The organism is Anabaena sp. 4-3 (genome assembly GCF_001597745.1).
Classification (GTDB): domain Bacteria; phylum Cyanobacteriota; class Cyanobacteriia; order Cyanobacteriales; family Nostocaceae; genus Trichormus.
On record NZ_LUHJ01000074.1, the window covers coordinates 61,220 to 108,871 of the forward strand.

General features: G+C 42.5%; 24 protein-coding genes. 15 read left to right on the forward strand and 9 right to left on the reverse strand.

The annotated features are described in order from the left end of the window. The first annotated feature begins 105 nt into the window (after positions 1–105). The gene (locus tag A3775_RS24810; protein ID WP_231867055.1) at positions 106–9,099 is read left to right on the forward strand and encodes a hypothetical protein; all 8,994 of its coding nucleotides are present in this window, start codon (positions 106–108) and stop codon (positions 9,097–9,099) included. Positions 9,100–9,243: 144 nt separating this feature from the next. Here A3775_RS24810 and A3775_RS21880 read toward each other — a convergent pair whose 3' ends face one another. Both A3775_RS21880 and A3775_RS21885 read right to left on the reverse strand, forming a co-directional pair. Then, entirely contained in the window at positions 9,244–11,025 is a 1,782-nt protein-coding gene (locus tag A3775_RS21880) for a glycosyltransferase (RefSeq protein ID WP_231867056.1), read from the reverse strand. 80 nt (positions 11,026–11,105) lie between these two features. After that, complete coding sequence (locus A3775_RS21885; protein ID WP_066383066.1) at positions 11,106–12,332, reverse strand: glycosyltransferase; 1,227 nt, start codon at positions 12,330–12,332, stop codon at positions 11,106–11,108. Positions 12,333–12,661: 329 nt separating this feature from the next. On the opposite strand from A3775_RS21885, the gene A3775_RS21890 reads away from it, so the two are divergent. The 4 genes from A3775_RS21890 to A3775_RS21905 all read left to right on the forward strand — a co-directional run bounded on the left by A3775_RS21890 (position 12,662) and on the right by A3775_RS21905 (position 18,068). After that, on the forward strand, positions 12,662–14,293 hold the full coding sequence (locus A3775_RS21890; protein ID WP_066426780.1) for a glycosyltransferase family 39 protein: 1,632 nt from the start codon (positions 12,662–12,664) through the stop codon (positions 14,291–14,293). A 280-nt stretch (positions 14,294–14,573) separates the two neighbouring features. Beyond that, positions 14,574–15,707: a 7,8-didemethyl-8-hydroxy-5-deazariboflavin synthase subunit CofH gene (cofH, locus tag A3775_RS21895; protein WP_066426782.1), complete on the forward strand. Its 1,134-nt coding sequence runs from the start codon at positions 14,574–14,576 to the stop codon at positions 15,705–15,707. Between the two features lie 190 nt (positions 15,708–15,897). Further along, positions 15,898–16,293, forward strand: a complete 396-nt coding sequence (psb27, locus tag A3775_RS21900; protein ID WP_066383071.1) for a photosystem II protein Psb27 — start codon at positions 15,898–15,900, stop codon at positions 16,291–16,293. Between the two features lie 275 nt (positions 16,294–16,568). Then, a complete protein-coding gene (locus tag A3775_RS21905; RefSeq protein ID WP_066383074.1) occupies positions 16,569–18,068 on the forward strand; it encodes a family 10 glycosylhydrolase in 1,500 nt (499 codons plus the stop codon). A gap of 46 nt (positions 18,069–18,114) precedes the next feature. Here A3775_RS21905 and A3775_RS21910 read toward each other — a convergent pair whose 3' ends face one another. The 6 genes from A3775_RS21910 to polA all read right to left on the reverse strand — a co-directional run bounded on the left by A3775_RS21910 (position 18,115) and on the right by polA (position 29,151). Continuing rightward, complete coding sequence (locus tag A3775_RS21910) at positions 18,115–22,356, reverse strand: chemotaxis protein CheB (RefSeq protein WP_082803822.1); 4,242 nt, start codon at positions 22,354–22,356, stop codon at positions 18,115–18,117. Positions 22,357–22,445: 89 nt separating this feature from the next. After that, positions 22,446–23,672: a sorbosone dehydrogenase family protein gene (locus A3775_RS21915; protein WP_066426784.1), complete on the reverse strand. Its 1,227-nt coding sequence runs from the start codon at positions 23,670–23,672 to the stop codon at positions 22,446–22,448. A gap of 158 nt (positions 23,673–23,830) precedes the next feature. Further along, a complete protein-coding gene (locus A3775_RS21920) occupies positions 23,831–24,079 on the reverse strand; it encodes a hypothetical protein (protein ID WP_066383082.1) in 249 nt (82 codons plus the stop codon). 340 nt (positions 24,080–24,419) lie between these two features. Beyond that, positions 24,420–25,310, reverse strand: coding sequence for a restriction endonuclease, SacI family (locus tag A3775_RS21925; RefSeq protein ID WP_066383085.1), 891 nt, complete (start codon positions 25,308–25,310; stop codon positions 24,420–24,422). Beyond that, on the reverse strand, positions 25,277–26,146 hold the full coding sequence (locus A3775_RS21930) for a DNA adenine methylase (RefSeq protein ID WP_066383088.1): 870 nt from the start codon (positions 26,144–26,146) through the stop codon (positions 25,277–25,279). The genes A3775_RS21925 and A3775_RS21930 overlap by 34 nt, the downstream gene beginning before the upstream one ends. A gap of 92 nt (positions 26,147–26,238) precedes the next feature. Further along, the gene (gene polA, locus A3775_RS21935) at positions 26,239–29,151 is read right to left on the reverse strand and encodes a DNA polymerase I (RefSeq protein WP_066426786.1); all 2,913 of its coding nucleotides are present in this window, start codon (positions 29,149–29,151) and stop codon (positions 26,239–26,241) included. Positions 29,152–29,674: 523 nt separating this feature from the next. Here polA and A3775_RS21940 point away from each other — a divergent pair. After that, positions 29,675–30,379, forward strand: coding sequence for a choice-of-anchor E domain-containing protein (locus tag A3775_RS21940; protein ID WP_066426787.1), 705 nt, complete (start codon positions 29,675–29,677; stop codon positions 30,377–30,379). A gap of 476 nt (positions 30,380–30,855) precedes the next feature. On the opposite strand, the gene A3775_RS21945 is transcribed toward A3775_RS21940, so the two are convergent. After that, a complete protein-coding gene (locus A3775_RS21945; protein ID WP_066383095.1) occupies positions 30,856–32,526 on the reverse strand; it encodes a transglutaminase family protein in 1,671 nt (556 codons plus the stop codon). A 278-nt stretch (positions 32,527–32,804) separates the two neighbouring features. Here A3775_RS21945 and A3775_RS21950 point away from each other — a divergent pair, with 278 nt between their 5' ends. From A3775_RS21950 to A3775_RS21990, 9 genes are all read left to right on the forward strand, one after another. Beyond that, a complete protein-coding gene (locus A3775_RS21950) occupies positions 32,805–35,666 on the forward strand; it encodes a cation-translocating P-type ATPase (protein ID WP_066383099.1) in 2,862 nt (953 codons plus the stop codon). A 170-nt stretch (positions 35,667–35,836) separates the two neighbouring features. Beyond that, complete coding sequence (gene recF, locus A3775_RS21955; RefSeq protein ID WP_066426845.1) at positions 35,837–36,967, forward strand: DNA replication/repair protein RecF; 1,131 nt, start codon at positions 35,837–35,839, stop codon at positions 36,965–36,967. A gap of 111 nt (positions 36,968–37,078) precedes the next feature. Continuing rightward, complete coding sequence (gene glgA / locus A3775_RS21960) at positions 37,079–38,557, forward strand: glycogen synthase GlgA (RefSeq protein ID WP_066426788.1); 1,479 nt, start codon at positions 37,079–37,081, stop codon at positions 38,555–38,557. Between the two features lie 814 nt (positions 38,558–39,371). Continuing rightward, a complete protein-coding gene (locus A3775_RS21965; RefSeq protein ID WP_066426789.1) occupies positions 39,372–40,439 on the forward strand; it encodes a response regulator in 1,068 nt (355 codons plus the stop codon). Between the two features lie 128 nt (positions 40,440–40,567). Continuing rightward, entirely contained in the window at positions 40,568–40,945 is a 378-nt protein-coding gene (locus tag A3775_RS21970) for a response regulator transcription factor (RefSeq protein WP_066383109.1), read from the forward strand. Between the two features lie 4 nt (positions 40,946–40,949). Then, positions 40,950–41,447 carry a chemotaxis protein CheW gene (locus A3775_RS21975; protein WP_066383112.1) on the forward strand — a complete coding sequence of 166 codons (498 nt, stop codon included), beginning with the start codon at positions 40,950–40,952 and terminating at the stop codon, positions 41,445–41,447. Between the two features lie 109 nt (positions 41,448–41,556). Further along, positions 41,557–43,764, forward strand: coding sequence for a methyl-accepting chemotaxis protein (locus tag A3775_RS21980; protein ID WP_082803824.1), 2,208 nt, complete (start codon positions 41,557–41,559; stop codon positions 43,762–43,764). A gap of 93 nt (positions 43,765–43,857) precedes the next feature. Beyond that, positions 43,858–46,779, forward strand: a complete 2,922-nt coding sequence (locus A3775_RS21985) for a hybrid sensor histidine kinase/response regulator (protein WP_066426790.1) — start codon at positions 43,858–43,860, stop codon at positions 46,777–46,779. A gap of 244 nt (positions 46,780–47,023) precedes the next feature. After that, the gene (locus A3775_RS21990; RefSeq protein ID WP_066383116.1) at positions 47,024–47,293 is read left to right on the forward strand and encodes a hypothetical protein; all 270 of its coding nucleotides are present in this window, start codon (positions 47,024–47,026) and stop codon (positions 47,291–47,293) included. Positions 47,294–47,652 lie beyond the last annotated feature (359 nt).

Consider the following 47,652-nt stretch of genomic DNA (forward strand, 5'->3'; position numbering starts at 1 on the left):
CAAGCTAAATCTGCCATTATCTCGGCTCAAGATTCCTCCACAATCAAAGCTGATGCAGGTGCAGCATCTCTAGCAGCATCATTCGCAGGTGCGGTTGGTGTTTCCTTGTCTATCGGTGTTGCCCTAGCTGATAACTTGATTTCTAACGAAGTCGAAGCCTATATCAACAATGCAGATAACTCCTTCAAGACAACCACAGGCAATATTTCACTATCTGCTACTACTGATGCAACTATTGAAGCCGTATCAGTCGCCGCTTCTTTAGCAGCAGGATTTGGTGTCGCAGCAGGTATAGCCTTGAGTGGTGCAGGTGCGGAGTCTAAAAATACAATTCTGGGCAAGACTAACGCCTATATCAGTAATAGTGTACTTGATAGTGCCAGTGGAGTTAGTTTAACGGCAGCAAACTCCGCTAACATTGATGCCAAGATTGCCGCCACCTCAGCATCTGCTGGTGGTGGGGCTGCTGGTGTAGGAGTTGCCATCGGTGCAGCGATCGCTAATAACTTCATTGGCTATGAGGGGGATACTCATAACCCTGCCCAAGTGCAAGCTTATTTGCAAAATTCCAGCGTCATGGCTACAGGTGACTTAACCTTGAGCGCAGTTGCCAATGGCAATATTAACGCTGGTGTGGGTGCAGGTGCGATGGCTATCGCTGCTGGTGTTGGGGGAGGTTCTGGTAGTGGTTCAGGAGTGAACACAGTCAATAAAGTAGGGACTTTAGTTAAAGCCTTTATTGATGGCGATCGCACCACGGGTATTAGTGCTGCTAACATCAGTTTAACGGCTAATGATACCTCAACAATTACGGCTGATGCTGCCTCTGTTGCCGTAGCCGCTACATTTGCCCTTGGTGGTGCTGCAACAGTGGGAGTATCTCTGGCTAAAAACGAGATTGCCAATGATGTTCAAGCCTTTATTCGGAATATTACCCATAGCTTCACAACTACCACTGGTAATATTCAGTTAACCGCCACAGAAACAGCGTCAATTACAACTTCCTCAGTAGCCGCATCAGTAGCAGGAGGAATTGTCGGACTAAGCGGGGCTGGTGCTGAAGCATTGAACAATATTAATAATTCTACTCGGAGTTATATATCTGCTTCTAAACCAATTACCGCCCAAGGTAACGTCACCTTAACATCATGGGATAGCTCAAATATTCAAGCATTAGCCGGTCAAGTATCAGGCGGTACAACAGCAGCAGTTGGTGAATCTATTGCCATCAATAACATCGGCAACCAAATCATAGCAGAAATTAACAGTTCCACTGTCACCGCCACCACTGGTGATGTCACCCTCAATGCTAGTTCCAAAAATGCTAATTCCCAAGAAGCAAACATCAAGAGTTTCAGCGTCAGTGGCTCACTTGCTCCTGGTTTTAGTGGCGCAGGTGCGGTAACAGTTAACAATATTGCCAATGTGATTCAGGCGAATATTGTCAATGACTCAAATGTGCAAGCTAGTGGCAATATCAATTTAACTGCTCAAGAAGATGCCAAGATAGAATCTTTCGCTGGTGCTGTATCTTTGAGTATAGTAGCCTCTGATGGTGCTTCATCCGCTACAAACAACATCAGCAGTCAAATCATTGCTGAGGTGAATAAATCGACACTCACAACATCAACAGGTGCAGTCAATCTCAATGCAATTGCCACAGGCATAATTGATTCTACAGCCGCCGGTGGTATTGGTGCTGGACTGTTTGCTTACGGTGGGGCTATAACTGAAAATAACCTCAGTAATACGGTGAGAGCTAATGTAGCTAATGATGCGAAAATTAACGCTCAGGGTGATGTCAACTTATCAGCCAAGAATACTGCAACCATTCAAGCCTCGGCGGGACAAGTTGCCACTGCGGGTGGTGCTGCCTTTGGTGCATCTGTAGCTGTGAACAACTCTGCTAACACGACACAGACATATATCAGTGATAGTAATGTTACTTCTATTGCAGGATACGTGGGTGTTATAGCGGAAAATACAGGCACAATCAAGAGTGAGTCAGCAGGGGCGGCTGTTGCTGACGGTGTAGCACTTACAGGGTCAGTATCAGTTAACAATATCACTAATACCACAGAGAGTTATGTTAAAAATACAACTATCTCTGGTTTCAATGGTGTAGAAATTGCAGCCAAAGACGAATCAACAATTAAGTCTTTAGCCGGACAAATTAGTGTTGGTATTAGTGGGGCTGGGGTTGGTGCGGCGGCAGCTTACAACAATATCGGCAATGTTGTGAAAGCCTATGTTACAGCCGATGATGGCAAAGTCACAAATATTCATACATCAGGTAATGCGATCGTCAGTGCATTAGACAAAGGCACAATTGAAACCATCGCTGTTGGTGGTTCTGGTGGTGCAGTGGTAGGGGCTGCTGGTTCTGTAGCAGTCAATCAGATGAGTAACAACGTCTATGCGTTTGTCCATAAAAGCAACATCAAAGCTCAAGGCAGTGTCGGTATATTAGCAGATGCCACCCACTCAATCATCACTGAAGGCGGAACGTTGAGTGGCGGTTTACTGGGCATAGGTGGCACAATGGCAGTCAATGATTTTAAAAATACCACCTCTGCCTATGTGAATAATTCCGCTATTGATGGCGTTGGTAAACAAAGTATCACAATTCCTCAAACGGATGGCACTGGTACAACACAATCCTTATTTGGTGTTGCGGTACTCGCCACAAGTCAAGATAATCTCGACGTAACTATTGGTACTACTAGCATTGGTGGTTTTGCCTTTGTGGGTAGTATAGCCGTCAATTCCTTCGAGAATCAGACTCAAGCCTATGTTAAAGATGTTGCTATCAATGCCACAATTGGCTCTACGATTCCTGAACAAAGCGTTTACATCAAGGCTTTCAATGACAGTACGGTAAATGTTAATGCTGGTACTGCCGGGGTTGGTGGGAATGCAGTAGGTGTTGGTATTGATATCACTACCATGAAAAATGCTACCACTGCATACATCGACTCTAGTGATCTGATCTTTTCTCAAGGATCGATTGTCAATGCCAACAAAGACTTAATTGTAGAAGCTAAAACACAACAATCCTTAACCTCTGATGTTGTTGCTTGGGGTGGAGGGTTAGGTTTTAGCGTTCAGGGAGCAGTTTCCATCATTAACGTCAGCAGTGATATGTCTGGTGATGCTATCACAGCTATTAGCGATACTCTCAGCATAGTAGCCGAGCAACTAAAAGAGTTGGACAACATGGGTAAAGATAGTAATGGCGAATCAAACATTACTACCAATAAAAATATCTCTAATAGCAGGGCGTTTAGCTCCACCGATGGCAGTACGATTGATCTGAAGAATCATGGCTTCACAGATGGAGAAGCAGTTGTTTATGAGTTAGTAGGCGATGGTACAGATACATCTGGCTTAAACAACCAGCAAACATACTATGTCAAAGTGATTGATGAAAATAGTTTCCAACTGTCTGCAACCAAAGACGGTGCAGCAATTACTTTGAGTCAAGCTGGAGATGAACAACAGCAATTTCTCAAACCTGAATCTACTCTCCCCAGCCTGACGGGAACTACAGCGTTTATTGCGGGAACTGCAAGTGCTAGAAGTAACTTAATTGTGAATGCTCATGAAACCACCAAACTGAATGCTTCAGTCACAGGCGCATCTGTTGGTGCTATAGGTGCGGGTGCAGCGATCGCAATTGCAGATATTACCCATAATGCTAAGGCTTATGTAGACGCAATTTCGAGAGTCAATGCTGCCAACACAACTATTCAATCCACTGGGTTTGTAGACTCGACAAAATTAACCGCTCAAGCTGGTGCTGCTGGCGGTGCGGCTTTAGGTGCGGCGGTTGCTTATCTCACTTCTGACAATAACTCGACGGCTTACATTGGTGAAAACACTACAGTAAATAGGAATGGACAAGCTCAGGTAGTTAATGTCATTGCTGATTCCATTTCGCGGTTAGAAACAGATGCTCAGGGAGCTAGTGTCGGTGCTGCTGCGGTTGGGGTTGTATTGACAAAAGCTGAAGAAACTGGAGCAACTTCAGCATATCTCGATCAGGGTGTGCAAGTTCAGCAGACAAACAACCTCAATATCACTGCAAACGTCGATCAATTAGTGAAAGCAACTGGTTTAGCAGCTGGTGGAGGTATTATTTCCGGTAATGGTGTTGACGTTCAGGTGAATGTTAATCCTCAAATCAATGTATACATTGGTGAGAATAATCTGATTAACGTTGCTCAAGATGTCAATGTGATCTCGAATGTGATTTTAGATGGTGATGCGGCTGCGGAAGGAGATAATTATGGCGGGTTAGCAGTTGGTTTAGCCTTCTCTGAAGTTAATTCTCAACCCACAATTAATACTTATGTGGGAGCAAATACTATCATTGAGGCTGGGAATGTTACCGTTGAAAGCCGTGCCGGTGTTCCCATTGCGATCGCTGACACAAACATTGATCCTAGTCTTGCAGTCGATAACACTGCCCGTACCATTACCTTCAGCAACGAGCATAATTTGCAAACCGGTAATCAGGTGATTTACTCGAATGGTGGTGGTGATGACATTGGTGGTATTAGCAATGACAGAACTTACAATGTCATTGCGGTTGACAGCACAACTGTCAAACTCGGTAGTGAGTTTCAGGGAACAGCCGTAGATGAGCAAGCAAACACCATTAGATTTAATCAAAATCACAATCTGAGAAATGGCGACAAGGTAATCTATGAAGCTGCAAATGGTACAGCTATCGGTGGTTTAGTTTCAGGCAATCCTTACTACGTCAAAGTTCTGGATAATAAAACAGTTCAACTAGCCGAAACTCAGTTCGTAGTTAGTTTTACTTATAGTTCAGACAATGACAATAATCAAATTACACAGGAAGGACACGGATTCAATACAGGCGATCGCGTTGTTTACCAAACATCAAGACAAGCTTTAATTGGTCTAGAATCGAATAAAGCTTACTATGTCATCAAAGTTGACGCTAATAATTTCCGCCTAGCCAGCACTTTAAGCAATGCTCAAGCGGGTACAGCCCTTGACATCGGTAGCAATGATCATCAACACCAGCTTTTCCTAGCACCATCCCAAGCTGTGAATTTAGCAGGTATCAATACTGCGATTACAATTAATAATCATGGCTTCCAAAACGGCGATCTGGTGATTTATCAGCGTCGTACTGCTGAATTTAGAATTGTCGAGGAACTCCCAGCAAATATTCCTCCTGCCAGCAATAACTTTAATAAAAATACTGATTTAATCAGCAACGATACCTTTACCTCTGCCAATCACGGATTCCAGACTGGCGATCAAGTCATTTACACTACATCTGGAACAGCATTAGGCAATCTGACCAACAATACCACCTATTACGTCATCAGAGTAGACAGCGATCGCTTCCAACTCAGCACAACTGAAAATGGTGCTGCCATTGATATCACCACAGCACCCAAAAATAGTATCCACCAAATCACTGCTGTAGGACTTCAAGGTTTACAAGAAGGCATTAGCTACTATGTTGTTAACTCCTCTCAAAATAGCTTCCAATTAGCAGCGACAAAAGACGGGGCAGCATTAACCCTAGACAAGTCAGGCTTAACCGGAACTGGTAGCGTTCATTTGTTTAACAAACAAAGCCTAGTAGACTTAACAGCAAGTAACACTGATCAGCATAACCTGCATCTAGATTTAAATAATTCAACTGCAACAGGTACGAACCATCAACTCATAACCACCGCTTCGATAACCATACCCAGCCAAGGAGATGGCAAATTTTCCGCCTATGCTGAAGGTGCTGTTGGAGCATTGGTTGGAGGGAATGGTACTCAAGCCACTTTGAACATTTCCCCAACGGTGACAACATATATTGCTAGTGGTGCATCAATCACAACCACCGGAAATGTCACCATCAAATCCCTATCCGTTGCAGAAGTTACCAGTTCAACTGATTCAGATGTACTTGGGGCAGTAGCCGTTGGTGATTCCAGAATTGATGCAAATGTCACCAACACTAACAAGACTGACATTCATGCTTCTGCTCAGATTAATGCCCAAGGCAACGTCAGCATTACCTCTCAATCAGACCATACTTTTAATATTTCTGGTTATGGTGCAGCCGGTTCACTAATTACCTTTGCTGATGCCGAAGCCCATGCCACACTCACCCATAACACTCAAACCAGTATTAATGATAGTGCCAGCATCATTGCCGGGAATGAACTTTTAGTTGCATCCTCCAGTAACACCAATGGCAATGTCAAAGCAAAAGCCGATGGAGTTGGTTTGTACGGTGATGCGGATGCAGAGACAACATTCCGAGTCAATGGCACAAATCAAACCAATATCAACAGCAATGCTGCCTTAGAAGCCAGAAAACTCACGGTTGCCGCCACAGTTGACAACCTGAAAGTCCACGCCCGTGGGGAAGCAACAGGAGGCGGATTTATTGGTAATATTGATGCCCATGCCACAGTTGATTTAGCCGACACCAAAGCCGTTGTCAATCTTAATGCTAATAGCAGTCTCATCGGTGATTTTGTTAACCTCTCAGCCACCTATCAGAACGTCAACAGCAATTCCACAACCTCAGCAACCTGTTTTGCCTTCGGTGGAGATACAGATAGTGCAGTTACCAATAACATCCCCTTAGCCGCCACAGTTTGGACAGATAGCGCATCCCAGATACAAGCTTACAAACTGGATGTAGAATCAGATTTTGCTAACTTAAATTACAAGAGTCATGCCTATAGTGAAAGGTATTTCTTAGATATTGGTTCTGATTCCACAGACAACAACTTTGAGCCAACCCCAACGATTGATTTCAATTCCCAAGTTACCTTGGTGGCCAGGGAAGCTAACCCAATTTTGATTGTTGATCAAGCAGGACAAATTCACCAACAGAGTGATAATGTTACTGCCACAATTACTGATACAGATGTCATTGTTGATGATATTAATAATAGTAATATTGGCGCAGTTAACTTTATTATTCCTGACCGTAGTTCGGAAATGGCAAGCAATGGAAAATTTGTTGACAGAGGTGTATATACAATTTCCGATCCTGCTTACAGTACGGTGCAAATTGATAATTATTCTGCCAAGAATTTGATTATCAATCATATTAATGTTGTCAAATCTGGGGTAGTTCCGCAGATTAACTACAATGTCAATGTCGATGATACAAACATCGCCCCGACTATTCCCACTTTGCAACTACCTTTAGATATTAATCCGACGGTAGTAACTATTAATAACTGGGGTACTTCTAACCTAATTCTTCAAGGTGTGATTGATAATCCCCATGATCGCACTATTCTTTACAGTGGCGGCAATATTTTCAGTCAAGGAGCGACACAAGAAATTATTAGCCGTGACCTGAAAATGAAAGCTGTAAATGGTAGCATTGGCACGAGTGAGCAACGTGTAGCGGCTCAATTGATTCAAGGTTATAATCCAGTTACCGCAGATGTTCCAGCTAGCAATATTTATCTCCATGTCCAAGCTAGTCACTCCAATTATTTAGACTTAACTGCTAAGAGTTACGATAGTAACCCGGTGACAGTAGATGTCAAACAAATGACTGCTAGCAAAGGTGAAGTAAATATCAAGATTGGTCAAACCACAAATCAAAACGACACAGCAATTTCTGCTCTTTATAAGTTTACTGATACCTTGGACAATAACCAAAGCATTAAGACTGGTAGCAATATTGTCATTGACGCAGACACAACCACCACCAATATTGATACGAAGAATATTTTCTTCGGTACATCCAACCTGCTGAATATAACCACAGGTGGCTGGATTAAAGCCAATAATACAGCAAGTGCAAAAGTTAATATACAACAGGCTGTGAGTCATCAAGATACAGTAACCATCTCTGGGGTAGATATGTTTATTGTCAATGATGCACTTGTCAAAGCTACTGATGTGAATTTAACTGCAATCAGTTTGAGCATATTAGATAATGCTCAGGTGCAAGCCTCGAATAATGTCAATTTATTGGTAGGAAATAACTTCCAAATTAATGAGTTTGCAACTATCACAGCTACTAACAATGTGATAATTAGAGGCGATTACAACAACCCAAGTTTAATAGGAACTACATTTACAGTTGATGGTTTGATTTCTGCTCAATCACTAGGGATTTATGGTGGTAGAAATAAAAATACTTTCAACATCAAACAATTAGCTGCAACGACTACTATCAACACAGGTGGGGGAGATGATACTGTGAATATTGGTAGTAGTCACACTGGTTACACAGGTTTGAACAAAATTCAAGGCAGCTTGAGTATTTATGGAGATACAACGGCGAATAACTCTATTCTCAATATAGATAATTCCCAAGATACATCTAGTCGTTCAGGAGTGTTAACAGATACAAATCTCACTGGCTTAGGTATGGCTCACGGCATTTACTATAATGGCTTTAAGTTCCTCAATATTAAGCTAGGTAAAGGAACGAATAACTTCACCATCTTGAATACAAATGCAACCACTAATATAGATGGTAGTGCGAGTGCCAATAATAACTTCCGCATCGGCCCTAATTTAGATACGAATGGGAATGTTCTCAACGAAACGGTAAATGGTAATATAATTTCTGGAAGCAATATTTTAGGGACTAAAAATCCCACCACAATCACCACAGGAAACGGAAACAATAGTTTCCAAATCAACCGTAACCAAGGAACCCTAAAAGTTCAAGGAAGAGGTAATAATAATTTTGTAGTCAGCACACCAATTAATTCTTCAAGATTATTACCTAATGGTGTAGTTGACCTGACTCAGACATCTGGTAACGTTACTATTAAGAAATCTGCTTTACAAGAAACTGTTGTCAACAATGGTTCATCAATTAACGTCGTGAATAGCCGCTTAATACTGCTACCTCCCAATAGTAACCCGATTATTAACCCAGGCTCTACAGGCACAACTAATGTTAACCCATTCGATTTATCCATTTTGGGTAGGAGAAGCACAGCTTATTCTCCTGTTAATATCAGTCCAATTATCTCACTTTCTTCTTTAGCTACTCGCAGTTCCTCTAGTTCTGGTACTAATACTTCGGCTAGTAGTGGTTCTTTACTACTAGGATTATCTGTCCGTTAGTAATTGAGTGAAAAGGCTTGATTTTCCCAAGCAAGCGAGTAGCTCAGTCGGTCAACATAATTAAAGATAAAATGATGATGCGATAGATACCCGACTTCTTTGAGAAGTCGGGTATCTGGGTATGACGTTTTTTTAAGTTGAGAGTTAATTGTCTTTAATTTGGAATTTGGAATTTTGAATTTTGAATTGTAGCTTACCCCTTTGGGGAAGCGAGCTACGCGTAGCGTCTCCTAAAGAAGCGACTGGACAATGGTAAAATTTGTATTCATAGCCGTCTACTGCTGGTAAAGATTGAGTTTCGGCTGTACATTCTTTAACGGCTTTGTCTACAGGCGCATGAAAATTTACCAGCCACAAATCAAACGGTTTTGGTAAGGCTTGTATAGTATTTGCTAGGGTAGTAGTTGCAGTCTGAACATCTTTGTCTTGATGTGCCAGCAAAAATAAAGAAGCGGGAGAGTCAATATCTTGTATTCTCAATTCCCTAGCTATTCCCATCATCTCACCTATCTGTACGTGGGTGATTTGTGTTGTGGCAATGAGAACGGGAACTTGAGAGGTTTGTTGAATTAATTTCACGAACAGGTCAGGACGGTAGTATTTTTGATAACCTAAATTGCAGATGACTGTAATTGCACTCACAAATCCCATCAACCAAATTAGCATCACGGCTTTTTTACCTTGATGACTGTGCCAAGTTACAGCTAGACTAGCTCCCAGTAAAACAATTACAGCCGGAAAGTAAACGAAGTTATAACGCGCACCTCTGGTTAAGTCTATACCCAAAAAATAGGTAAAGACAAAAAATAAAGCGATCGCACCCACAACTAACCCAGCCAACACCCGCGTCACAAACTGAGTATCTGGTTGTTGTAGTTGCACCTTCAACCCACGCACTAAAATCGGTGCAGCCCATATCATAAATATCAGCATCACCAAGCCAGAAGCAATCACAATCACTAACTGATGTGCTTCCACGGGTAGCAAATACAGCATTGTCACCCAAGCTGCAAACGCCTGAAAAATCGGACTTAACCAAGCCAAACCCTCACGGGGTTGCTGTATCCAGTCTGTTAAGTCTTCACCATAGCTATTTTGTAAGAAAATTGGTATCCAAACTATAGCAGCGACAAATGTACCGAACACTACAGCATAAATCCGTCGCCACGGAGGAGATAAAAAAACTTTAGGGTTAGTTTGGATTTGTTGCCAAGCTAGCACTATCAACACTAAGGCTTCTGTGGCTAGGGTAAGAACAAAAAAGTAATGGGTAGCAATGCCCAAGGCGTTAATAATTACCCAGGTTAATGCTATGAAAATAGGTAGTTGGGTGTGCTGTTGGATGTGGCGAGTGGCAATGATGAAGCAAACGAAATTAGCAATTACCCACAAAATTGCTAAGGTGTAGTGACGGGCTTCCTGTGCCAAAAATATGGCGTAGGGTGACACAGCCATCATCGCCGCCGCTAAATGTCCGACTAAGCGCGAGCGAAATGTCATCCATCCTAAGACATAAATAGCGGGGATAGATGCAGCCCCGAAAATTGCCGCCAGCGATCGCGCCCCCCACAGAGAAACTAAACCCTGTTGTGCAGGAAATAACCGCATCCACCAGTGAGCCAAAGCAAAGTAAATTGGAGGATGGTTGGTTTCATGACTGAGATTTTGCCAGACAGCCGGAATATTTGCCGTGGCTTGGGGTTGTAGTGGTTGTAATAAAATATCAGGTGCGATCGCTTGATCTAAAGGTACTCCTAAAAAACTATTCCCCAAGCTAAACACCAAGGTAGAAAATTCATCAGTCCAAGGAGGCTTGGCAGTTAAATTAGTTAAACGCAAGCCTAAACCGATGAGTAACCACATCAGCAACAATAAAGGATGAAACCAGCGAGATGAGATGGTAGAGTGCCAATTATACAAACGCATTGATTCCTTGCAACAAGCCACGCACCAGAACAAGTCAATTTGTATATCTTAGACTGCCATTGACTATTTAAGTTCGCTGGTTATTTCACATCTGTAACTCGCCAGCTAAGTTTTAAGTTTACCCAGAAATTCCAGACGGTAGCGACTGCGATCGCAATCAGGTTAGCAATATAACGGTTAGGCAGCAGGAAATTAAACACCAAATTCAACACCAGCACATTCAACATTAACCCAGCCAAGCAAATCACATTGAACTTCAAAAATCGCTTCAGGCGTTGATGCCATTGTCGCTGTCTCATAGAGACATCCGCAAATGTCCACGCATCATTCCACAAGAAGTTATTAAAAATAGCAATTTCCCCAGCCAAGATTTTACTGCGAGTCAGAGGCCAAGCCAAGGTAGACGGGTCACTAAGTAAATACAGCACTGCCATATCCACAAATACCCCACTCAGCCCCACCAAGCCAAACCGCAAAAATCGACCAATAGGAAAACCTGCACCTTGATTAAATCGCCCCATACCACCAGTAGACAACCGCAATCTGATTAAATGGTGAATATATTCTACATATTGCTTCCAAGTAACTTTACTTTCTCCCTCTTGACGTTCACAGAATACATAACCCACTTCGCTAATACTATCAACATTGCCCCGTCCAATCACCTCTAGGAGAATTTTGTAACCTACAGGATTAAGTGTTGCACCCACAATACTATTGCGTCGCACCATAAAATAACCACTCATAGGATCAGAAACTCTTCCCAACACTCCCGGTAAAATAATCAATCCTAATACCTGCGCGCCACGAGATAAGAACCGCCTCACCGCACTCCAACTACTCACACCACCGCCATCTACATGACGACTGGCTACTGCTAAATCTGCCCCCTGTGCAATTTGAGCCAGCAATTGCGTCAATACTTCTGGTGGATGTTGCAAATCTCCATCAATTACCCCTAAGACACTCCCCCTCGCCACCTGCCAACCCCGAATGACTGCGGAAGACAGTCCCCGTTCTTGTTGTCGTCGCATCACCCGCAATTGTGGATATTCCTGAGTCAGCAAGTGCGCTACTTGCCAAGTCAAATCAGGACTATCATCATCCACAACAATTAACTCATAGTCTTCTGGGATAACTTCATCCAGGGTTTGACTTAATATCCTGACAACATGTTCAATATTGTCCCGTTCTTTATAAGTGGGAATTACCAAAGAAAAATAGACATTATTGGTGGACGGTAAATCCGCAATCTGTAGCGGCCCAGTGGGAACTGTTAACAGTGTATCAGATGAGTTGACGTTCATAAAAGAAATTGTGATTGGCGAAATGAAGTATACGAGTATGCAGAAGCTAGTGATAACTTGGTAAAGAATTCTACTAATAGGCAGATATTAGTTGGTTTCCATCTCATATATAGTCATCGCAATTATTCAAATTTTACCCTCAATTTTAACTGCTATATATCTAGTTATTTTGTGCATCTAGTTGAACCAATCTCGCGAATTAACCTGATTTATATATTAAGTCTGGAATTAAGTTTATTAGGAGATATTTAGTGAATTTTTTGTCAATCATTATCATGGTTTAAAAAAAATCTTTATTCATCGTTTTTTCAAATTGAGGTAATTATTACATGAAAAAAATAATGTTTTTTTCCGGACAAGATACTTTGAGCAACGTCAAGATTTTAATTATCATCATTCTAGTATTAAGCTTTACCTTTAGGTTTATTAATCTTGATCAAAAATCATATTGGGATGATGAAGCTTTTACAGCATTACGTATTTCTGGTTATACAGAATATGAAGTGGTTGAAAAAGTATCCAGTGTTGAGAGAGTTAGTGTCACAGATTTATCTCAATATCAAAGTCTTAATGCAGAAAAAAATTTAATTGATACCATTAGCTCTTTAGCGTTAGAAGAAGCTCAACATCCACCACTATATTATGTAATGGCTAGATTTTGGATGCAGTGGTTTGGTAACTCAATGGTATCAATTCGTGCTTTAGCTGCTGTAATTAGCTTACTAGCTTTACCTAGTATCTATTGGTTGTGTGTAGAGTTATTTGGTAGTTCTGGGATAGCATGGCTAGCTGTACAATTGTTAGCAATCTCACCCTTCCAGGTGCTATATGCTCAAGAAGCGAGAGAGTATAGTTTATGGATAGTGACAATTTTGCTATCTAGTGCCTCACTGCTCAAAGCAATTCGCACTAATACAAAAATATCATGGGGAATCTATGCAGCTACTTTAGCCCTGAGTCTTTACACCTTTCCTTCCTCTGTCATTGTTGCCGTAGCACATGGGGTTTATATCATCGCCATAGAAGGTTTTCGATTAACTCAGAAACTAATTACCTATATTTTGGCATCACTCGCTGGGTTACTAGCTTTTTCTCCTTGGTTATTGGTGATTATTACAAATTTATATCATCTTAAAAAGATAGTTGCGGGGCAAGGTGGTATGCCTATTTTGTCTTTGATGAAAACCTGGGCATTTAACCTCAGCCGGATGTTTATCGATACCAATCACGAAAGGGCTGTCATCAATTTTGGTTTTGAAAATAACTTGACTTATTTAATTCAGGTAAGTTTGGTAGGACTAATAGTAGTATTGGTAGGATATTCTATCTATTATCTGTGTCGTCACTCATCTAAAAAAGCATGGTTATTTATTTTATCATTAATTTTAGTGACTTCACTACCTATCATGTTAAAAGATTTAATCTATGCGTCAACAAAATCAATTATTCCCCGCTATTTAATTCCTGGCTATTTGGGAATTCAAATATCTGTAGCTTACCTGCTAGCAAATAAAATTAGCTCAACTGCTTCTCAACAAAAATTTGGAAAAATTATGATGTGTGCGCTATTTTCCGGCGCAATCTTTTCCTGTGTGATGATAACGCAAGCCAATGACTGGTGGACTAAGAGTCATAGTGATACAAATCTCCAAGCTGCTAAATTAATTAATCAGGTTGAACGACCGCTTTTGATCAGTGATGGTAGCATGGGGAGAATATTAGGTTTGAGCCATCAGCTAAACTCACAAGTTCAGTTACAACTAAAACCTTACTGTCACACCTGTCGTGTGCTTCCCCCGTCTGTTGTCAAGCAAGATATTTTCAAAATTCCTGATGAATTCGATGTATTTTTATTTGCTCCTTCTGTTGAGTTAAAAAAGGCTATGGAGCAAAATAGCAATTATCAACTTCAGCCTTTAAGTATAGACCTGTGGCGCATAAATAAAGCAAGTAATCAATAATAAAGGTTTCTAGATGCAGGATTAAGTCATATTTTGCACCATTATCAAGCAGCTTAACATGGGAATTGTCAACAACATACAACTCAGAATTTTGGCAAATCTCAAGTAATACCGACCCAACAAAAATTATTAAGCTGTGTTAGTTAAATCTGTTGTTATAATTGAATAAATGATTATGGGATAGATACCCGACTTCTTTGAGAAGTCGGGTGTCTGAGCATGACCTTTTTTAACCTGAGCTAATTAACACAAATTTTGTTGTTAAATGTTTTAAGGTACTGTGAACCATAAAACTATTGATGCTATTCTTGATCGCGCTGTCTTAGGGTGCGATTTATCCCCCAGTGAGGGAGTGCAGCTACTAACCCAAACTGAACCAGAAGCGATCGCCTCCATCCTCGCCACAGCTGACAAACTGCGTCAGCAGCAAGCCGGGGAGACAGTGACTTATATAATTAACCGCAATATTAATTTTACTAACATTTGTGAGCAGCATTGTAGTTTTTGTGCATTCCGGCGAGATGATGGTGACGCTGGTGCTTACTGGTTAGACTGGGCGCAAATTCTGGAAAAAACCCAAGATGCTGTACAGCGTGGGGCGACAGAAATCTGTATGCAGGGAGGATTAAACCCGCAAGCGCAAATTAACGGCAAATCTTTGTCTTACTACCTGAAGTTAGTAGAAACCATCAAGCAGGAGTTTCCGCAAATTCATCTCCACGCCTTTTCTCCCCAAGAGGTGCAATTTATTGCTAGGGTGGACGGCTTGAGCTATGCTGATGTGATTCAGGCTTTAGGTGATGCTGGTGTGGGTTCTATGCCAGGAACAGCAGCAGAAGTATTAGATGATCAAGTGCGGCGTGTGTTGTGTCCAGAAAAGATTAACACGGCTACCTGGTTAGAAATTGTCAGTACAGCCCATAAACTGGGTTTACCTACCACCAGCACCATGCTATCGGGACATATTGAAACCCCAGTGCAACAAATTGAGCATTTAGAAAAATTGCGATCGCTGCAACAAACTGCGATTAATCAAGGATACCCAGCCCGGATTACAGAATTTATTCTCTTACCTTTTGTCGGGCAGGAAGCACCAAAATCTTTACGCCGTCGTGTCGGACGAGATCAACCAGTATTGGCAGATGCTTTACTATTAGGAGCAGTAGCCCGGATTTATTTGGGTAATTGGATTTCTAACCATCAACCGAGTTGGGTAAAACTGGGACTAGCTGGGGCAACAGCAGCCTTGCAATCCGGTTGCAACGATATTGGCGGCACATTAATGGAAGAACATATTACCACAATGGCCGGTGCTATTGGTGGTACTTGTATGGATGTTAACACCTTGGAAAATGCGATCGCTGCCATAGGTAGACCATTTCAACAACGAGACACTCTTTATGGCAGGGTGTAGGAGGCAGGAGGTGAGCCACTGCGGTGGACGGCTAATATTGACTTGTAGAGACGTTGCATGCAACGTCTCTAAAAATATCCAGTCCCTTCCAGTCCCCAATCCCCAATCCCCACTCAACACTCTCTTGCTCCTTAAGCTACCAATCCAAGATAGGATGGACGTTGATTTACATAGATTTTACATATTGCTTATGAATCGCTATTGGTCGCGTCTGCTTGCCCTAATTTTGGTTGTGGTGATTGGCTTAGTGGGCTGTGGTAGTCGAGATAGTTTGACAGGGGATTACCGTCAAGATACTTTGGCTGTAGTCAGTATCTTGAGAAAAGCCATAGAATTACCCCAAGATTCACCAGACAGAGCCGTAATTCAAGCAGAAGCCCGGCAAAAAATTAATGACTTTTCTGCTCGTTACCAACGGGCTAACTCTGTATCTGGACTTAGCTCCTTTACCACCATGCGAACCGCGCTTAACTCCCTAGCCGGACACTATAGTTCTTACCCCAATCGCCCCGTACCCGAAAAACTCAAGAATCGCTTAGAACTAGAGTTTGATCAGGTAGAAGCCGCACTCAGACGAGGTGGTTAAACAGTTAATTCACCCTCCCCTGACTGTAAAAATATCAAGTCGGGGGTGTGCTTTTGAGCATCAGGTGGCAAAGCTAACAAATATCCCCTTAGTGGGATGTTATGTCTGAAGCAAGTCTAATAAAACTTTAATAACTTTACTGACATAAGTCGGTTGAAGGAGTTCTGTACAAGCAGACTTCAAAACCTCTGTTTTTGGAATACAAACAATTGATACACATTCCACAATTAAGGGGAATGGGTGTAAATTGTTGCGTTATTCTATTTTTTATTGATATGTCTAACCTGCCTTTGAACCGTTGCAGAGTGAAATTATTTTATCAAAGCCTATTCGCCGCTATCTTCAGCAGCAGTATATTGCTTCCTTACCTGAGCAGTCAACCAGCCCAGGCACAGGTAACGCAGTATTGCCAATTATCACCATCAGCCGTCAAAACAAAAGAAAATTTACGTTTATCTGCGCTAAAGGGCAATAAAAATGCTCAAACACGTTATCAAAAATTAATCAAACAACACGCTCAAGAAGTACAGCAGTGTCGTAAACGCACCTGGCCAAATATCCAAGCTGTTTGGATACGTCTATATCCCTGTGATATGAAACCAGGGGCGTTAGAGCAGATTATGGATCGGATTGTCAACGATGGTTATAACCAAGTTTATGTAGAAGCATTCTATGATGGGCGTGTATTATTACCCGCAGCAGCTAACCCCACAGTCTGGCCTTCAGTAATTCGCAATCCCGGCGCGGAAAAGGTTGATTTATTGGCTAAAGCAATTCAAACAGGCAGGGAAAGAGGGTTAAAAGTTTATGCTTGGCTATATACCGCTAATTTTGGCTATAGCTATGCCCTGCGACCAGACAGAGAAGGTGCGATCGCCCGTAACGGTCAGGGTCAAACTAGCTTATATGTTGTCAATGAAGGCAGACAAGTATTTATCGATCCCTACAACGAACAAGCTAAACGCGACTACCACCGCATGGTACAGGAAATCTTACGCCGTCGCCCCGATGGGGTATTATTTGACTATGTTCGTTATCCCCGTCAAGCTGGTAGTGATTCCATCGCTACCAAAGTCACAGATTTATGGTTATTTACTCAAGCTACTCAACAAGCTTTATTTCGCCGCGCTCAAAATAACCAAGGACTAGAATTAATTCGCCGTTTTTTAACGAAAGGATACGTCACCGCCGGAGATATCACAGAAGTTGATCAACTCTATCCTCAAGACAATGAACCTTTATGGCAAGGTAAAATACCCACAAAAGATAAATCCCTACTCTCACCCAATGAAAGACAACCACTACTACAAACACAACTGTGGTTGTTAGCTGTTGCCCATGCCATGCAAGGGATTGTAGATTTTGTCAACTTAGCCACACACCCAGCTAAACAACTAGGTATTCCCTCTGGTGTGGTATTTTTCCCCGAAGGTAATCAAACCGTGGGACAAGGCTATGATTCGCGTTTGCAACCTTGGGATCAGTTTCCTAGTTCCTCACAGTGGCATCCCATGTCTTATGCTGCTTGTGGTCATGTTACCTGTATTGTGGAGCAAGTGCAACGAGTTTTAAGTTTAGCCCAGCCAGGTACACAAATAATTCCGGCTTTAGCTGGTAAGTGGGGGGGTGCGGTAAGTAATCGTCCCTCATTAGAAGCACAAATGCAAGCATTACGGAAATTTGCGCCTCAACTCAAAGGTGTGAGCCATTTTGCTTATTCTTGGCAGTATCCTCAGCATGATAGCGATCGCAAAGCTTGCCGTCACTACAATTAACTATTTTTAATATTACTGGACGCTCCCACCCAAGCAGCCAAATTCTTCATTCATTTCTCATCCGTCCTGCTAAGGAAGCAACTACGGATACCAATTGATCAGCTTCGATAGGTTTAGTAATATGTATTTGGAATCCGGCGGACAGAGCCGCCGCTTCTTCTGTATCTCCAGCATAGGCCGTCAAAGCAGCAGCCGGAATTTGCCCTCCTGCTTCAGAACCCAGCAATCGCACTTCCCGAATCAATGCGTAACCATCCTCCAAAGGCAAACCAATGTCAGATAATAGTACATCAAACCTACCAGGATTAGCTGTGAGTATTGATAGTGCCTCTCTTGCCGAACCTGCCTCTGTTACTTCCACCTCATAATCTTCCAACACGATGCGGAATAACTGCCGGATATCCGGTTCATCATCGACAATCAGCACCCGCACACCTGCCAAGGATGGGTAAGAGTCTGGGGAAACTGGGGAGGTGGGAGAGACAACAGACTCTTGCGGACTGGCTACAGGATGTTCTTCTAGTGGAGTTTGCAGAGGTAGGCTAACAGTAAAAGTTGAACCCTGTCCCACACCTGGACTTTCTACTGCTACCGTCCCACCGTGCAGTTCTACCAAATGACGCACAATTGAAAGTCCTAGTCCCATGCCCGGATTTGATTTGCTTCTGCTGCCATCAGCTTGGCGGAAGCGTTCAAAAACAAAGGGGAGAAAATCTGCACTGATGCCTAGCCCTGTGTCCTTCACTTGAATCTGGGCTTGGAAATCCGTGTAGTCTAAAGTAACATCAATTCTGCCCCCTGGAGGCGTAAATTTAATGGAGTTAGAAAGTAAATTCCACATTACCTGTTGGATGCGAATCGGATCTGCAACTAAAGTTTTGGGTGAAGAATCTAGTCTTGATTCGATATGAATATTTTTCGCTGCTGCGGCCAGATGCACAATCTCTATCGCCGCCTCAATCACAGGCACAAGTTCAATGGTTTGGGCATCCAACCGCAGTCTGCCGGTACTAATGCGCGAAATATCCAACAAATCCCCAATCAGTAGATTTTGAGCCTTAGCACTACGCTCTATCGCTTCCAATGCCTGATCAGTTTTTGCTGCATCTAGCTGTTTATCACGTAGTAACTGTGTCCACCCTAGGAGTGAATTAAGTGGATTCCGCAACTCGTGAGAGAGAATAGATAAAAATTCATCCTTAGCGCGGTTAGCTGTTTCCGCCGCCGCACGGGCTGATTGCTCTTGAGCGAGCAGTTGAGTGCGTTCTGCTTCTAAATGCTTCTCTTGAGTGATATCTTCAATTGCCAGAAGAATCAGTGGTCTATCGCCTATTTGTGGCATTTTCCGGGCATTGAGGCGCATGATTTTGTGGCCGATTTGCTCAAATGTATGCTCCACCTCCAAATCTTGAAACTGGGATTGATGGGGGAGGATATCTTCTAAGAGCGATCGCAACTGGGGAATATCCCACTGTCCATTACCAATTTCATAAATCAGGCAATTCTCCGTTTCTTCTCGCACCACCATAAAGGTGTCGTAGAAAAATTGATTAGCAGTCACCACTTGCAAATTCACATCCAGCACCACCAGAGATTGGCGCACAGTACCCACAATCGCTTCTGCATAATCACGGGATACTCTGAGTTCCTCAGCACTTTGCTTGAGGGCATTAATATCAACTAAAACTACCACAGCACCGTCAATTTTATGGTCTATTGTCCGATAGGGACGGATTCGCAGGTCATACCAGTGACCCTCCAGGTCTTGAACTTCCTGAGTTTTCAAATTCAGGGTGCTAATCACATCTAATATCTGTGCTTCTAAATCAGATATATTTAATTTGTGTTTAATATCACTCAACGACCGCCCCACATCTGTGGGAATGAGATTGAAGATATTCGCAGCAGCAGGAGTAAAGCGACGAATCTGTAACTCACCACCTAGCATCAAAATCGGAATATTGATACTACTGAGGAGATTTTGCAAATCATTGCTAACTTGGGTTGATTCCAGATTCCGTCGTTGTAATTCGTCGTTAATTGTATTTAATTCTTCATTCGTAGCCTGAATTTCTTCCTTAGCAGTTTCCAGTTCCTCATTTGTACTTTGCAATTCTTCATTGCTAGAGAGAATTTCTTCGTTAGCTGCTCTCAGGTCTTGATTAGTCGCTTGCTGCTCCTCAATAATAGATTGCAAATAGTCCCTAGTGCTGGCTAACTCTTGTTGGAGTAGGGCTATTTCTTGCTGATCACTCGCTTGTTGCCCCTGCTCAATCTGAACCAAGTTATCACCTGCATTTCCTGGTTGACTATCTTTAAGTTCTGGCACAGAAGTTACTGATTCCAACTTGTCTGCAAACAGAACCAAAAAATAGTATTCTCCCGTCGATTGAGATTTGAAGGGAATCACATCAAAACTAACCAGCCTAACTAAATTCTCTTGTCTGACTTGTATGTTTTCCTTTCTCACGGCGGAGTTTTGTTTTTTAGCTTGGTGAATGGCTGTGCGTAACTCCAGACGCAATTCCTTTTTAGCCATTTTCAGCAAATTAAAACTGGGTCTGCCCGGTGCAGGTTCTAGATAAGAACTGGTCTGTCCGCGAAACTGCAAAATCTCCAAATCGCTGTTCACAATCACACCCACTGGGGCATATTGGTTGAGTACAATCTGGTCAGCCTGTTTCTGTATTTCCAAACCATCCCTAACAGCCTCACTCACTGGCAGTTGAGGTTTAATCGTTTCCTGGGGATAATTGCTGGCTACTAGCTCAATTCCCAACCGCCCAGGTGCCATTTTCCGCGAATAAATCTTGTATTTTTTATCTAGCAGTGTAAACAAGTTGGAAAACTCGCCCACCGTCTCCGAAGTGCCTAACATCAAAAAGCCACTGGGTTTGAGTCCATAGTGGAAGATGGGCATTACTTTCTTCTGCACCGCAGAACTTAAATAAATCAGCACATTGCGACAAGTAATTAGATCCAGTCGAGAAAAAGGTGGATCGCTAATCAGGTTTTGTCTAGCAAAAACACACAGTTCCCGCACCGGCTTGCTAATTTGGTAGCCTCCCTCTATTTGGACAAAAAAACGCCCTAAACGTTCAGGAGATATCTCTGCGACTTGACTGGGTTTATAGATAGCGGTTCTAGCTTTCTCAATCGCCGCCTCATTGATATCTGTGGCAAAAATCTGAATTGGGATATTGATTCCCTTATTGCTCAAAAATTCCAGTAAGCATATTGCCACAGAGTAAGCTTCTTCACCAGTGGAACATCCTGCTACCCAAATGCGGAAGGGTGAATCTGGCTTGCGTCCCTCAGCCAGAACGGGAAATACTTTGGTTTTCAAAGCTTCAAATGCTTCCCAGTCTCGAAAAAAACTGGTGACAGTAATCAGTACATCTTGATATAGTGCTGTCACTTCTGCTGGGTTATTTTGGAGATACCGAACGTAATCCTCCAGCTGATCCAACTGATACAAAACCATTCGTCGCAGAATCCGCCGCTTCAGGGTAGTCTGCTTGTAATGGCTAAAGTCAACACCTGTAGCTGCCCGCAGCAGATGGAAAATTGTTGATAAAGCATCTGTGCCTTCTGGCATCACTTCAGTTGGTTTGACTGGTGTGGGCTGGTTGACGTAGGGATGACGGCTGATGTTTGCCAGTTCTTGGGCAATTTGTTGGGGGGTGAGGATAAAGTCTACATAACCAGAAGCCACAGCAGTGTTTGGCATACTACTGACTTTTGCTGATTCCTCACATTGGGCAAAGGTAATACCTCCTGCTGCCTTGATGCTTTCCAAACCTCTAGCACCATCTCCATCACCACCCGATAGCACAACACCAATAGCTTTACTGCCCATCGACTCCGCGAGGGAAAAAAAGAAACTATCCACTGTCATTGATATGCCGTAAGTCTTCTGACGCGGCTTGAGTTTTAGTTTCCCTTCTGCTATGGTCATTGTAGCATTGGGCGGAATCACATAAACATGATTTGGTTCTACTTGCATCCCATCTTCGACTTCAGTTACCGGCATTTGGGTCGTCCGAGAAAGAATCTGTGTCAACATACTTTTTTGCTGGGGATTCATGTGCTGAACCACCACAAATCCCATGCCAGTATCAGTTGGCAAATGGCTCAATAGTTGTGTGAAAGCCTCCAAGCCACCAGCAGAAGCTCCCATCCCGACTATTGGAAATAATTTTTTATCGTTCTCCTGCTGTTGTGCGGCGGTTACTTTCGGCAAAGAGTGATTGTCTGGAGATTCTCCAGAAGACGGCCTAGAGTTCATGGGATGCACCTGATTTATATGTCAATGTCTTACGTCTGACATTGACCAATACTTGACCCGATGTTTCTAGTCTAATCAAATAAATCTTTTTATCGGGTAATGCGGAGAATTTTGTCCTGCTGTGGTGGGCAATTTCCTCTACCATCGCAGTTACTCGTTGTCACATATAATTCACCATCTGGCCCCATAATCGCCTCTCGCAGTCGTCCATATTTACCTTGTAAATACACTTCGTGACTCTCGACTTGTTGGGGAGACTGGGGATTGAACACCACACGTTGCAAATGTTGGGAACGGAGAGTGGCGATAATTAAGCTACCTTTCCACTCAGGAATAGAATTACCAGTATAAATTGTTGCTCCACCTGGTGGTAGAGCCTCACGCCAAACAATCGACGGAGTCACCAGTCCTGACCGTGATTCGCAACGGTAGATAGTAGGCCAGCCGAGGTTGTCGCCGGCTCTTGCTACACTGACTTCATCGTGACCCCTTCTGCCTAAATCACCACTAGGGCCGTGATCTGTTACCCATAGCGTCGATTCATCGCGCCAATCAAACCCCTGAGTGTTGCGAATACCAGTAATATATACAGGGTTTTTCCCAAACGGATTATCTTGTGGTATTTGTCCGTCAGGAGTCACACGCAAAATTTTACCAGCCAAGCTATTAACATCCTGGGAAATTTGCGGTACTCTGGCATCACCAGTTCCAATGTAAAGCATTCCATCAGGGCCAAAGCGGATACGACCACCGTTATGAAATTGTGCTACAGGAATATCATCCAGAATTACCCTATCAGGTGAAGCAGTAAGTCCATTCTGGGATAGTCGCCATCGTTCAACACGATTGACTTGCGACCCATTTCTATCAGTAGTATAGTAAACGTAGAAGAATCGATTGGCGGTAAAGTTGGGATGAGTTGCAATGCCCAGTAAGCCACCTTCACCACTAGCTGTCACATCGATAGTAGCTACTGGCTGTGGAATAAGTTTACCATCCCGCACTAGGCGAACTCGTCCCGGTCTTTCTGTAACTAACATATCTTGATTGGGCAGAAAAGCAATTCCCCAAGGCACTATCAAACCTGTGACTACTTCTTCCACCCGCAGGTTTACCTGTCCTTGTGAACCAAAGCCATTTTCTACGAGAATACAGGCTTGATTGTTAGTAGAAGTTTGTTGGCTGACTTGTTCAGCAGTTTGTGTTTCTTGGTTGCTAGTTTTCGCGGACTCAGTGTTTGCTAAGGTGCAAGCCGAAAGTCCAAGTAAAACCATGCCAAAGATTAATCTTACTGCAAGAGTTATTCTCAGTTTCATGATTTGTTATCTCCAAAAAATCTCTGCCTGCATGGTTTTGGAAATGGCTAAAGAAATTAATTTGCCTAGTTCTATGATTTATTGCCAATTTAGCAGTAATGTAATGAGTGGCTGGGCTTTTTAGTCTCTATTTAGAGATATATATTTGATCTTTATTCTCAAAATTCCCTTGCACTTTCAGCAGCCTGTCTCAGTGCTAAAAAAGCTTCTTTTAAAGGTTGGCTAACAGCACTGTCTGGTTCTGCTAACACTAACTGTTGATAAGCTTCCAAGAACTGCGATCGCAATCGATGGAACAAATGCAGAAAGTGATGCACAAAGCTGATACAGTCCAAAACAACAATCTCTATGCCACCTGTACGCTCATACATACTTGCAGCATATTCTCGAATACCTTCATCAATCACATCTGTGGTGTTGACACTCTCCGCACTTTTAGGGCGGAGATTCTTGGGCTGAATCCTGCCTCCACCAACGATGTTGATTTTGGTCTTACAGTTTCATGTCTAGTCCGAAACATATCTCTCGATATACCCCACTTAAGGACTACTCCCCAAGCGTAAATTTGGGTATGCCCTACCCTATTTAATTGCTTTTCGACCTTACAGTTTGGACTTATTTTTACACCATTGACTGTTAGGCATTTTGAGATCACGGAGTAGGACGTTTTACCTGTTTCCTCATCGTTCTCACGGTCTACAACCTACTGCTAGTATACCAGAAAGCCGTCGTAGAACGACGGGGTTTTCAACCCAAATTTTCGATAAAAATATAGTTGTCAACCCGCTTGCCTGTGTTGTTGATTTTTTGCAAGGCACGGTTAATATCCTCTAAGGTAACACGTCGAGTTTTCATTTCATAGCTAGTGATGACCTTCTCATCATCAACTAGGGTAATTTCTACATCTCCCAAAGCACCTGTCTGCTCATCGGCTGCGTTGTGGGATTCTAGAGGTAAAAAACGCTCCCCAATATATTGTTCTGCTACTTGATAGGCAGCAGCAACAATCACTACAGGAAGACGGCTTGAACCTCGGCAAGTTAAATGCTGTTTCAAGAGTGTGACAATTTCCTCTGCTGACAAAGGTATTGCATCTTCCGATTTCTTCAAATCTGACAGTAGTGTTTCCATGCGTTGCCGCTTCTCGTTGCGAGCAATAATTAGACAACGAATGGTTTCCGCTAGCAGTTCCTCAGCAGTTATCCTACCTTGATGAACATTATCAAGTAATTGTAGGGCAGTTTCGTAGAGTTTAGGCGGTCGTCCCACCAGATTAACTGCTGGGGTTAAGGTGATGTTGCGGTTTCGTAGGGCAGGAGTCAGGAATGCAGTGGTAGGATTACAAGGCAACTCGTGCTGGTTAATAAAGGCTGTAATGTAACTTTCATCATAGTAACGCCCAGAGTAAGCGTCTGGTGTACCTATTTCGGTGTAAGGCTTGCGGATATCAATATCTGCACGGTGAATTGCCGCCAATGCACAAGCTAGCAACAAACGAACTACAGCACGATTGCCCACATAACGTGATACATAGTCAATTTTTTCGGCAATGCTGGGGTCGGCAATAATAGGTTGCGCTATCGATACTTCAGCTTTTTGGTAGGCTACATCAAGGATAGCTGTTGGGGTTGTGGACATGGAGCGATTTCTTCAACAGTAAGTGTGGAGGCTGTCAGGTCATAATTGAGCCACAGCACTTCTTGCCGTAACTCCTTGATGGAATGGCATTGCTTCAGGGGTGCTTTAATGCAGTTCCAGTCACCATACAGTTCTTGCATCAACTGACAATCATAACCTGAAAGAGCTACTTTACCTTTGACTGCACGCAAAACATTCGCCAGTTGCCGATGTTCGTCGTCGGTCATTTCGTAAGCATAAGCTTTACTATCCCCACGGGAATCGTGCGGGTATGGGGGATCACAATAAAATAAGGTTTCTGGACTATCGTACCGTTGAATAATCTCAATTGCTCGGTCGTTCTCAATTTGTACACGTAGCAACCTTTGCACGATTTCGGGCAGATCCTCAACACTACCCAACCACCGGGAAACTGCGCCAGCCATTCCAGCACGGCTAGTCAGTTTACAATGCGCCCATCGTCCAATACTAGCGGTTTGTGCCAAGCCGGTTCTCACTTGTCGCGCCCGGACAAAAAATCGTCTAGCTTTTTCTAAGTCTGACAAACCCTTTTCCTCTTTGGCAATAGCAATCCGAAATTCTTCACGGGAAAACGGTGTTAAGCCAATGGCTTCAATGAGTTGGTCTTTTTGGTCACGTAGCACACGAAAGAAGTTAACTACTTGCCCATCAATATCATTGTAAGTTTCTACAGGCGAAGGCTCTCGGTTTAACAACACGGCTGCTGAACCACCAAATGGTTCGCAGTAGTGGATTGTTTTTGGCAATAAGGGTAATAACCAGTCTAAATGACTATACTTACCGCCATACCAACCAAATGCAATTTTCTTTGCCATGAATGTCAACCTCAGAGGGGGTGCTGTGACTACAATTTAGGATGAGGGTAAAATGCTCCCGGTACGCGGAGAAATACTGTACTCAGTTGAGTTTACTTTGTTTCCATCCAGTTATCACCTGCTTTGACTTCCACTAGCAATGGTACAGTTAATTTAACTGCGCCTTCCATGACTGTTTTGATTTGTGGTTGTAATTCTTCCCACTCATTCGGCGGCACTTCAAATACTAATTCATCGTGAACTTGTAATAATAACCGTGCTTGATAGTTTTTTAAAACTTCATGCAGTTGCACCATTGCAATTTTGATGATATCTGCACTTGAGCCTTGAATTGGTGCATTGGCGGCAGAACGCAGTAAGCCAGCATCGTAAACACCTAAGTTTTTCAATTTGCTTAAGTCAATGTCTGCTGGGTTGCTACCTTTGAGTTGGCGTAGGCTGTTGTTGGTAAACTCAAAATAACGGCGACGACCAAGGATAGTTTCGACATATCCTTGAGATATGGCTTGTTTTTTGACTCCTTCTAAATAAGCAAACACTTGCGGGTAGCGATCGCTAAATCTTTTAATAAATTCATTGGCTGTGTTTTTATCTATGCCTGTGGAACGGGCAAATTTTAGCGAACCCATCCCATAAATTACACCAAAATTGATGGTTTTGGCGAGTCTACGCTCATCGGATGTAATATCCTCTTTCTCAAAGATTAATTTGGCTGTGACTGTATGAATGTCTTCATTCTGTTGATATGCTTGCACTAAAGCTGGTTCTTGGCTTAAATGTGCTAAAATTCTTAACTCTATTTGCGAGTAGTCAGCAGCTACCATTAACCAGTCTGTTTCGGGTAAGAATGCTTTACGAATTTGCCGACTAAAGGCTGTCCGAATCGGGATATTTTGTAAGTTAGGATTAGACGAAGATAGTCTACCCGTTGAGGTGGCTGTTTGGTTAAAATCAGTGTGTACTCTTTGGGTATCTGGACGCACTAAGGCTGGTAAGGCATCTACATAAGTTGATTTTAATTTTGATAGGGTGCGATACTCAATAATCGCATTCACAAAACCAGTGTCATCAACTTCTTGTAGTTTTTCTAAAGTCGCTGCATCGGTAGAATAACCCGTCTGAATTTTCCGGGAGTATTTGGTACTTAAACCTAATTTTTCAAATAATATATGACTCAATTGTTTAGGAGAACCTAAATTAAACGTCTCCCCGGCGATGTCTGTAGCTTGTTCTTGTAATTTGGCTAAATCTGTTTCTAGTTGCTGCGAAAGTTCTAGCAAATAAGCTGAATTAATCCGCACTCCTGTATATTCCATTGCCGCTAAAACTGCTTCTAGCGGTTGTTCTACCTCTGTTAATAGATGCGCTAATTTAGGAATTTTCTCTAATTCCTGGCGCATTTTCTCTACCAGTTGCCATGTTGCATATACTTGCAAACAGCAATAGTTAGCTACAGCAGAAATATTGATATCCGCAATGGTTCTATTTTTAGGAACTAAATCATTATAGTTAGTTAATGTTAATCCTAAATAACGCAAGGCTAAATCTGTGAGGTTATGGCTAGTATCTGGATTTAAAATATAACTAGCCAACATGGTGTCAAATACAATTCCGGCTAAGTTAACTCCTTGAGTGCGAAAAACTAAGCGGTCAAATTTACCATTTTGGAAGGTTTTAGGATATGCTGCACTTTCCAGAATTGGTCTGAGTGCTTGGAGTGCGATATCTTTATCTAGATTATCTCCGGTTTTATGCGCCAAGGGAATATAAGCTAATTCATCCGGTGCAGTTCCCCAACAGCAACCAATACCCACTAATTCCGCGTCTCTGGGTTCTAAGTCACTGGTTTCTGTATCCCAAGCTACAGGATTTTTGGGGTTAGTAAATGTCTGTAAGATGTTAACTAATTCTGTTAGTTGTGCCTCAGTCTGAATGATGCGCGGTTGAATGGGTGCATCGGGTTGTTGAGAAACTGCTGCTGTATCTTCCGCACTGAAAAAGCTGATGTCTTCATCTTGTTCTTCTGTGCTGGGTGGTGCGCTTGGGGTTTGTGCAACTTCGCCGCCAAATTTTTGTTGTAAGTCGTTGACTTTCTGTAAAAAGGTTTTGAATTCTAACTTTTCTAAGATGGGAACGAGAATACTATGATCAAAACCTTTGAGTTGACAGTTTTCTAGATTAACTTCTAGGGGAACATCTACAACTATTTTGGCTAAATAGTAAGATTTTTCTGCGTCTGCTTTCCCGGCTAGGAGTTTTTTCTGAGTCGCGCCTTTAATTTCATCTATGGCGGCGTAAATGTGATCTAGAGACTCGTAAGTATTTAGTAATTGTACGGCGGTTTTTTCGCCAATTCCCTTGACTCCGGGGATATTATCGGATTTATCCCCACACAAAGCTTTAAAATCAACGATTTGTGTCGGTAAAATACCGAGTTTCTGTTTAACTTGTTCTGTGCTGAATTCGGTGATGCTACTTGTGGAACGTTTGAGTGCATCAGGACTAAAATTTAAAACGGTGATTTCTTTGGCGGGGTCGATCAGTTGAAATAAATCGCGATCGCCTGTTAAAATCTTGACTCTATACCCTGCTGCCGTGGCTCTTTGTGCTAATGTTCCTAACACATCATCGGCTTCATAACCAGGTGCGGTGTAAATTGGTAGATTGAAGCCTTGTAATAATTCGTGCAGATTTTTTAAGTCGGGGACGAAATCTTCTGGTGTTCCCGGACGATCAGCTTTATAGGTATCATCAGCTTCGTGGCGAAAAGTTGGTAAACCTAAATCAAATGCGATCGCCATTGCTTGCGGCTGTTGTGTATCCATGACTTCTAAAAGTGACTTCAGAAAGCCAAAACACACACTCGTAGGAATTCCCGTTTTTGTACGCAGTCCGCCATCTCGTCCTTTGGCGAAAGCAAAGTAAGAACGAAAGGCTAGGGAGTGTCCATCTACAAGGATGAATGTAGGACGGGTAACAGTGAAAGCAGCAGAAGTTTCAGACATAACCCTATTGTAGCGATAAACCCACCTTAATTACGCACAATTAAGGATGGAAAATCTCTTTTCTCTATTCCCTCACCCCACAGGATGTTTTCCAACTATTGTTACTAACATCAAACGAGACAAAAGTCATCAGCAATTTTTCTCTGCTTCACTCTTTGTGAGGGTTTAGTCATCCTCAAACCCTATTCCCTGCTCAAGCTTTAGTAAAATTCAATACTGAAAATTCTACAGAATACTGGAGTTATTTATCATAACTATTGAGAGGATTTCAGTGATTACCCAGTTGTCATTTCACAGCACAAACCGAACTGATAATCTGGGTATTTCCTACTAGATATCTAATTACTTTTGCCTTAGCTGAAATTTACATACATACCTAAAAAAGTAGATTAATTCGACTGTTATCCTAGATAAAAATTTACAAAAACTTACGTATATTTATCAAGACTATTCTTTCAGATTTAGAGGTAGAAATGTATAAGTAATCTTTCTGGCAATCGTTCTTTTTGGAAGATGCTTTCCCATGACAACAACACTTTTTAAGTCTCTAGGTGCTGCTACAACTTTGGTAGGAATTCTTGCTACTGCTAGTTCTGCTAATGCAGCTTCTCTCACCTCCTCCGCTTCCAGTGGTTTATTGTCCACCGATTTCGCCAATGTTACTCTCAGCGTCCAAAAGTTTGACTCATCTCTGGGTACGCTCAAAGGTGTAACTTTAAAATTTGATGGACAGCTTCAGGGCGTTGGAAGATATGAAAATACAGGCCCTAATGCGAGTTCTGTAACGGTGAATTTAACTGGTCAACTCGGCTTAGACCTGGGTGGTCAATCTCTGTTCAGTTTAAACCCACAAAAAGCTGATACATACAATTTTGCCGCTTTTGATGGCAACATGGATTTCGGCGGTACTTCTGGAAGCACAATTAACGGGCCAACTGCTCAAATGTCACAGACAAGAAGCTTTACTGATGCTTCCTTCCTACAAGCTTTTATTGGCAGTGGCAACTTAGACTTCTTATTATCGGCTCAAGCCACATCAACAGTTTCTGGTTCTGGAAATATAGTTGCCTCTGTGACAACACTTGCTAGAGGTGGTGTTGAAGTTACCTATGACTATGACCCAGTTCAGTCTGTACCTGAACCTTCTGCGGCATTAGGATTTGGTCTAGTGGCAGGTATTGGTTTATTGTCACAACGTAAAAAAAGCTGGATCAAGTCTTCTAATTAAGATATTTTGTGGAGTAGGTGTTTTTCTCTACTCTCTTGATTAACTGCATCGAAAGTGAAACAATTACTGGCAACAATTGTTGTTTTCAACAACCCATCTGAAACATTCAGTTCATAAAAAAAACCCGGTTGATTTTTTGTCACCTGGGTTTTTATTGTTGACTGGATTTACAATTCAAAATTGATTAAAAATCAAGGTAGTAGGGGTTTAGCTTGAACAGCAAGAAGCCTCACGCTTACCGCGATAGCGGAAGTGTTGAGACGGACACTTTGCTCAAGTCGGGAAACCCGCCCACGCAAGTGTCCTCATGAATTGCGCGTGAGTTGACAGTCATATCTTACACCATTCTCAATAAGCTCCAGGCGATGCACACCCAACAACCTAAAACTAAGGGTTTGAACAACTTGCAAGCAATGCCCACCCTACAAAAATTATCATTAAGGAACAGGTGTAAGATGTGTGTAGGTGGGTGAAAATTAAAAAGGTGGCAATTCTTTGAGAATCGTAAACCTAATATGATTAATTGCCAACTCACCTATAGAGATATCTTCTTTGGTTAATCTGACACCTTGACTACTCAGGGTTTCAAAAGAAATACCTTTGCCAATTTCTATGTGATACCAGCATAAGCCCATGAAAAAGCGAGTTGGATAGGGGCCATCATTACCCAAATCATCGGGATTAGATTCCATTGGCAACCAACCAATCCCCGGTATGTAGAATTCTAACCAGACATGATTAAAATCTGGATGCAGTGGCACTCCTTGATGTTCGCCATAAGGAGGGCATTTATACCTGCCGACGGTGCGGCATGGTATCCCATTTAAACGACAAAGTGCCAATAATACACCCACATACTCACCACAAGAGCCTACACCTCTTTCTAAGACAATATCTGGTGTATCGATGTAGGGTTTAATGCCATAGGATAACTCATCATAAACGTAGTTGCGGATATTGTACATTTTCCGCAAAAGATTTGTTTCTGAGCCTACAGCATCACGGGCAGCACGGCGGACAATGGGGGTGTCCATTGCTAAATCGTCATTATCCACTAAGTAGCGGGTTTCAAATTCCTCTGGTATTTCAGGAATATCTTCGACATCTCTGGGTGTGATACGATACTTAATTCCTCGTACTTCTACTAATGCTTTCCAGCCAAATACATGACGTTCTCCGGGGGTGAGTGCATCGAATTTAAACACTGCTACCCGTTGTCCATCAATGATTTCTTCTGTAAAAGGTATACCGATGGGTTCAACGTGTTGGAGTTTTTGACGTTCGGTGTCTGAGGGGAGAGCAATTCGCCATTCGACATCAGGCAAATATACTTCTTCTAAGGGGGCGATTTCCTCAGCATAGGACATTTCGATGAGATAGCCGTTAGAAAGGGCGTATTTTTGGTCTGGCTGGTGATGATAATACAGGGGATGAATAAAAGTGCGATCGCGATATGTTAATTCATGATTCGGATCAGCATTAGGGTTATCCCGAATATACGGCTCTTCACCAGCATAGGCAACAAACAGACTTTGTTTACCCGTTTCGCTATCTAGATGTACTGCTATGCCTGTAGGCGAATCAAAAGGTGTTAAGACACTAAATTTAACTTCGCCAGTTGCCCTGTCCATCGCGTAAACTGTTTGTTCTGTGCGATCGCAAATCCACAAAGTTTCCCCACAGACTGCTAAATTCTGTATCCCTACGCCGGGAGTATAAAATCTAGTAATCTCTTTGCGGCTATCACGGTCATAAATCAGGATGTAGCCTATTCTTTGACAACTGATATAAACAGTTGAATCCCAAACAGCAACACCATCGGCAGCATAAGGCAAGGTGGCAAAATGCTCTAAACCCCAAGCGGAAAGCTTGGATAAATAAACACTGTTACCACGAGTTACCCAAAGTGTATCTTCCCAAACAGCTAAACCTCTCACCTCACTAAATTCTTTAGTTTGGTGAGGGTTGAGAATTTTACTATTATCGGTATGAGGGTCAATTTCTAATAAATGTCCCTTAATAGTATCAATCGCAATCAGTTTATCTTGAATAAACGCAATGCCGCATAGATTAGCAGCAGTCAATGGTCTAATTGTCCTTTGCCCAAACATTTGGCTTGCTGTCAAACTAATGGGTGCAAAACTCATATTAACGGTTTAGCACTCCCTTAATATATTGTGGCATATTGTTTTTCACCGAATTTGCAACTGTCAGATTCATACTGATTATGGGAACAATGTTTTTTAAATCACTCTAGCTTAGGAAATAATACATACAGTTTCAGCCAAACAGTCAGCACTTGAGGAGAATTACATTTCATCCTTATACAGCTTGGCAACAGTTGTAATGTAACTTTAGTGGATGGTTTTCCAGCCTCCACTAAGATTATGATCGAATTCTGTAACTATTTCCTGTGACTTACACAATGTCTGCTAATTCTTTGCCTGAAGGTGTCGCAATTTGGCATAGTTTGGAAGTTGATAAAGCACTAGAACTGCTCGATAGTAATGCAGACAGTGGCTTAACAACCCCAGAAGTTGAAAAGCGGCTGCAAAAATATGGCCCTAATGAACTAGAAGAACATGGCGGCCGCAGCGCGTGGGAGATTCTCATTGATCAGTTCAAAAACATTATGTTGTTGATGCTGATTGCTGTGGCTTTCATTTCTGGGTTGTTAGATTTCCTGGCTTGGCAAGCTGGGCAACTCAAGCCTGGGGAAGTACCATTTAAAGATACGATCGCTATCTTAGCCATTGTCATTCTCAATGGTATCCTGGGCTATGTGCAGGAAAGTCGCGCCGAACAAGCCCTAGCCGCACTCAAAAAAATGGCTTCTCCCTTAGTGCGAGTCATCCGCAACGGCAAACTGGAGGATGTAGCCGCTAAGGATATAGTCCCAGGGGATGTGATGCTGGTAGAAGCTGGGGTACAAATATCCGCCGATGGGCGTTTAATTGAACAAGCTAATTTGCAGGTGCGCGAGTCAGCACTCACAGGTGAAGCAGAAGCAGTTAATAAACAAGCTACTATACAACTACCAGAAGATACATCTTTAGGCGATCGCATTAATTTAGTTTTCCAAGGTACAGAAGTTGTCCAAGGGCGCGGTAAAGTGCTGGTGACTAACACTGGTATGCAAACCGAAATCGGTAAAATTGCCGCCATGTTGCAGTCGGTGGAAAGCGAACCTACCCCCCTACAGCAACGGATGACACAACTAGGTAATGTCCTAGTCTCAGGTTCTTTAATATTGGTGGCGATTGTCGTTATCGGTGGTACTATCCAAGCGCGAGGCTTTAGCAATTTACAAGAACTGTTAGAAGTGTCCTTGAGTATGGCGGTAGCGGTAGTACCAGAAGGTTTACCCGCCGTGATTACCGTGACTTTAGCACTGGGAACTCAGCGCATGGTAAAACGCAACGCCTTAATTCGCAAATTACCGGCGGTGGAAACTTTGGGTTCTGTCACTACTATCTGTTCTGATAAAACCGGGACGCTGACTCAAAATAAAATGGTCGTGCAGTCGGTTTACACTAATGACAAAAGATTTCGGGTGACAGGAGAAGGTTACGCGCCTGTAGGTGAGTTTCAGTTAGACGGTAACACCATCGACGCAGAAGATTATCCCGAAATTGCCGCTTTATCAGTTGCCTGTGCTATTTGTAACGACTCGGTACTGCAAAAAGAACAAGGAGAATGGGCGATTTTAGGCGACCCCACCGAGGGGGCTTTAATGACACTGGCAGGAAAAGTTGGTATTGAAAAAGACCAATGGAATAGTAAATTACCCCGTGTCAATGAATTTCCCTTTTCCTCAGAACGCAAGCGGATGAGCGTGATTTCCCAGGTGGAACAAGTCGCCACCGGGGAACAGTCCTTGACCGCAGTTGATCCAGCGATCGCCAACTTGGTAAACTCTGAACCTTATGTCATGTTTACCAAAGGTTCACCAGAGTTAATTCTGGCACGTTGCACTGAGATTTATACAGGCACAAACTCAACACCACTCAATGAAGCCCAACGTAGCCAAATTTTGGCAGAAAATGACCAAATGGCGAGTAAAGGTTTACGGGTGTTAGGTTTCGCCTACAAACCTCTGTTAGAAAATCCGCCAGAAGGTTCAGATGAAACCTCAGAACAAAATTTAGTTTGGCTGGGTTTGGTAGGAATGCTCGATGCACCCCGTCCAGAAGTTAGGGCGGCGGTGCAGGAATGTCGAGAAGCGGGTATACGTCCGGTAATGATTACAGGCGACCATCAATTAACCGCACGAGCGATCGCCACTGATTTAGGTATTGCCCAAGAAGGTGACAGAGTTCTCACCGGGCAAGAATTACAACGCATGAGCGACCAGGAACTAGAACAGCAAGTAGACCTAGTAAGCATTTATGCACGGGTAGCCCCAGAACACAAACTGAGAATTGTGCAAGCCCTACAGCGTCGGGGTAGATTTGTTTCCATGACTGGGGATGGTGTCAACGATGCCCCAGCCCTCAAACAAGCTGACATTGGGATTGCAATGGGCATCACGGGTACAGATGTCAGTAAAGAAGCCAGCGACATGGTACTTCTAGATGACAACTTCGCCACCATTGTCGCCGCCACGAAAGAAGGTAGAGTAGTTTACACTAATATTCGCCGCTTTATTAAATACATCCTGGGCAGTAACATCGGTGAAGTTCTCACCATTGCTTCCGCCCCGCTTTTAGGCTTAGGTGGTGTTCCCCTGACACCATTACAAATTTTGTGGATGAACTTAGTCACCGACGGTTTACCAGCCTTAGCCTTAGCCGTAGAACCCCCAGAACCAGACGTAATGAAGCGTCCCCCCTTCAGTCCTCGTGAGAGTATTTTCGCTAGGGGTTTGGGTTCTTACATGATACGCATCGGGATTATTTTCGCCATCATTACAATTATTTTGATGCAGTGGGCTTACTCTCATGTTCAAACATTCTCAGGGGCAGGACTCGATCCTGAGCGATGGAAGACAATGGTATTCACTTCTCTGTGTCTTGCTCAGATGGGTCATGCTATAGCCATTCGCTCGAATAATCAACTCACCATAGAGATGAATCCCCTTTCTAATCCCTTTGTCTTATGGGCTGTAGTTGTGACGACAATTTTGCAGTTGATGTTGATTTACGTTCCACCCCTGCGCGCATTCTTTGGTACTCACTGGCTACCTCCCACAGAGTTAGCGATTTGTTTCGGTTTCAGTGCTTTAATGTTTGTCTGGATTGAAGCAGAGAAGATATTCTTCCGCTTTACAGGCAAGAGAAGCGTTTAGAGGAGGATGAGGGGGATGAGGGAGATGAGGGAGATGAGGGGGATGAGGGAGATGGGGGAGATGAGGGGGATGAGGGAGATGGGGGAGATGGGGGAGACAAGGTAGACAAGGAAGAATTTTTCCCCATGCCCCATGCCCCATGCCCCAGTCCCCAATCCCCAATCCCCATTATGTACCTGAAAACTCTACACCTCCGGCATTTTCGCAACTACCAAGAGCAAAAGGTGGAATTTACTGCTGCTAAAACGATTTTGGTGGGGAATAATGCTCAGGGTAAGTCAAATTTATTGGAAGCAGTCGAGTTACTGGCAACATTGCGATCGCATCGGATGGCACGCGATCGCGATTTTGTCCAAGAAGGTGAACCAGTAGCCCAAATTCACGCCATCCTAGAACGGCAAATCGGCGTGAGTGACCTGAGTTTAACACTGCGGCGTAACGGTCGCCGCAGTGTTGCCATCAATGGCGAGTCTGTGCGGCGACAAATGGACTTTTTAGGAGTCCTCAACGCCGTTGAATTTTCCAGCTTGGATTTAGAATTGGTGCGTGGTAGTCCTGAAGTCCGGCGTAACTGGTTAGACACTCTCTTAGTTCAGCTAGAGCCAGTTTATGCTCACATTCTCTACCAATATAATCATGTGTTACGCCAACGTAACGCTTACTTAAAAACTATTCCCGACTCAGCCACCAGCGTTGATCAATCAGCCTTGGCGATTTGGGATGCCCAGTTAGCGACTACAGGCACAAGAGTAATTAGAAGACGCGATCGCGCCCTGCAACGACTTGCACCCCTCGCTGCTGCTTGGCACGCCAGTATAAGCGGCAGTACAGAAGTGTTACAAATTAACTACGCCCCCAATATTCCCATCACCCAAAACCAACCCGAAACCATACAGCAAGCCTTTTTAACAAAAATCCAACAGCGCGCCCAAGCCGAACTCTACCGAGGTACTACCCTTGTAGGGCCGCATCGTGACGAAGTAGAATTAACCATCAATCAAACACCAGCCCGCCTTTACGGTTCACAAGGACAACAGCGCACCCTAGTATTAGCACTCAAACTAGCAGAATTACAGTTAATTGAAGAAGTCGTCAAAGAGCCGCCCTTACTCCTGCTAGACGACGTTCTCGCCGAATTAGACCCCTTTCGCCAAAATCAATTACTCGATGCCATTCAAGACCGTTTTCAAACCTTAATTACTACCACACATCTCAGTTCATTTGATTCCCAGTGGTTGAAATCCTCGCAGATTCTCCATGTCAAAGCCGGAGAAATCTATCCCACAGATGGGATGTTATGAAACCTTGAACAGATAAGTGTTTATCATTCAAAGAGTCGATTGTCAATGAGTAAATCTTGCATATACTGATATGTATAGTAAAAATAAATTTTTGTAAAGCGAGGACTACGAATGTACATTGTACAGATTGCCTCGGAATGCGCTCCTGTAATTAAAGCAGGAGGTTTGGGGGATGTTGTCTACGGCTTGAGTCGGGAATTAGAAATCAGGGGTAATTGTGTCGAACTGATTTTACCTAAATATGATTGTATGCGCTATGACCATATTTGGGGACTGCACGAAGCCTACTTAAACCTGTGGGTACCCTGGTATGGCGGCGCAATTCACTGCACTGTGTATTGCGGTTGGGTACATGGAAGGCTGTGTTTCTTTATAGAACCCCATTCCCAAGATAACTTCTTTAATCGTGGCTGCTATTACGGTTGTGATGATGATAATATGCGCTTTGCCTTCTTCAGCAAAGCCGCTTTAGAATTTCTCCTGCAAAGCAACAAACGCCCAGATATCATCCATTGTCATGACTGGCAAACAGGCTTAGTTCCCGTGATGCTGTATGAGATTTACAAATATCATGGCATGGCACATCAAAGAGTTTGTTACACCATCCACAACTTTAAGCATCAGGGAATTGGTGGTGTGCAGACACTCTGGGCGACAAACTTAAATCGGGAGTCGTACTACTTCCAATACGATAAACTGCAAGACAACTTTAACCCCTTTGCTATTAACTACATGAAAGCGGGTATTGTCTACTCTAATGCAATCACCACAGTTTCACCCCAACACGCCTGGGAAGCAGCATACACAGAAGTAGGTTGTGGTTTAGGTCATACTTTGCATTTACACCGTGACAAATTCCGTGGCGTGCTGAACGGTATTGATTACGATTTTTGGAATCCAGAAACTGACCGTTACATTCCCCATAACTATAATCAAGAAGATTTTGAACAAAAACTGTATAACAAAAAAGCTTTGCGGGAACGGCTGATGCTAGGACAGAGTGATAAACCACTCATTGCTTACATCGGTAGATTAGACCATCAAAAAGGTGTGCATCTTGTCCATCATGCCATTTATCATGCTCTTAATAAAGGCGCGCAATTTGTATTACTAGGTTCTGCCACAGAAGCCGGAATCAATGCACATTTTCAGCATGAAAAACAATTTTTAAGTAGCAATCCTGATGTTCATTTAGAACTAGGTTTTAATGAAGAATTATCTCACTTAATTTATGCTGGGGCAGATATGATTATTGTCCCTAGCAATTACGAACCCTGTGGCTTAACACAAATGATCGGTTTGAAGTACGGCACAGTACCGATTGTGCGCGGTGTGGGTGGACTGGTAAATACAGTATTTGATCGAGACTACGACCAAAATATCCCACCAGAAAAACGTAACGGCTATGTATTCCATCAAACTGATCACGATGCTTTAGAATCAGCGATGAATCGCGCCATTGATTTGTGGTATCAGTCTCCTGACGCATTCCGCCAGCTAGCTATCCAAGGTATGAAATATGACAATTCATGGAATCATCCAGGAGGAGAATACTTAGATATTTACGACTGGATTAGATATCAGTGGTAAGTCAGGGTTAATTAATACAGGACTTACGCAACTGGCACATTAGTAGGGTGCGTCAGAGGAACATTGTCTGGGTATAGTGAGGTTGGCTCGCACTGACGCACCCTACATTTTGGACTACATTTTGGAAATTTTTGATCGGCAAGGCACAATCGAAGCACATTAGTAGGGTGCGTCAGAGGAACATTGTCTGGGTATAGTGAGGTTGACTCGCACTGACGCACCCTACATTTTGGAAATTTTTGATCGGGAAGGCACAATCGAAGTGTCCCGAATCACGGTTCAATGACAGAATACAGCAATTGAACTGTTGAATTTTGTATGGCTGGATAAATATTAGCTCAGGAATAGGGAACTATAGAGACGCGTCAGCAGTATTTGAGGCCATATTTATGGTTTTTTCGCGAAAATTACCGCAATTTTGCGGAATTAGTAGATAAATTCGGGTGACATTGAGTCAATGAGTTTTTTGGTTTACGCGGAAATACGGATAAAAACTGAGTTAAATTCTGTTAATTTCACAGTGTTGTGTCTGTAGTTATAGCGTAAAAGTGACTGATAAGGTATCTGGCTTGCTTAAGTCTTTACCTTTTTTTGACTTAATTCAACCCAGTGTCTACTAATTTCAGTACAAGCATCTCCAATAACCATAGCTTACTGATTGATGGTTTTCATGGAGTTTAGCCACAACTCTCTGGTTCACGGTTTTGGGTTGGCAGCTATACAAAACTATTGACTGAGCCTTGGTAGGAATTGTGGTGAGGCTGCTGCACAAATTTAGCCTACACGTATGGAATTTAGCTGAAGTAAAAGCAACATGAGCACAACTCCTATAACTAGCTACAGGTTAACTCAAAAACTACATCCCATATCTTTATTAGCACAACTAACCAGTCGTTGTGCTACTGGATGCTTGCGTGTATTTACAGGTGCAACGTTTTGGTCAATTTATCTAGAGGAGGGTAAACTTACTTATACTTCTTATTCTGAACAGGGGTTTGAACGTCTTGATTATCACCTGCGGCGGTTGAGTCAAAAAATTCCCAGTCTCAACACTGCCACTCGTGTACAAATGCGCCTGATGTTTCAACCCCAGATTGAAAGTCAATCCCTCCCTTATGCTGATTATCAAGCAATTTGTTGGTTAGTTGAGCAAAACCATCTTACACCTAAGCAAGCAACTATCCTCATAGAAGAATTAGCTAAAGAAGTGCTGGAATTATTTCTAGTTGTCAAAGAGGGAAGCTATGAGTTTTATTCTGAACCGGATTGGCAAGCACTGCCAAAGTTTTGTCATTTAGACTTGCGTTTATTAGTGGAATGCTGTCAAAAGCAGTTACGAAATAGACAACGTGTTCAATCTTCAACTAATACTGCTGTCAGTTCTCCGGTGGAGTCGGCAAATCAACCACCGCAGACTCAAACATCACCACGAACTGGGCAACAACTATCAAAATTAGATGGTGTTGAAGCTGTAGATAATCGAGGACAAAAGTTAGGCCAGTCTACTGTCAGGAAAAGTTTATATACTATTGCTTGCATTGATGATAGTCAAGCAGTCTTGAATTCGATCAAAAGCTTTTTAGATGAGAAGGTTTTTACTGTTGTTCTCATTAATGATCCATTAAAGGCTTTGATGCAAATTTTGCGGAGTAAACCTGATTTAATTCTCTTAGATGTAGAAATGCCAAATTTAGATGGCTATGAATTATGTTCTTTATTAAGGAGGCATTCAGCTTTTAAGAATACACCCATTATTATGGTGACTGGTAGAACAGGATTTATCGACAGAGCTAGAGCAAAAATGGTAAGGTCTTCTGGTTATTTAACTAAGCCATTTAATCAATCCGATTTACTGAAAATGGTGTTTAAACATCTTGAGTAAAGACAGGATGTATTTCCGATGCTAAAATCGCACCGCCAAGCACGACAGTAGGGGTTTAGCATTGCTCAATCCCTACTCCCCACTATTTGCAATTTGATTGATGGCAATTATTTTGAGGAGATTTAGCAGTGAGTATAACTTTAGTTGGCACTATTTTGATTGTAGAAGATTCGCCTAGCGAGTTAGAATTAATGAGCTATTATCTGCAAGAAAGCGGTTACAATGTTGTCAAAGCTTCTGGGGCAAAGGAAGCAATGGAAAAAGCTTTATTACAACAGCCTGATGTAATTGTGACTGACGTAGTAATGCCGGGGATGAGTGGTTTTGAGTTGTGTCGTTCGCTGAAAAAGAACCAAATTACAGAGAAAGTACCGATAGTTATTTGCAGTTCTAAAAATCAAGAAATTGACCGATTGTGGGCGATGAAACAAGGTGCTGATGCTTATCTCACTAAGCCATACACACGGGAAGATTTGCTGGAGGCGATTAAATCATTAGTGCTTTAAATCTATGAATAATTTACCAATTAAACTAGATATCAATCACAACAAAAATCAATTAGGTGATGGCTATCTCAAGTTTCAACTGAATCATCAGACTGCGGCTATTTTAGCTATGAGTTATATACAAGAGGCGGTAATTTTACCTGTGGATGCTATCACGCCCATGCCGAATATGCCCGCCTGTATTTTAGGGTTAATGAATTGGCGCAGTCGCATAATTTGGGCGATTGATTTGCCGAGAATGCTGAATTTAGAATCTTTAGATAATCGGTTGCGGCAATACCATGTAATTGTGATTAAGGTAGAATCACTGTTGTTGGGTGTAGTTGTGCAGGAAATTAAGGGAGTGACTAAGTTGATGCCTGATGAAATTCGTTCGCCTATAGGGCAGGTGGCATCTAGTTTAGTACCTTATTTGTGTGGTTGTGTTGTGCAGCCAGAAGAAATATTTTTGGTGTTAGATGCACAACCTATTGTAAATTCTCCTGTGCTGCACAATATTTAATTGTCGAAAAATCAGTTTTAGGGTTCTGATTGATGATTTAGGAAATGTAACTAGGTTTCATAAAAACGATATGGAGCAGAGTGACGATACTCAAGGTTAGTCAGCGTTGATGCTATCGAAAAATATGAATGGTAAGTCAGAACAAATAAACAGTATTATTCATGAGCAAACCAGTAGTAAATATTTGAATTATCCTGTGAAATCTTTAAGAAGTTTGAGTTTAACTACAAAAGCAGTAATTTTCGCGATCGCAGTTGGTACACTACCTATATTGACTATCGGCACAGTCGCCTATAATCTGCTCAACAAGTCAATCACCCAGCAAATTACTAAATCTCAGCAAACAGAAGCTGTTGGGTTAGCAGATACAGTTAACCAATTTCTGTTAGAACGTTATCAAGACATTCAAAATCTCTCTTATCTGCCATCTTTCACTAATCAGCAAGTTAGTGGCAATATCACAAATGCAGCAAAACAAGCATTTCTCAATCAAATTATTCAAACGAAAAAACACTATGACAGCATTGCTATATTTGATGTCCAAGGTAATTTAGTGGCTGAGTCTACAGGCAAATCTATAAATAATCAAAAATCCCAGCGATATTTTCAAAAAATTTTACAAACCAATTCTTTGGTGATTAGTCAAGCCGAAGCATCCAGTATTTATATAGCCGCACCAATTAAAGAGATACTTACAAATAAAACTCTGGCGGTGGTGCGAGCGCGGATGCCGATAAAATCTATAGAAACAGTAATCAAAAATTACTCCAAGAATGGACATACATATAGCTTGCTTGACTCAACAGGAAAAATTAGGCTGAGTTCTGTCACAGATTTATTAAATAAACAAGCAACAGCCGAGTATCCCGGTTTATCGCCCATACTAACTAATCAAAAAATTGCTAGTTTCACGACAACCAGACAAGTTAATCAAAAAGCAGAATTAGTTAATTATGTGCCGTCGGAAAAGCTGCAAGGATTATCACAACTGAAATGGCAAATTTTATTTACCACAGATGCAGAAGTTTTATTTACAGCACAAAGACAATTACTGTGGACGATAGGTATAGGGACAATATTAACAGCTTGTGTTGTAGGTGCGATCGCTGCTTGGTTAGCACGGCGTACCACACAGTCGATTATCACAGCAAATGCAGCTTTGGCACAGCTAAGTCAAGGTGAATTTCCTCCTAGTTTGCAGACAGCAACACCAGACGAACTAGGGGTATTAAATGCCAATATTAACCAAGTAGCGGCGCATTTACAGACTTTAGTTACGCAAAAAACATTTATCATCCCTAACTTTGACAGCGAACAACCACCAGACACCCTGCAATTACAACTTTTAGAATTGCTCACAAGTGTAGAAGGGGCAGCAAGCGGCGACTTAACAGTACGTGCTGATGTGACAGCCGGCGCAATTGGTACGGTTGCTGACTTTTTTAACTCTATCGTCGAAAATTTGCGGGATATTGTCACCCAAGTCAAACAAGCGGCGAGTCAATTAAACACAGCCATCGGTTCTAATGAGGGAGCAATTCGCCAGCTAGCCGAAGAAGCACTTATCCAAGCGGCGGAAATCAACCGCACTCTAGAGGCAGTTGACAAAATGACTAATTCCATGATAGAGGTTGCCTCCTGCGCCCAACAAGCGGCTACGGTTGCTAATCATGCCGCCCAAACCGCTAACAAAAGTGAACAAGCGATGGATTTGACTGTACACAATATTTTGTCTTTGCGGGATACTGTGGGTGAAACTGCCAGGAAAGTCAAACGTTTAGGGGTATCTTCTCAAGAAATTTCCCGCGTGGTATCCATCATTAATCAAATCGCTACCCAAACCAACTTGTTAGCTATTAACGCCAGTATCGAAGCGGCGCGGGCAGGGGAAGAAGGGCAAGGTTTTGGGGTGGTGGCGGAAGAAATTGGCGAGTTAGCCGCTAGAAGTGCCACAGCTACCCAAGAAATTGAGTATATCGTTGAGAATATTCAACGGGAAACCAGCGAAGTAGTCAAGGTAATGGAGGTTGGTACTACTCAGGTAGTTGAGGGTACGCAGATTGTGGAAGCAGCAAAACACAGCCTGAGTCAGATTTTAGCAGTTTCCCAACAAATTGATCGTTTAATTCAGTCGATTTCTACTGCTACGACTTCCCAGGTGGAAACATCACAAACTGTGAGTAAATTAATGCAAGATATTGCGGCGATTTCCCAACGCACCAGTGACTCATCGCGTATACTTTCCCAATCTCTACAACAAACTGTTGAAATTTCTCACCAGTTGCAAGAAACTGTTGGTACTTTTAAAGTCAGTTAGGAAGTGGGGAAAAATAAATTCAAAATTCAAAATTCAAAATTCAAAATGACTAATAACTAATGACTAATAACTAATGACTAATAACTAATGACTATGTCACAAGATAAAGAATTAGAAATCCAGATGCAATTTCTGGAAGAAGCGGCGGATTATATTAATACCTTAGAGGGGGTATTATTAGCGGTTGACACCAGTCACCATATTGATTTAGATAAAATTAATGGTGCTTTGCGGGCTGCTCACTCTATTAAAGGTGGTGCAGCGATGATGGGTTTTCGGGTTTTAAGTGATTTGGCTCATCGTTTAGAAGATTGTTTTAAAGTTTTAAAAACCCGGAAAAATTCTTTAGAAATTGATACGCAATTACAAAGTTTATTGCTTTCTGGGGTTGATTGGTTGCGGCAAATTGTGGCGTTACTGGCTGAAGGCAATGCGATAGAAGAAGACTGGTTAGTTAACTTTTGTTATCCGGTGTTTGAGCAATTGCGCGATCGCTTGGGTGAACCTACTCCAGAAGATGCAGCTACTCTGCTGTCTACAGATGAGGGACAAGATATTATTCCCTTGCTGTTTGAAACCGAGGTGGAGGGATGTTTGCAGCGTCTAGAGTCGGTGTTAGCTGATAGCCAACCGTCAGGCTTACAGGAAGAAGTGGCGATTATGGCGGCGGAATTAGGCGGTTTGGGGGAAATGTTACAGTTAACGGCTTTCACCGAACTGTGTGCATCTATCCAGCAACATATAGAAAATGCGCCAGGCGATCGCATCTTGGCAATTAGCCAATTAGCACTGCAAACATGGCGGCGATCGCAAGCGTTAATTTTAACGAATCAACGGGATAGATTACCCACAAAATTAGTGATTGAGCAATTAGCAACTCCAACTCAAACACAATTAAAACCAGCCGCCATCACTCCCGATAAAGATGTTGAGCCAGCTAGCACAACCAACGATCATATTAACCATGAACTAGCGACGGTTGATTTTATTGAAGCTTACCCCATATTGGCAAAAGAAAATCATCTCACAGATACTAAAGTTAGCGAAGCCAAAACCGAACAGATTACAGTCGCCAAAGACAGGGAAAGTCAACAGGATAATACAGTCCGAGTACCTAGCAAACAACTAGAGCAAATTAATGATTTATTTGGGGAGGTAATTGTTCAACGCAATGGCATGAATTCCCAACTAGAGAAACTGCGAAAACTGGTGAGGAATTTAACCCAGCGCGTGCGAATTTTAGAGCAAGAATATCAGGAACTCAGGACAAATTATCGTCAAGCCACCGCCAAAAATCTCATACCTGTAGGTGGAGAATCCTTAGCTGAGAGTGGCGAACATAGCCCAAACATAGATAATGACTTGGATACTTTAGAAATATTAGGACAGAACGCAATTAATTTGCGATCGCAAACAGTATCAGAAACTATTGTACAAGTCCAAGAAGTCGCCACAGATATTCAACTCAGCCTAGACGACACCGATCAAATCGCGCGCAAATTTAACAAAACATCAAAACAATTACAAACAAAACTCAACCAGATCCGTATGCGTCCCCTATCGGATTTAGTTGAGCGTTTTCCGAGAGCCATTCGGGATTTAAATGTCGAATATGGGAAAAACGTCCAGTTACGAGTTATCGGCGGCGACACTTTAATTGAACGTAGCATTTTAGAAGCATTAAATGACCCATTAATGCACCTGTTAAGAAACGCCTTTGATCATGGTATCGAAGAACCCGCCACCCGTCGCGCCCTGAGTAAACCAGAACCAGCCTTAATTGAAATTACCGCCACACACCGAAGTAATCGCACAATCATTACCATGCGTGACGATGGGCGGGGTATTTCTCTAGAGAAAATTCGCAACCGTGCTTTAGCAATGGGAATAGATGCCACCCTACTAGCTAACGCCACTGATGAAGAACTGTTGTCACTGATATTTGAACCCGGATTTAGCACCTCAGAACGAGTCACCGCATTATCAGGGCGCGGTGTGGGGATGGATGTAGTTCGTAACAACCTGAAACTGGTGCGCGGTGATATCACAGTCGATACACAAGCAGGAGTAGGAACAACTTTCACCTTATCAGTACCGTTTACCCTGTCTATGGCAAGAGTGCTATTAGTAGAAAGCAATAAAATGCTGTTAGCATTCCCCACCGATACAGTCGCGGAACTCTTCTTATTCCAAGCCGAGCAAGTATCATCAATGGCAGGTAGCGAAGTCATCAACTGGCAAGGAAATACGCTACCATTCATCCGCCTAGGTAATTATTTAGAATTTAACTGTCCCCGCTACGATAACCCAGAATTAGAAACAAGTCCAGCCATTAATACCGCCAGTGTGTTAATCGTCAAAAGTAATCAACCAGTGGCGATACAAATAGATCGATGCTGGGGTGAGCAAGAAGTGGCTATCCGCCAAGTGGAGGGCAATATCCCCCTACCCACAGGCTTTAGTAATTGTACCATTTTGGGAGATGGGCGAGTAGTATCCTTAGTCAACACCAACGAATTGCTCTATTGGATTGCGTCTCATCAGCGTACCCCGAAAAACAATCAACTACCATCAGCTACATTAAAAACGCCCTTCCTGTTTTTCAACAGTGGTAAAGTACCTGCACCCGCTACTCAGCACAAAGGCACAATTTTAATTGTGGATGACTCAATTAATGTGCGTCGCTTTTTAGCACTGACTTTAGAGAAAGGTGGGTATCAAGTAGAACAAGCTAAAGATGGTCAAGATGCCTGGGAAAAATTAGAAAATGGTTTGCAAGTCCAAGCTGTGATTTGCGATATTGAAATGCCGCACCTTGACGGCTACGGCTTCTTAGAGAAAGTCAACTCTAGCATTGGCACGAATAATTTACCAGTGATTATGCTGACTTCTCGGAGTGGCAATAGACACCGACAACTAGCGATGCAATTAGGGGCGCAAGCTTATTTTTCTAAACCGTATAATGAGCAAGAATTACTCCGCACGCTAGAAGAAATTATCAGTAATTTCGGATAAAAATAAAGTTTGTAATTGAAACTAGGGATGTTTTTCCGAAAAATGTCACTAAAAATACATATTTTTGTCGTCAGCTTGGTATAGAGTGGGAGCCAACCTAGTTGGTAATCCCCTGAGTCTGGCTTGAAACTAATCTAAAGCCTGTACTACTATACCTCCGCTTAATTGTCATTAACACAACTTGCAGATGGATGAAACATAATCCATCTGCAAATTCTTTTAAAGTCAACAAGTGTAAGTAGCAATGTCAGAACAATCAGATTTTCTTTCTCACCTCTCTGACTTTCTCTATCCGCGTAGTTGTTATTATGGTCAATTTAAGCCAGAGTATTTAGTCTTCAATGCCAATTTACAAGAGTTTGCCCAACGGGTGAACTATATCACTAACCTGCAAACTAACGGGAAGCTGTCTCCCCAAGAAGCATACCAGGAAATCAAAAGCCTGTGGAAACAGTTAAAAGCCGCTAAGAAGCAACTGGGAGTTAATTCAATGGATGATATTTCTAGTTCTTGAGCTTGTAGAGACGTTGCATGCAACGTCTCTACACTGTAGTAAGGAATTTAGTCCTTAGTTAACAAGATACTTAGTTAACAAGATACTACTTGCAAAAGCCTTAACCTTTGTGTCTTTGCACGCCAGTTGCTACAAGTCTGGCAACCCAACGCACTGGCTCGCCTTTGCGCGAACCTAATTTATATTACCGACTAAGATACAAAGACTCAAAGGACTGAAGTCCTTACTACAAACATTAATTGCAACCCAACGCACTGGCTCGCCTTTGCGCGAACCTAATTCATATTACCCACTAAGACACAAAGACTCAAAGGACTGAAGTCCTTACTACAAACATTAATTGCAACCGAACGCACTGG

Coding starts and splice junctions, on each gene's coding strand:
- psb27 (WP_066383071.1), top strand. CDS start 15,898: ATGAATCGCTATTGGTCGCGTCTGCTTGCCCTAATTTTGGTTGTGGTG.
- A3775_RS21905 (WP_066383074.1), top strand. CDS start 16,569: ATGTCTAACCTGCCTTTGAACCGTTGCAGAGTGAAATTATTTTATCAA.
- A3775_RS21925 (WP_066383085.1), bottom strand. CDS start 25,310: ATGTCCACAACCCCAACAGCTATCCTTGATGTAGCCTACCAAAAAGCT.
- A3775_RS21965 (WP_066426789.1), top strand. CDS start 39,372: ATGAGCACAACTCCTATAACTAGCTACAGGTTAACTCAAAAACTACAT.
- A3775_RS21990 (WP_066383116.1), top strand. CDS start 47,024: ATGTCAGAACAATCAGATTTTCTTTCTCACCTCTCTGACTTTCTCTAT.
- A3775_RS21890 (WP_066426780.1), top strand. CDS start 12,662: ATGAAAAAAATAATGTTTTTTTCCGGACAAGATACTTTGAGCAACGTC.
- A3775_RS21985 (WP_066426790.1), top strand. CDS start 43,858: ATGTCACAAGATAAAGAATTAGAAATCCAGATGCAATTTCTGGAAGAA.
- A3775_RS21950 (WP_066383099.1), top strand. CDS start 32,805: ATGTCTGCTAATTCTTTGCCTGAAGGTGTCGCAATTTGGCATAGTTTG.
- A3775_RS21915 (WP_066426784.1), bottom strand. CDS start 23,672: ATGAAACTGAGAATAACTCTTGCAGTAAGATTAATCTTTGGCATGGTT.
- A3775_RS21880 (WP_231867056.1), bottom strand. CDS start 11,025: ATGCGTTTGTATAATTGGCACTCTACCATCTCATCTCGCTGGTTTCAT.
- A3775_RS21975 (WP_066383112.1), top strand. CDS start 40,950: ATGAATAATTTACCAATTAAACTAGATATCAATCACAACAAAAATCAA.
- A3775_RS21910 (WP_082803822.1), bottom strand. CDS start 22,356: ATGAACTCTAGGCCGTCTTCTGGAGAATCTCCAGACAATCACTCTTTG.
- A3775_RS21930 (WP_066383088.1), bottom strand. CDS start 26,146: ATGGCAAAGAAAATTGCATTTGGTTGGTATGGCGGTAAGTATAGTCAT.
- A3775_RS21940 (WP_066426787.1), top strand. CDS start 29,675: ATGACAACAACACTTTTTAAGTCTCTAGGTGCTGCTACAACTTTGGTA.
- polA (WP_066426786.1), bottom strand. CDS start 29,151: ATGTCTGAAACTTCTGCTGCTTTCACTGTTACCCGTCCTACATTCATC.
- glgA (WP_066426788.1), top strand. CDS start 37,079: ATGTACATTGTACAGATTGCCTCGGAATGCGCTCCTGTAATTAAAGCA.
- A3775_RS21945 (WP_066383095.1), bottom strand. CDS start 32,526: ATGAGTTTTGCACCCATTAGTTTGACAGCAAGCCAAATGTTTGGGCAA.
- A3775_RS21980 (WP_082803824.1), top strand. CDS start 41,557: ATGCTATCGAAAAATATGAATGGTAAGTCAGAACAAATAAACAGTATT.
- recF (WP_066426845.1), top strand. CDS start 35,837: ATGTACCTGAAAACTCTACACCTCCGGCATTTTCGCAACTACCAAGAG.
- A3775_RS21885 (WP_066383066.1), bottom strand. CDS start 12,332: ATGAACGTCAACTCATCTGATACACTGTTAACAGTTCCCACTGGGCCG.